Here is a 56,451-nt window from a genome sequence, read left to right on the forward strand (position 1 = left end):
CACGATCAGCCGCGGTCAGCACCACCGGCCTCTTCTTCTGCGAACCCATCGCACCAGCCCTGTCCGGCAGAACCGAAGGGGAATCTGCCAAACACCAGCCTCCCACCCAAAACAACCCACAGCTAAGCAGCGACAGTCTACTAGTCTTCTTGGTCCCGCCGTGGCCCGAGGTAGGGGCTGAAGTGGTCTGCGACGTCATCGGCGATGGCCATGGCGTCGCGGGAACCATCGACTTCGAGCACGCGGATACCCAGCCCACGGGCGGTACGCACAGCGTCCTCGGCAATGAGACGGTCTCGGACGAGTCGATTGGCCTGCGCTCTGGCCGGGTCGCTGACGGAGTGATCGAGCACGGCGGCCCGGGGCAGCACGCGAACTTGGTGTTGGCGGAACTCGGGTGTGGGCACCATGACGACCATCCGACGCGGTGAGTCGATGATGGAGGCTACGAGCTCGGGGCGGAGCCCCCAGCCCTCGGCGATGATCGGCCTTCCGGAAACCAACGCACGCAGGTCGTCCAGCGTCCATTCGAAGCGGACCGGGAAATCGGCCAGGGTCTGGGCGGCCATCGCTTCGGGGGTGGTGTTGACCCACACCTCGTCCAGATCAGGATCGGCGGTGGGCTTGCCAAGCCTGATACGACGTGCGATGCGGCGATCGTTGTGAGTGCGGGCATCGTGGTAGTCGTAGTGATAGACGGTGACGCCATACCGTGCCGCCAGGATTCGGGCGACGGTCGATTTTCCGGCCCACTGGCCGCCGCAGATCCATAACGCCTGGTGCAAGGTACCCAAGGGGTCCCAGACTTCGCTTTCAGTGTCGAGGTCACGGCTGGTCACGCGATGCCCTTCTGTGCCTGTCGTCATCTGTTGTCGCTGGACGATAGTTCCAGCAGTTTCCCCCCAGGGGCAGGAAGCCTGCGCGCTGGTAGACGGGACTGCTTCGCTCAGACGGCCAGACGATCAGGGTGTCGAGCCGTGTGCTGGCACAAGTGTCATGTACCCGAGTAGTCCGGCGTCCCTGCTGGGCGGGAGGGGCGTGGCTGCTGCCTGTTCGCGGGGCGGGGCAGCTATTCGAGGTAGTTGTGGGGTGGGTTGGTGTAGGCGTGGCCGGTGGGCGCGGTCCATGTGGTGACCCCGGTGTCGGGATCCCGGGTGACTCGCCATCCGGGATGGTGGGTCTTCATCACATGGTGGCGTCGGCACAACGGACCCAGGTTTTCCGGGACGGTCTGCCCTCCTGCCGCGGGATCGTCGTGGTTGAAGGGTTGGAGGTGGTCGAGGTCGCAGCGGTGGGCGGGCGTTTGGCAGGTGGGGAAGGTGCACCGGCCGTCCCGGGCGATCACATGCCGCTCGGTCTCCGCCGTCGGCTTGTAGGTCGTCGGATCCGTCTTGACCAGCATTCCGGTCTTCGGCTCGATGATCAGACGGCGCCAGATCGTCCCCTCGGCGAACGCGATCTCCCGCGCCTGCCCCGCGGTGATCGGCCCGTACCCCTTCAACTGCGCGGGCTCCTCACTCTCCCCGATCAGGACATCCAGCGGGACGGTGACCTGCACGAGAGCCGCCGACCGCCCACCCGGGGCCTGGCCCGCGCCGCTGCCGTTGGTGGTGCTCGTGGTGACGAGGTTGACGACCAGATCGAAGAGGGCGTCCACCCGCTTCTGCTCCAGCGTCCGCCCCCCATCCGGCAGAGTCGCCGCATGCGCGTCCACGGCCTGGTTCATACGGGCAGCCTGCTCGGCCGGCAGAATCGCACCCCACATCGCCATGCCATCGTCCTGCGCGTAGTGGACCATCTGCCGCTCCCGCTTCCTGGCCCGGTGCCGCTTCTCCGCACCGTACGGGTCGGCCCGGACGATCTCGCGCCTCAGTGCCCGCCGCGTCTGCCCGGTGGCCAGGCCCGGCATCTTCCCGGCCATGGCGGCTTCGACCTGTGCGGCAAGCAGGGGGTCCAACACAGCGCAGGCCTCGGTGACCGCCACCGCCTGCATGTAGCAGATATCCCCCTGCTCCAGCAGCCCGAGTGTGGTCGGGTAGTGGCTGTCGAGCTCCCGGGCCACTTGAAGCCGTTTGGCCGCCGTCGTCCCCGACAGCTTCAGCGCACAGGCCACTTCCTCACACGTGAAATTCCACTCCCCCTCGATGTTCTCGTTCCACTTCCCGTCCGGCAGTGCCGCCTGCGCGTCGGCGTCCAGAGCGGCAAGGATGTGGACCTGCTGCGCCTGGATCCACGCCACATGCCGCTCAAGGGCCTTCAGCGCGTCAATACGGCCCGTGCGGGACAGCTTCTCCGGATCCAGCAACGGCAATATGACCGCGGTCTGTGGCCCCGGGGCCATATCGGCAAGGTAAGCAGCCCATTCATCCGGCGTCCCCGGAACCAACGCCGAAGTCGAAACGGGTGCAGGTGCAGGTGCAGAAGCAGGACCCGCAGTCTCAGCAGTAACGGTCGCGGTGTTATGCCCCATGGCGATCACCCCCCGCGAATCGCTCAACGCCCGCCTCCCTCGGCGGCCTCACATCTCCACCCTCCCTCACTCTCGGTGATCAAGCCAGGTCACAGCCCCAACTCCACCCCTTCGAGTGACTATTCGGAACCCGGAACTCCATCCGCCCTGCTGCACTACACCCCGCAGTGCAGCCCGCCACGCTCGGCTAGGTGATCGGGGGCGACTGGGCGCAGGCACGGCACACGGGGGCACCCGTAGGAGCGTGAGTAAGTAACGCTACTTGGCTGACGCGGGGAGGGGTTCGAGGTCTCGGCCGGGCCATGGCCGGCTGGATAGCCTTCGGCCATGAATGCGGCCATGACCAGCGGCGGGACCGCTGAGCCGGTCATCCTGAGTGCGATGGAGCTGATCTCCGACCCAGAGCTGGGAACCCGGTTTGCGGAGTCGGCCCACCGGATCCTGGCGGACCTGGTCCGCGGAGGTGCCGCGCTTGGCTGGGTCGAACCCCCTACACACCAAGAGGTGGCGGAACTTCTCGGCCACGTCGTCACTGCGGCGCAGGCCGGGGACGGGGCCCTGCGCGCCGCTTACCTCGACCACCGGCTGGTCGGGCTCGGGTACTGGCTGCGCTACGCCCGGTCGACCCACCGGCCGCATGCCGACCTGGAGAAGATCGCGGTGGATGGAGCCGCCCACGGGCGCGGCGTCGTCCGGGCGCTGACCGCCGCCTTGATCGCCGACGCCCGGCGGGCGGGTATCGAAGTGCTCACCCTGGACGCCCGTGGCGACAACGGAAACGCCCTGCGCCTCTACCGGTCGCTGGGCTTCACCGAATACGGCCGTCTGCCCGACTTCGTCGCCGTCGGCGAACGCCGCTACGACAAGGTCTTCTGCATGTTGGACCTCCGCCAACAAGGCTCCGCGACCGGCTGACCGGCCACCACACGCTCCCCAGGGGGACGGCTCTACACATGCGCTATTGCGTGATCGGGGCGCCGCCGCCCCCTCGCACCCTGCCCCCTCGCACCTCGCCCGCCCCGGGCCCGGATGCCTCGACCAGGTCAAGCCGCAGCACGGCCGTCGTGTGGACGTGCCGGGCGATCTCGTCGACCGGCGCGTCCGGCTCGAACGGCAGCCGCGGGTCTCGGTATCCAGCCTGCGGCAGGTACACCGCAAGCGCCGCCGCAGCCTCGTGCCCCTCGACCATCACGGGCCGGCGCTCGGTGTCGCCGCCGTCAGCCGCGTCGCGCTCGACGCGGCAGCGTGTGGCCGCCTGCAGGTTGCGGACCCAGTCCCGCGACCGGGTCGACGAGCACACGTACAAACGCCCGTCGATGGTGGTCACATTGACGCCGAATGGCCGCGGGAGGCCGCTGCGACGTCCGACCACGTCGATGACCCGCGCCACAGGCCGACGGTCCTGGTAGGGCTCCGGCGCCCGGGCGCGGAGCTGCTCGATCATCGCTTGGGCGGCCTCGCGCTGGGCTCGGGCCTGCTCGGCGGCGTTCGCGGAATCGTCGTTCTGGGCCATGCCCACCTCAAATCGGTCCGTCGGTCCATTTTGATTTCGCGATACGATACGGTCCGTTGGACCGTTTCAGCAAGGGGAGTTGAGCACAGTGGTCGAGCGAGCGGATGTCACCCGCAACCGCGCCGCAGTCCTGCACGCCGCCGACGCACTGTTCCGCACCGAGGACGCCGACCGCGTGACGCTCGCTCGGATCGCGGAGACCGCCGGAGTCGGCAAGGCCACGGTCCTACGGCATTTCGGCAGCCTCACCGGGACGGTCGAAGCCGTCCTCGCACCCCGCGTCGGCGCCCTGCGCGATGCCGCAAGCAGTGGGCCTCCACCACTAGGCCCCGGAGGCCCACCCGAGGACGCCCTGCACTGCTTCATCGACGCCCTGTTCGACTTCGTCCTCGACAACCGCGCCCTCATCCGCGCACTCGAACACCGCAGCCCCGACGCCTACTACGCCAACCCCGCGAGCCAGTGGTGGATCGACGAACTGCGCCGGAGGATCCACACCGCCCGTCCCGCGGCAGACAGCGACTACCTGGCCCATGCCGTCTTCACCGCGATGCGCGCTGATGTCGTCGACTACCTTCGCTCGGCCCGGCAGATGAGTCCCGAACGGTTGCGGGAAGGTCTCCACGCCCTCGTCCCACCCGCAAACTGATCACTGCTGAACGGGTGAGGGGCCCGAACCGGGCCTGTCACACTGGCGGTTGGTACGCCGCACGATCATCGCCGTGTGCCCGAGAACGCACACCCGACCCCGAAAGGCAGCACGCCATGCCCCCTTCCGAGACGGCAGCCCTCAGCGCCGCCCTCCTGGCAGCGATGCCCTTCGCGACGCAGCTGGGCATCGAGCTCCACGAGGCCGCCCCCGACCGGGCCGTGGGCAGTCTGACCTGGTCACCGGAGGTCTGCACCGCGGGTGGAGCCATGCACGGCGGAGCCCTGATGGCGCTGGCCGACTCGGTCGGCGCCGTCTGTGCCTATCTCAACCTCCCGCAGGGCGCCGGGACGTCCACGGTGGAGTCCAAGACCAACTTCCTGCGGGGAGTGGCCTCCGGGCGGGTCCACGCCACGGCCCGCCCTCTGCACGTCGGCGGCACCCTCATCGTGGTGCAGACCGACCTGCGGGACGACAAGGACCGGCTGGTGGGACAGACCACCCAGACGCAGATCGTGCTCGCCGCGAAGGACGGCGCCACGAGCTGACCCCGGACACGGCCGGCGCGGCCTGTACGCCCTACGCGCGCAGGCCGCGCAGCAGCAGCTCGCACACCTCCGTGAAGTCCGCGTCGATCTCCGCGCATGTCAACGCGTGCCGCGCGTCTCACGGGCACCGCCCGGCCAGCGCCCGCTCCGCGACGGCCAGAAAGTCCCGCAGGTCCCGCTGGCGGCGGTCCTCGACCACGGCGAGGCAGGTCTCGTACGACACGGCGTCGGTCACCGGCCGGTGTACCAGGTCGGGGCGCGAGTAATAGCGCGCGACGCTGCGGGGCACCAGGGCGATGCCCCGCCCGGCCGCGACGAGCTCAAGCTTCTCTTCGATCGTCGCGATGCGCAGCCTCTCCCCATCCAGGATCGCCGCGCCGTCGAGATCGGCGTGGGTGAGTCGGCGCCGGGACGCCAGGGGGTGAGCGGTGGGCAGGCAAACCACCCTCGGCTCGCTGCCGATCGGGACGGTGTGAAGCCCGTCCGCGTCGAAGGGGTGGCGGAGATAGCCGACGTCGACCCGGCCGTCCCGCACCGCGTCGGCCTGCTCGTACCAGTTCAGACGGAGCAGTTCGATCTCGACCCCGGGGTGCGCCTGGGCGAACGCGCGGACCGCCGCCGAGACGCTCAGCCCGGGGACGAAGCCGACGACCAGGCGATGGGCCCCGCGCGCGACGCTGTGCACCCGGCGGGTGGCGGTCTGCGCGGCAGCGAGCACGCCGAGCGCATCCTTCTGCAACTGCTCACCGGCCGGGGTCAGCCGTACGGAACGGGTGGTGCGCTCCAGCAGCGCGCAGCCGAGTTCCTGCTCCAGCGCGCGGATCTGCCGGCTGAGGACGGGCTGCGCGATATGCAGCCGCTCGGCGGCCCGGCCGAAGTGTTCGTGCTCCGCGACGGCCACGAAGTAGCGCAGCTTACGCAGGTCCAGATCCATACCCGAAGGGTATCAATGTGCGCGAAGAGGTATTGGACGAACTCACCTTTATCGGCGGAGAGTTACCTCCGCGCGGCGTTCGGGAGCCCGTTCGCCACTTATCCGGAGGTCCCTTTCCCATGATCGTCATCACGACTCCCACCGGCCAGATCGGGAGCCAGGCCCTTGAGAACCTGCTCGACAGCGGTGAGCCGATCCGGGTGATCGCACGCGATCCCTCCCGGCTCTCCCCACGGATACATGACCGCGTCGAGGTCATAGCCGGATCGCACGGCGACTTCGACGTCATCAACAAGGCATGCGCGGACGCGGATGCCGTCTTCTGGCTGGCGCCGCCGAATCCCCGCGCCAAGAGCCTCGATGCCATCTATCTGGACTTCACCCGGCCCGCGTGTGACGCGTTCAAGGCACAGGGGGTCAAACGGGTGGTCGGCGTCTCAGCCCTGGGCCGCGGGGTGATCGCGAACGCCGGGCTGGTGTCGGCCTCGCTGGCCATGGACGACTTGATCGCGGCCACGGGCGTCAACTACCGGGCGCTGACGGCACCCTCGTTCATGGACAACATGCTCCGCGAAGTCGACTCGATCAAGAACCAGGGCGTGTTCTTCTCACCGCTCTCCGGCGATCGCAAGTTCCCGACCTGCGCCACCCGCGACATCGCCGCCGCCGCCACCGAACTGCTGCTGGACGACTCCTGGAGCGGACGCCACGGCGAGGTCCCGATCCTCGGACCCGAGGACCTGTCCAACGAGGACATGGCGCGGATCATGTCCGAGGTGCTGGGGAAGCCGGTGCGCTTCCAGCACGTCCCCGTCGACGACTTCACGGCGGCGCTGGCCGAACACGGAGCCTCCGAGGCGATGGTGCGGGGCGTGGTGGACATGATGGTGGCCAAGAACCAGGGCCTCGACAACGCCGAACCGCGCACCCCTCGGTCCACCACCCCGACCAGTTTCCGCCAGTGGTGCGAAGAGGTCCTCAAGCCGGCCGTCCTCGCCTGACACCTACCGGCGGCAGATCAACTCTTCCCGCCCCAGGGCGGCGCACTCCGACACAACGGCGGCATACGCCGCCCGGTCGGCGTCCTCGGCCATCCGCCGAGCCCGTGCAGGGCGGTGCCGCAGGCCGAGAAGAGTGGCTCATCGCCCCTTGTCGGTGAACATGCTGATCAGGCCGTGGGCTGTGTTGTCATCGGAGTCGATCCGGTGGATTTCGGCACCTTCAAAAGTGGCGACCTCGGCGCTGCGGGGGAACATGACCTGCTCGTACTCGGTGAGCGCGGCCTCGATGTCGTCGGGGTGCGCGGCGAGGGCTTGGCCGAGTTCGGCGCCGTCGAGCATGGCCAGGTTGGCACCTTCGCCGTTCGGGGCCTGGAGGTGGGCGGCGTCGCCGAGCAGGGTCACCCCCGGCACCCGGTCCCACCGGTGCTCGGCCGGCAGGGCGCAGTGGGGGCGCAGGACCGGCGCGGTGTCGCCATCGGTGATCAGCGCGGTGAGCTCCGGTGCCCAGCCGTCGAACTGCGCCGCGATGCTCGCGGTCGCCGCGGCGGCATCGGTGAAGTCGATGGCGGCGAACCAGTCCTGCTCCTTGCTGAGCATCACGTAGATGTGCAGCGTGTCGCCGCTCTCCCGGTGGGCGAAGATCTCCTTGCCCGGCGAGGGCGCGATCATCGCCCCGCCGCCGACCGTCTTCGCGGCGGCGGGGTGCCGGGTGTCGGCCTCGTACAGACAGACCTCGACGCACGACGTGCCGGTGTACGCGGGTGTGGCGGTGGAGAGCAGCGGCCGCACCCGTGACCACGCGCCGTCCGCGCCGACCAGCAGGCTGGTGACGGCGGTGGTGCCGTCCGCGAAGGTCACCTCGTGGCGGCCCTCGCCGAGGGCCCGGGCGCTGCCGAGCTTGTGTCCCCACCGGACGGTGTCGGCCGGAAGCGAGTCGAGCAGGATCTGTCGCAGCTCGCCGCGCATCACCTCGGGGCGGCCGCCGGTGCCGTCGTCGGCTTCCTCGAACAGGAGGGTCCCGTCCCGGTCGAGGACCCGCATCGCCTGACGGCCCTCCAGGACGATGGCGTGGAACTCGTCCATCAGGCCGGCCGCCTTGAGGGCGAGTTGCCCGTTGTAGTCGTGGATGTCGAGCATCCCGCCCTGCGTGCGCGCCTGCGGGGAGGGGTCGGCCTCGTAGACGGTGACCGGGATTCCGTGGACGTGCAGGACGCGGGCCAGCGTGAGTCCGCCGAGTCCGGCGCCGATGATCGTGACGGGGGTGTACATGATGGCTCCTCAGGATCGGGCCGCCCGGTGAGTTCCGGCCGGCCGTCTCTGGAAAGGTGCCAGGCCCCGCGGACGGACCACCGACATCCGACCGACAGCCCTCGATACGTGGCCGACAGCGCAGATCGGTCCTGACAACGCGGCCACGTCCAGGGCCGCCTCGTGCTCGCCGAGCAGGGTACGGCTGGGTACGGCCCGGTGCGGCTGGGTCGGCAGAGCCGTGGGGGCTCGGTCTTCCGGCCGGGCAGGTAGGCCGCCCGCCCTGGTCCCCACCACCCTGGCCTTCCCGTTCGCCCGGCCGATGACCACCGGCTCCACGCCTGCCCACAATGCGGTGACGGATGAGCCAAAGGAGCCGATCATGTCGTACCCCGAGCCCCGCTATCTCGGCGAGAACGGCGAGGTCAACGCGGTCTACAGGCCCGTTGACACCCCACCCGAGCTGGACTCCCCCACGGGCAACCGGACCCACTATCTGGCCACCCACGCCACCACCGCGGGTGAATTCGGGCTGTACCGGGTTGACATGGGCCCCAGATCACCAGGCCCCAGCACCCACTTCCACCGCTCGATCTCGGAGTCCTTCTTCATCCTGTCCGGGTCCGTGCGGCTCTACGACGGCGATCACTGGATGACGGCGCGGTCGGGTGACTTCCTGTACGTACCGGTGGGCGGGCTGCACGCGTTCAAGAACGACTCCGACGACCCGGCGTCCATGCTGCTGCTCTTCGCCCCGGGCGCACCGCGCGAGGAGTACTTCGAGCAGGTCGCCGAGATGACCCGGCGTGGCGGCAGGGAACTCGAGGAGTTCCGCATCCGCCACGACAGTTTCTTCGTGGAGTGACGTCAGTCGACGGGATGGCCGTCCCCGGTATCCCCGGTGACCGTCTCCAGATGGGCCGACAGGTCATCGACCATGCGGCCGAGGAGAAGGACGAGGTCTCGCCGGTCCGCGTCGGACCATCCGGCCAGGGCGTCGGCGAACCAGCCGTTGATGACCCGCAGATAGCGGCCGGTGAGCTTTTCGCCGGCCGCGGTGAGGGTGATAAGACGGGCCCGCTGGTCGTCGGGGTCGGCCACCCGCTCCACCAGTCCGCGCTGCTCCAGCCCGTGGACCTGGCGGGTGGCGTGCGGGCCGGCGACCTGCATCCGCCGGGCGATCTCCCCGACCCGCAGGGGCCGGTCGGCCGCGTCGAGGATGACCAGGATCGTCACGGCGGGCCTCTCCAGGGTCGTCCCGGCAGCCGCGGTGGCCCGCTCGAAGAGCTGACCGCGGCTCAGCGCGCTGCTGAGCCGGGTCATGGCGGGCAGCAGCCCCCTCAGCCCCTCGTCGTCGTACGCCACGGGCACCTCCTTGGTAGTTACCTAACTTAGGTATATATTCATTCTCGACCGGACGGCCTCTTCAGGAGGCGTCCGCCTTCAATAAAGGTACCTAAGTTAGGTAAGGAGCGAAAACGATGCAAGATGTACTGAGCGACGTACTGATCGTCGGCGCCGGACCCACCGGGCTGACGCTGGCCTGCGATCTCGCCCGGCGCGGCGTCACCTGCCGCGTCGTCGAGGCCGCCGAGCGGCCCAGCACCGCCTCCCGCGCCAAGACCATCCAGCCGCGCTCGCTGGAGATCGCCGACGACCTCGGCGTCATCGACCGCGTCCTGCGGCTGGGGGCCGTCAACGTCCCGACGCGGCGCTACGACCGGGAGCGCGTGGTCTCCGAAGCCGCCGAAGTAGCCGTCGGCACACCGGCCCCCGGCGTTCCGTACGCGCCGGTCTGGCTGTCGCAGCCCCAGCTGGAGTCCGTCCTGCGCGACCGCCTGGCCGAGCTCGGCGGCCAGGTGGAGTGGGGGTCGGCCGTCAGCGACGTCCGCCAGGACGCCGACTCCGTCACCGCGACCGTGCGGACCGCGGCCGGGCAGCGCGAGATCCGCGCGCGCTACCTCGTCGGCTGCGACGGGGGCCGCAGCCTCGTCCGGCAGCAGGTGGGCGCCGCCCTGCGGGGCACCTCCTACGCGGAACACCGCTGGTATCTGGGCGATGTGCACATCGACGGCCTCGACCGGCGCTGCCAGCACCTCTGGGCGAGCCCCGAGCACGGAATCCTGTCCCTGTTCCCGCTGCCCGGCACCGACATCTGGCAGTTCCAGGCGTCCGTCCCCGCCGACGAGCAGGAGCCCGACGCACCCTCGTTGGAGCTGTTCCACCGCATCTTCGCCGAACGCGCGGGCGTGCCGGGCGTGGTCATCCAGGACGCGGGCTGGCGCTCGCTGTACAAGGTGAACGTATGCCTGGTCGACCGGTATCGCGTCGGCCGGGTCTTCCTCGCCGGGGACGCGGCGCACATCCACTCCCCCGCCGGCGGGCAGGGCATGAACACCGGCATCCAGGACGCCTACAACCTGGGTTGGAAACTCGCCGCCGTCCTCGGCGGCGCGGACGCCACCCTGCTGGACACCTACGAACGAGAACGCCGCCCGGTCGCAGAGTCCGTCCTCGACGACAGCACCTCCCGGCTGCACGCGATGATGCGCGCCTTCGGCGACAGCGACGGTTCGACCGCGCTGCGCGGCCTCACCGACGACTTCACCACGGGGCTCACCATCGCCTACCCCGACAGCCCACTGACGACCCGGAGCAACGGACTCCAGGCCGGCGACCGGGCGCCCGACGCCCCCTGCCTCGACGCCGCGACCGGCCGCGGGCTCCGCCTCTTCGACCTGCTGCGCGGCCCGCACTGGACGCTGCTGTCCTTCGGCCACGGCCACACCCACCACCCGGATGCGCCTGTCCCGCTGCGCACCTATCGGGTGACCACCGACCCGACGGCGACCGGGCCCGACACGGTCATCGACACCGACGGCCAGGCTCACCGGATCTACGACATGCGCGAAGACGGACTCGTCCTCATCCGCCCGGACGGCTACATCGCCGCTCGCACCACCACTCACCAAGGCGAGGCGGCCGTACGCCACGCCACCGCCCTCGCGGCCCGCCCCAACTGAAGCCAGTGACCGCAGTCTTCCCCTCACGGCCAAGCGGGCTGTTTCATGTACGGGACGCTGATCGACTGCGCTCAGAAGGCGCGAGGAGGTCCGAGGTTGTCCGCACCGTCCGGCCGCACCTTGTCCCGTCCGGCCAAGTCCGCCCCGCTCAGATCCAGTACCACCAAGCGCCACACCTCCGGCCCCCGCGCCGCCTGGTCGCCCCGCATCCGCCGCCGGCTGGCCGCCGATGCCGCCCTGCTCGTCGTCGCCGCGGCCTTCGTGCTCCCCCTGGCCTGGCTGATCCTGGCTTCTCTGGACAGCGAGGCGACCTTACGCGTCTCCGCCCCGGACTCCCCCACGCTGGACAACTTCCAGGCGGTGTGGACGGACGAGATCACCTTCACGCCGATGCTCAACAGCCTGCTGCTGTGCGGCGGGGCCACCATCCTGACCGTGGCGTGCGCGGCCCTCGCCGCCTATCCGCTGTCCCGGTTCCGTTCCCGCCTCGTACGCCCGTATCTGCTGACGATCCTGTTCAGCACCTGCCTGCCGATCACCGCGATCATGGTCCCGGTCTACGGCCTGTTCGTCCAGGTCGACCTGATCGACACGATGTACGGAACGGCGCTGTTCCTGGCCGCCTCACAACTCCCCTTCGCCATCTGGCTGATGAAGAACTTCATGGACGGGGTCCCGGTCATCCTCGAAGAGGCAGCGTGGACGGACGGCGCGTCCTGGCTGCAGAGCCTGGCGCGCATCATCCTCCCCCTGATGGGGCCGGGCATCACGGTCGTAATGATCTACAGCTTCATCATGATGTGGGGCAACTTCTTCGTGCCCTTCATGCTGCTGCTCACCCCCGACCAACTTCCGGCGTCGGTCAGCATCTTCACCTTCTTCGGCAACTACGGCCAGGTCGTCTACGGCCAGCTCGCCGCCTTCTCCATCCTCTACTCGACCCCCGTGATCCTGCTGTACGTGCTGATCGCCCGCCGGATGGGCGGCGGCTTCGCGCTGGGAGGCGCCGTTAAGGGGTGACCTCGGTTGACACTGATCAACCACGGGAATAGCTTTGCGTTCAAAGCCATTTTGCTTCCAAAGCAAACACGTCTGCGTGCAGGCTACCCCGACCGAACGGAGATTCGTCATGCCTCACTTCACCGTGCAGATCCGCGAAGAGGACCTCGACGGGACGACCGAGCCGAAGCTCATCCGGGCGCTGAGCGATGCGGTGGGCGCGGTGTACGGCGAGCGGCTGCGCTCTGTCGCCGCCGTCGACCTGTTCGGCGTCCCGCGCGGGCGCCACGGCATCGGCGGCGTGCCGACCGAGGAGAACGCCCCCGCCGTCACGCTCAACATACGCGAACGGGCGCTGAACCATCCCGAGGTCGAGAACGCCCCCGCGCGGCTGATCGCGTCGATCACCGATGCCGTGGTCACGGTCTTCGGCGAGTCCGTCCGCAAGCAGGTGTCCGTGGGCATCGTCGGTGTGCCCGCGGGGCGCTCAGGAGTCGGCGGCGAGGTCGTCTGAACTCACCCAGCGGGCGTGGCCGGCGCTCCGCACCCGTGGCTGCGCGCCGACCGCTCCGCGAACGCCTTGAGCGCGGCGCGCTCGTAGGCCAGGTCCGGCTTGCGGCGGGTGTCGTCCTCGGTGCCGTCCGCGCGCACCAGGAACAGCGCGTCCTCGGCACCGTCCGGGCAGGAGGCACTGGCCCAGTAGGCGCTCTGGCCCAGCCGGCCCGAGGGCTCGTCGGCGGGGGTCGGGCCGTCCTGGGTCACGCCGTCGGCGGCGTACTCGGCGCGGGTCTGCTCCGCGTACGGGCCGTAGTACGCGTCGAGCCGGTAGCGCGGCGAGCCGTCCCGCGCGCCGAGGGCGCAGGCCTCGCTCGGCGCCCGGTCGCGGGCGGTCTCCCGGGCCGTGGACACCGCGGAGCGGGCGGCCGTCGGGACGCCCGCGCAGGTGCCCTTGGCGCCGAGCAGCGGCTCGTACTCGTCCTCGTTGACCGGCAGGCCCACCGTGCGGACCGGTTCGCCCAGGCGCGCGCCGCAGCCCCAGTGGTCGTTGGCCGCCTTGGCGGTGGCGGTCGCGGTGCGGACGAAGTCGGGGCGGGCGGCGGGGTCGTCGAGGCTGACGCCGCTGAGCTCGGTCTCGACGGTGATCAGCAGGCTGGTGCCGCCCTTGGCGCAGTCGAGCAGTACGGCGGTGGTCCCCTCGCCGTCCTCGTTGTCGTCCTGCCGCACGTTGTCCGTGCCGAAGACCCCGGACCAGCCGTGTCCGAGGGGGACGGCGAGGGTGTCCCGCTCGGGTACGGGGGTGTACGTCCCGGCGATGCCGTAGAGGGTGCGGGGCCGCGGCGCGCCCGCGATGGTCACCCTGACGCTGCCCTTGCCATCGGCCGTCACCTCGCACCGTACGGCGAGGGTGTTGGCCCGGTCCCCGTCGCCCTTGGCCTTGACGTCGAACGTGCCCGTGGTGCGGTTGCTCACGCTGATCTCGCCGTCACCGAGCACCGCGCGCACCTCGTCGTCGGCCAGCACTCCGTCACAAGCCTCGTCCAGCGCGCGGTCGTCGCTGCCCGCCAGCCAGACGACCGTGCCCGCGAGCGCGGCCAGCGCCACCGTGACGGCGGCGAGGCCCCACGCGCGACGGCGGGTGAGCCGGCCGCCGAGCCACGCCGGAGGGCGCTCGCCGTCCGGTTCGTCGGCCTGTTCGTCGGGCCGCTCGTCGGGTCCTTCGTCGGGCCGCTCGCCGCGTCGCGGTCTGCTCAGTGCCATTCCTCGACCTCCCCGAGCACCTTCGTATCGCGGCACCCCGCCGCCTTCGGCCAGCCGTCCGCGGCGCTGAGATAGCGGTTCAGCGCCGTGCGCGCCGTACGGGAAAGCTGGGCGCGGTCCTTGGCGCCCAGGATGGCGGTCGCGCCGTCCTCGATCAGGATCGAGGGCATCACCGAGACGCGGTGGTAGGTCTCCCGGCCGCCGCACACCGAGCGTGCCCACAGGGCGAGTTGGGGGTCCTCGACGTAGGAGGAGATCCGGTCCTCGCCCTGGGCAGCGGCACCAACGCTCCCATCGCCCTTGCCGTCACCGGCGGGCTTTCCCTGGTTCTGGGACACTCCCCACCCCGGTACATGGCCCTCGCGCTCGTACGCGTCGTACGCGGTGCGGCCGAGGATGCCCGCCCAGCTGGCCGCCTCGACACCGGTGATCTGCCAGTCCGCCGGGTGCCTGCCGTCGTTCTCCTCGGCCTCCGAGTCCCAGGTGCCCTGGCAGGCGCTCACCACGCCGGACTCCTGGAGGTCGCCGAGCGTGGTCCAGGCTCCGGGCATCACGCCGGGGAGCGACCGGGCGTTGATCCAGCCGCACTTGCGCAGATCGCGGCCGGGCTCCTCGATGCGCTCGGACCGCCAGTCGCCGTTGTCGTCGTGCGACTCGTAGGTGTCCAGCACCTCGGTCGGCGCCTTGAGCGGGGTGCTTCCGCAGCCCTGCGCCTTGGTGATGGCGTTCGCGACGTGGACGGCGGTGCGGAACCCGGTGAGGGCGGCGGCCCGTTCGGCCCTGGCCAGCTCCTCGCGCTCGGCGGCGCTGTCGGCCTCGCTGTCGCCGTCGGTGACACGTGCCGCCACATACAGGTCGGTCGTGGGCCGGACCCGGCCGCGCAGACCGTCCACGCACTCGGCCACCAGCCAGGCACCGCGCCTGCCGTACTGGCCGGTGGTGCCGGGGGCCACGTACGTGCCGTCGGCGCCGGCCGTGCCCAGGAGATCATCGGTCTCCACACCTTCGGGGACGTCGGAGACGAGCGCCTCGGCGTGGACGGTGACGCCGTACCCGTCTCCCCACGACAGCTCGCAGTCCAGCAGCGAGCGGCTCTCCTGGCCGGGCTCGAGCATCGTGCCGTGCTGGCTGAGCTCGCCCGCCCGGCCGTCGCGGACCAGGCGCTTCAGGTCCGCGTACGGGAGGGTGCCGTCGCACGCCTTCCTCAACTGGGCGCGGTTGGCCGCGAGATGGCCGCCGTCGCTGTCGCGGTTCGCGACGACGAAGACCGCGACCAGCGCTATGACGAGTACCACCAGGGCCGTGTGGCGCAGCCACACGCGGGCCCACAACCGACGCATCCCGCCCCCGCTCCTTCGTCCCCCTTGATCAGGTGATCAGGTGATCAGCAATTGATCAGGGGATCGGCGATCCGCCTTGATCAAGCCGGGACAGTACCAGAGCCCGTGGCTGCACCGACCTCGGTCTCAGAAGACCGACTCGGCCTCGTCCATGCGGTCCACCGGGACCGTCTTGAGCTCGGTGACCGCCTCGGCGATCGGCACCATCTTGATGTCCGTGCCGCGCAGCGCGGTCATCATGCCGAAGTCGCCGCGGTGGGCGGCCTCGACGGCGTGCCAGCCGAAGCGGGTGGCCAGGACCCGGTCGTACGCGGTCGGGGTGCCGCCGCGCTGGACGTGGCCGAGGATGACCGGGCGGGCCTCCTTGCCCAGGCGGCGCTCCAGCTCGGCGGCGAGGCGGTTGCCGATGCCGGTGAACCGCTCGTGGCCGTACTGGTCGATCTCGCCCTTCTTGTACTCCATCGTGCCCTCGGCGGGGTGCGCGCCCTCTGCGACGCAGATCACCGCGAACTTCTTGCCGCGGGAGAAGCGCTCCTCGACCATCTTCACCAGCCCGTCGATCTCGAACGGCCGCTCCGGCAGGCAGATGCCGTGCGCGCCGCCGGCCATGCCGGACTCCAGCGCGATCCAGCCCGCGTGGCGCCCCATGACCTCGACGACCATGACCCGCTGATGGGACTCGGCGGTGGTCTTGAGCCGGTCCATGGCCTCGGTGGCCACGCCGACGGCGGTGTCGAAGCCGAAGGTGCGGTCGGTGGAGGAGATGTCGTTGTCGATCGTCTTGGGCACGCCGACGATGGGCAGCCCGGCGTCGGAGAGCATCCGGGCGGCAGTGAGCGTGCCCTCGCCGCCGATCGGGATCAGCACGTCGATGCCGTAGTCGCGGGCGTGGTCCTTGGAGGTCTCACAGGCCTCGCGCAGCCGGGCCCGCTCCAGACGGGAGGAGCCGAGGATGGTGCCGCCGCGGGCGAGGATGCCCGCCACGGCGTCCAGGTCGAGCTTGCGGTGGCGGCCGTCGAGCAGCCCCTTGAAGCCGTCCTCGAAGCCGATGACCTCGTCTCCATGGCCGGCCACCGCCCGGTGGACGACCGACCGGATCACAGCGTTCAGGCCGGGGCAGTCGCCGCCTGCGGTGAGAACTCCGATGCGCATCGTGCTGTGTCTCCTGCTGCGTCCGGGTAGGTGTGAGCCAGTCCGATTGTTTCATGGGCTCGGTGGTGCTGTGTTTTCGCCTCCGTGCCCGCATACCTGAGGAGCGCTGTATCGATGGCCGCAGGTATTGTCAAGGGGACAGGGCCGCCGATACGGCCGTTTTTGGGGAAGTTTCGACCGGACTTCAGGCCGGAGTGTCGACCATCAGATCGGAGTGCCAGGCGTGACGCGCAGCGTGTACGTGACCGGGATCGAGCGCGGCGACGGCCGCCAGGTCGTCGAGCTGGGGGTCATGGAGCTCCTGACCCGTCATGTCGACCGGGTCGGCGTCTTCCGTCCCCTGGTGCACGACAACCCCGACCGCCTCTTCGATCTGCTGCGGGCCCGCTACCGGCTGAGCCAGTCGCCCGAGTCCGTCTTCGGGATCACCTACGACGAGGCGTCCGCCCTCCAGGCCGAGCGGGGCACCGACGAGTTGGTGGCGCACCTGGTCGGCCGCTTCCACGAGGTGGCCCGCGCCTATGAGTACGTCCTGGTCCTGGGCAGCGACTACGCCGCGACCAGCCTCCCCGACGAGCTGGGGCTGAACGCGCGGCTGGCCAATGAGTTCGGCGCCTCGGTGATCACCGTCGTGGGCGGTCAGGACCAGAGCGTCGAATCCGTCGGCGCCGAGGCGCACAACGCCTACCGTGCCTATGACGCGCAGGGCTGCGATGTCGTCGCCGTCGTGGTGAACCGGGTGGCCGCCGGCGACCGGGAGGCCGTGGCCGAGCGGCTGAGCGGCCGCCTCCCCGTCCCCTGCTACGCGCTGCCCGAGGACTCCGCGCTCTCCGCGCCCACCGTCTCCCAGGTGGTGCGCACCCTGGATGCCGAAGTGCTGCTCGGCGACCACGCGGGGCTGTCCCGGGACGTGCGGGACTTCGTCTTCGGCGGCGCCATGCTGCCCAGCTTCCTGCCCGCGCTGACCGAGGGCTGCCTGGTGGTCACCCCCGGCGACCGCGCCGACCTGATCGTCGGAGCCCTGGCCGCGCACAGCGCGGGCGCCCCGCCGATCGCCGGGGTGCTGCTCACCCTGGACGAGCGGCCAGGACCGGACATCCTGGCGCTGGCCTCCCGGCTGGCCCCGGGCACCCCGGTGGCGGCCGTGGCGGGTGGCAGCTTCCCGACCGCGGCCGAGCTGTTCGCGCTGGAGGGCAAGCTCACCGCGGGCTCGCCGCGCAAGGCCGAGACCGCGCTCGGCCTGTTCGAGCGGCATGTGGACACCGCCGAGCTGACCAACCGGATCTCGGTCGCCCGCTCCGGCCGGGTCACCCCGATGATGTTCGAGCACGAGCTGATCGAGCGGTCTCGCGCGGGCCGCCGCCGGGTCGTCCTCCCCGAGGGCGTCGAGGAGCGGGTACTGCGCGCCGCCGATGTGCTGCTGCGCCGCGATGTGTGCGACCTCACACTGCTGGGCGAGGAGGACGCGGTCCGCAAGCGCGCCGCCGAACTGGGCATCCAGCTCGCGGACGCGCAGATCATCGACCCGCAGACCTCGCCGCTGCGCGAGCGCTTCGCCGAGCTGTACGCGCGACTGCGCGCCCACAAGGGCGTCTCGTACGAGCTGGCCTACGACGTGGTCGCCGACGTCTCGTACTTCGGCACGCTGATGGTGCAGGAGGGCCTGGCCGACGGCATGGTCTCCGGCGCCGTGCACTCCACCGCCGCCACCATCCGGCCCGCCTTCGAGATCATCAAGACCGCGCCGGACGCCCAGATCGTCTCCTCGGTCTTCTTCATGTGCCTGGCGGACCGGGTGCTGGTGTACGGCGACTGCGCGGTCAACCCGGACCCGGACGCCGAGCAGCTCGCGGACATCGCCATCCAGTCGGCGACGACGGCCGCCCAGTTCGGTGTGGAGCCGCGGATCGCGATGCTCTCGTACTCCACCGGCACCTCCGGCTCCGGCGCGGACGTCGACAAGGTGCGCAAGGCGACCGAGCTGATCCGCGAGCGCCGCCCGGACCTGCTGGTCGAGGGCCCGATCCAGTACGACGCCGCGGTGGACGCGGCCGTCGCGGCGACCAAGCTGCCGGACTCCGAGGTGGCGGGCAAGGCCACGGTCCTGATCTTCCCGGACCTGAACACCGGCAACAACACCTACAAGGCGGTGCAGCGCTCGGCGGGCGCGGTCGCGGTGGGACCAGTGCTGCAGGGGCTGCGCAAGCCGGTGAACGACCTCTCCCGCGGGGCGCTCGTCCAGGACATCGTCAACACCGTCTCGATCACGGCCATCCAGGCCCAGACGCCCGCCCAGCCCCAGGCACCCACCTCCGCACAGGCCCCCTCCCCCGTACAGAAAGCGCAGAACCCCGCGTGAACGGCTCCGTGAACGGCTCCCGAGTCCTCGTCCTCAACTCCGGCTCCTCGTCGGTCAAGTACCAGCTGCTCGACATGGCCGACGGCGGCCGGCTCGCCTCCGGCATCGTGGAGCGGATCGGGCACGGCCCCGTCGCCGACCACGCGGCCGCCCTCAAGCAGGTCGCCGAGGAGCTGGCCGAGCAGGGCCTGGGCCTGGACTCGCCCGAGTTGGCGGCGGTCGGCCACCGGGTGGTGCACGGCGGCACCCGGTTCACCGAGCCGACCCTGATCACCGACGAGGTGGTCGCGGAGATCGAGAAGCTGGTCCCGCTGGCCCCGCTGCACAACCCGGCGAACGTCACGGGGATCAAGGTCGCCCGCGCGCTGCGCCCGGACCTGCCGCAGGTCGCGGTCTTCGACACCGCGTTCCACGCCACGATGCCGGAGGAGGCGGCGCGCTACGCCCTCGACCGGGCGACCGCCGACCGGTACGGGGTGCGGCGCTACGGCTTCCACGGCACCTCGCACGCGTATGTCTCGCGGGCCACCGCCGCACTGCTGGGCCGGGACGTCTCCGAGGTCAACACGATCGTGCTGCACCTGGGCAATGGCGCCAGCGCCTCCGCGGTACGCGGTGGGGTGTGTGTGGACACCTCGATGGGGCTCACCCCGTTGGAGGGCCTGGTGATGGGTACTCGCTCGGGGGACCTGGACCCGGCTGCGATCTTCCACCTGGCCCGGGTCGGCGGAATGTCGATCGACGGGATCGACGCCCTGCTGAACAAGCGCAGCGGACTGCTGGGCCTGTGCGGGGACAACGACATGCGTGAGATCGGCCGCCGGATGGGCGAGGGCGACTCGGCGGCTCAGTTGGCCTTTGACGTCTACATCCATCGGCTGCGGAAGTATGTGGGCGCGTACACCGCGGTGCTGGGGCGGGTGGACGCCATCGCCTTCACCGCGGGCGTCGGGGAGAACTCGGCGGCGGTGCGGGAGGCGGCGATGCGCGGCCTGCCCGCGTTCGGCATCGAGGTGGACGCGGTGCGCAACGCGGTGCGCGGCACCTCGGCGCGGCTGATCTCCACGGAGACCAGCCGGGTCGCGGTGGCCGTGGTGCCCACCGACGAGGAGCTGGAGATTGCCAGCCAGGCGTTCGAGCTGGTCACTGCCTAGCCTCCGGCTGGTCACTGCCTGGTCACTGCCTGGTCTCGGGCGCTTCGGCGGCTCTTGCCCCGGCATTGCACCGATGTCCGTAGCATCCATAGCTTAAATATTCCGCTCCGAAACAAACCGATAGGATCCGCCCCATGCGCCGTTCCAAAATCGTCTGCACTCTGGGCCCCGCCGTCGACTCCTACGACCAGCTGAAGTCGCTGATCGAGGCCGGGATGAACGTGGCCCGATTCAACATGAGCCACGGGAGTCACACGGAGCACGAGGAGCGGTACCACCGCGTCCGCAAGGCCTCCGAGGAGACCGGGCACGCGGTCGGCGTGCTCGCCGACCTCCAGGGCCCCAAGATCCGGCTGGAGACCTTCGCCGACGGCCCGGTCGAGCTGGTGCGCGGTGACGAGTTCACCATCACCACCGAGGACGTGCCGGGCGACCGGACGATCTGCGGCACCACGTACAAGGGGCTGCCGGGCGACGTCTCCAAGGGCGACCAGGTCCTGATCAACGACGGCAATGTCGAACTGCGGGTCACCGCCGTCGACGGCCCGCGGGTCAAGACGATCGTCATCGAGGGCGGCGTGATCTCCGACCACAAGGGGATCAACCTGCCCGGCGCGGCGGTCAATGTGCCCGCGCTGTCCGAGAAGGACATCGTGGATCTGAAGTTCGCCCTGGCGATGGGGTGCGACATGGTCGCGCTGTCCTTCGTCCGGGACGCCGGCGACGTCCGCGATGTGCACCGCGTCATGGACGAGGTGGGACGCCGGGTACCGGTGATCGCCAAGGTCGAGAAGCCGCAGGCCGTCGCCAATATGGAGGACGTCGTCGCGGCCTTCGACGGCGTCATGGTGGCCCGCGGCGACCTGGCCGTCGAGTATCCGCTCGAGAAGGTCCCGATGGTGCAGAAGCGCCTGATCGAGCTGTGCCGCCGGAACGCCAAGCCGGTGATCGTCGCGACCCAGATGATGGAGTCGATGATCACCAACTCGCGGCCGACCCGCGCCGAGGCGTCCGACGTCGCCAACGCGATCCTGGACGGCGCCGACGCGGTCATGCTCTCCGCGGAGTCCTCCGTCGGCGCATACCCGCTGGAGACGGTCAAGACGATGTCCCGCATCGTCCAGGCCGCCGAGCAGGAGCTGCTCTCGCGCGGTCTGCAGCCGCTGGTCCCCGGCAAGAAGCCGCGCACGCAGGGCGGCTCGGTCGCCCGCGCGGCCTGCGAGATCGCCGACTTCCTCGGCGCCGAGTCGCTGGTGGCCTTCACCCAGTCCGGCGACACCGCCCGCCGGCTGTCCCGCTACCGCGCCCAGCAGCCGATCCTGGCCTTCACCACCGATGTGGCCACCCGCAACCAGCTGACGCTCAGCTGGGGCGTGGAGTCGTTCGTGGCGCCGTATGTGGAGCACACCGACGCGATGGTGGACCTCGTGGACGCCGAGCTGTCGAAGCTGGGCCGCTACAACGAGGGCGACACCATGATCATCACGGCCGGCTCGCCCCCCGGCGTCCCCGGCACCACCAACATGGTCCGGGTGCACCACCTGGGCGGCGAGACCAAGTAACGCGGCCCCTGAACGGGCGGCCCAGAACGGGCCCCGACGTGCCGATGGGCACCACCCCGACCTGGGGTGGTGCCCATCGGCGTCGGCCCTCCCTGAGGAGGGCCGTGCGGCTCCCGAACGGGTCTGTGTCCCGGGGTTATTCCCCGGTCTTGTAGAGGTGCATGCCGGGGATGGTCAGATCGCCGCCGAACTGTCCGGCCTGTTTGACCGTCACATCGGTGAAGAACACCTCAGGAAGGTTCAGCGGCGGCGGGGTCTTGGGGCTGAAGGTGATCGGGACGATCCCCAGGAGGTTGCCCGACAGCTCCTCGGTGTACATGGTGATCGGGCCGTTGCTGAAGGTGGAGGTGGAGCCCTTGCGCGCGGCCACGTGGGTGGTCGTCCCGCCGGCACCGACCGTCAGCTGGTGCAGGTCGTCGATTTCCACGCCGGAGGCGGTGAACTTGAGGACCTTCTTGACCTTCCCGCTGTACGTCTTGACCTCGACGATGCCCTTGTAGTCCAGCCCGTGCAGGGTCAGCAGGGTGCTCTTGAGCGTCCAGGGCTCTTCGGGCACCAGGCTGATGTTCGGCTCGGTCTCGGCGTTCTCGTACGCCTCGGCGTCGTACGTCGGGCAGGGGAACGGCTCCTTGCCGCTCTTGTCAGGGTCCTCGGCCTTGGGAGAGGACGAGGAGGTGGGGCCGGGCGACGGAGTCTCGTCGGCCTTGTCCTTGGCCTTGTCGACCGCGTCCTTCGCCGCCTTGTCGGCCGTGTCGACCGTGTCCTTGGCCTTGTCGGCCGTGTCCTTGGCAGGGTCGGTCGTCCTGCCCGACGAGCCGGTCGCGGAGGACGACGGGGTCGGCGTGGCGCTCGGCTCGGCCGTCTTGTCCTCGTCGTCACCGCCCCCGGTGAAGATGTCCTCGATCGCGTCCCCGAGGCCCAGCGGGTCCAGCGGGTTCTTGCTCTTGGACTCGGACGGGCTCGGCGAAGGGGACTTCTCCGGCGCCTTGGTGTCCGCCGTGTCGTCCGTCTCGCTGCCGGAGGAGCCGGAGTCGGCGGAGGACGTGGCGGAGGGGGTGGGCGTGGCGCCCTTGTCGCCGCCCTTGTCCTCGGAACCCTTGTCCTGGCTCTTCCCGTCGGAGCCCTTGTCCTTGGAGCCCTTGGACGTCTCGCCCGCCTCGTCGGTGCTCTTGTGGTCCTTGGCGTCGTCCTTGTCGGCCTCGTCGGACTGGGTGACGCACGGCCCTGGCTTGTAGCGGTCCTCGGCCCTGGAGGTCGCCTGGGCGAGCTGCGGGGTCAGCCCCATGCCCATCAGCACGGCCGTCGGCATGGCGGCCAGCGCTATCGCCTTGCCGGCGGGCACCTGAAGGCGGGTGAGCATCGACTTCTTGGGGGCCGCGTGCCGCGGCCCTGTTCTCGCCCGGCGTGGACCCGCGACGCTCGCACCCTCCGACTGCTCCTCTTCACCCCGCACGGTGCCTCCCATCCCTGGATTCCTGGTCCGGCGCGGCCCCCGCGACGGCCGGCTCCGGCTCGCCGCCGCCCGCACCGTCCACGCCGTCCGCACCGTCCACGCCGTCCACGCCGTCCGCGGGTACGGGCTCCACGTCCTTCGCCGGCTGCGCCGTGGGATTCTCACCAGGCGCCCAGGCGACGCTCATCCCGCCGCCGAACAGCGCGAGCAGGAAGCCCAACAAGAAGCCCCCCAGGTTGGACACGGGGAGCGAGACCAGGCCCAGCAGGATGGTGGCGACTCCCGCGAAGACCCGCACGATGGGCTGGAACCACATGGTCAGGCCCAGCACCACCAACAGGACGCCGATGATCAGCGATCCGGACCCCGTGGTGGTCGACATCCGGACGGTCAGCTGACCCAAGGTGACGTTGGCATACGGCAGGTACCCGATCGGCAGCCCGGCCAAGATGGTCAAGAGCCCTGCCCAGAACGGGCGCTGCCAGCGCCAGTGCTTGAAAGCCCTGCGCAGGTGGCTGATCGCGTCACTCGCCTCCGGCGACTCGGCACTCAATGAAAACAGCTCCCTGGGGCCGGCGATCTGGACGATCGCAAGTGTTCTGATGCGGTACTGATACGCGCGGTGCTGATGCCCCGAACGCCGCTGAGCGATGCCGGGTGAGGGGCAGCTGACATATACGGCCCCCCACCCCGCTCAACGCGTCAGAAGCACTCGTTCTTGCCCTTGCTGACCTTCATGGAAAGGCCCGAGAGCTTGAACGTGCCCGCGTTGGTCGACCAGGCGGTCTGCTCAACATCGGTCAAGGTCACCGAGTCGGCTTCCTGGGCGAAGGAACCGGGGTCCTTCTTGTTCGAGTCGTTCTTGGGACCCTTGGTGGTGTCGCCGGCCGCCACACCGATGTTGATGCCGCGGAACGTGGCGTCCGCGTCGAGCTGGTCGAGGTCGATGAAGAGGTTCTTCGCCACGACCTCCTTGTCGCCGTTGCCGGCCGTCAGCTTCAGCGTGACATCGCCGAACAGCGGGACCGGGACCACCACCGACTGGCACAGCCCCTTGAGCTTCGCGCTCTTGAACGCCGACACGGCGACGGGGATTTTCTTGCCCCCGTGCTGAGTGTCAAGGGTGCCGTACTGGACGAACCCCTTGCCCTGGAGCTTGACCACCTTCACCTTGAACTGCTGGCCGGACACGCTGAACGAGGCCGCGAGCGCACCCTGCGCGAGGGCTACACCGATCGCGGCCGTGGCAGCGACGCTCGGCACCATGACAACGGCAAAACGCTTCCATCTGGTCCCGCCACGAGCCTGGGACTCCATGACTTTCCTCCTTCTCGGACGTACATCTCCGGCTGGGGCCGAGGCCCGAGCCTGGGATGGGAGAAGTGCTACGTCCTCGGGAAGGAGAGCGCCCACGTCTCACAGGCGCGAACCGCACCCGAAACACCGGCGATCACCCCCGAGCGACAACCACTGGCCACGCCTTCGCGCAACCTCCTGGACAGGCCCTGCCGGTAGGCAGAGACCCCCCTGTCCACGGCCGACGCCACTGCCGCCGACCTACTCGATGGGGACCCATCGCGCCGACCACACCGACCGGATGCCGGGCTACGGGAAATGGGACCGAGCTTGGCCGATCGTGGTGCATTTACGGGCAGGTGCACAAGGGGTTCGTTACTAGCGAGTAACGGGCGGATAACCGTACTGCGGCAGGCTGGTAGAGACCGGGTACTCAGGGTCGCCGTCACATGCCCGAAAAGAGGGGGCGATTCACACCATGACCGGACAAAAATCTGACGTCTACTTACCGTCAGTTACAGCGACCGCGTTTACCAAGTTTTGGTAAAGCGCGGCCGCTTCTCTGTTTGAGGTGGCAGAGGTCAGAACAGCACGCGCGCCAACGCGCCGCGCGCCGAAACCACCCGGGGGTCGTCCGCGCCGATCACCTCGAAGAGCTCCAGCAGATGGAGCCGCGCCGCCTCCCGGTCCTCCCCGACCGTCCGCCGCACCGTGTCCACCAACCGCCCGAAGGCGTCCTCCACATGACCCCCCACCAGGTCCAGGTCCGCGGCCGCGATCTGCGCCGCCGGGTCCGCGGGGTTGTCGGCCGCCGTCTTGCGCACCTGCTGCGGGTCCGCCCCCTGCACCCGGCTCAGCAGCTCGGCCTGCGCCAGGCCCAGCTGCGCCTCGGTGTTGGCCGGGTCGTCGGCCAGTACGTTCTTGTACGCCTGCACCGCGCCGGCGAGATCGCCGGCGTCCAGCGCCTCGTGCGCCGCCGCGAGCGCGCTGTCGTACGGGGTCGCGGGCTGCTGCGCGGCCGCCTCGGCGCCCTCGGCGCCCGCGTCGTCCTGCACCGGGGCGCCCACGATGCCGAACTGCTGCTCCGCCGCCTGAACCAGTTGATCCAGCACCTGCCGGATCTGCGCCTCGGGCGCGGCACCCTGGAAGAGCGGCACCGGCTGGCCGGCGACCACCGCGAACACGGCGGGGATGCCCTGCACCCCGAACTGCTGGAAGAGCATCTGGTTGGCGTCGACGTCGATCTTCGCCAGGACGAAGCGGCCCGCGTACTCCCCCGCCAGCCGCTCGAGGATCGGACCGAGCTGCTTGCACGGCTCGCACCACTCGGCCCAGAAGTCGATGACGACCGGTACTTCGGTGGAGCGCTGCAGGACATCCTGCTGGAAACCCGCCTCGTCGACGTCGAAGACCAGACGGGTGGGGGCGGGCGCACCGCCCGTGCGGGCCGCGTCGGCCCGCGCCTTCTCCGCCTTCTGCTTCGCTTCTCCGGCCGCCTTCACCGCGGCGAGGTCGACCACTCCACTCATGGACATGTTCCGTGGCTGCATGGTCCTATCCTCCCCTCTTCCCGCGGTGAATGGAAAAGCGCATCCCCTTACGCTACGTGCCGTAGCGTAACTGGAAGGACCCCGGAGATCCAGGGGGCCCAGTGCGCCTGCGGGTAGGGTCACGGACATGAGCCCGCCAGCGCGGCGCACCGGCCGCCCCCGCAGTGCCGAGGCCGACCGCGCCATTCTCGGCGCGACGCGGGCCGCCCTGGTCGAGCTCGGCTGGTCCAAGCTGACGATGGGCGATGTCGCGGCCCGGGCGGGCGTGGCCAAGACCACCCTCTACCGCCGCTGGACGAACAAGAGCGAACTGGTGGTGGACGCGGTCGCGGCCCTCCTCGACGAGCAACTGGAACTGCCCGACCTGGGGTCGCTGCGCGCCGATGTGGAGGAGACGGTGCTCCGGTTCGCCGCCCTGCTGGCGCGCCCGGAGGCCAGGACCTCGCTGATGGCCGTGGTCGCCGAGGCCACCCGCGACGAGGCGCTACGGGAGCGGATCCGCACCGCGATCGTCGACCGGCAGAAGCGGCTGGTACTCCTCGGGCGCGAGCGCGCCCAGGCCCGCGGCGAGCTGCTCCGCGAGGCCGACCTCGCCGCGGCGGCCCGCAACGCGGACCTGATCTTCGATGTGATCGCGGGCGCGGTGATGCACCGGACGCTGGTGAGCGCCGACGCCGTCGACGCGCCCTGGGCGCGCGACTTCGCGGAGCTGCTGCTCTGCGGCTTGCCGGCGCCAGCCCCCGCTCAGAAACCGGCCGGCTCCGTGTAGGTGCCCCACTCCTCGCGCAGCGCGCCGCAGATCTCGCCGAGGGTCGCTTCCGCCCGGACCGCCTCCAGCATCGGCTCGATCATGTTCGAGCCGTCGCGGGCGGCGGCCAGCACCCCCTTCAGGGCGGCGGTCACCCGTGCGTCGTCGCGGGCTTCCTTGCGGGCGGCGAGCATCCGCACCTGCTCGCGCTCGACCTCATGGCCGACCCGCAGGATCTCCAGATCGCCGGTGACCGAACCCTCGTGGCAGTTGACGCCGACGACCTTCTTGTCGCCCTTCTCCAGCGCCCGCTGGTACTGGAAGGCCGACTCGGCGATCTCGCCGGTGAACCAGCCGTCCTCGATGCCGCGCAGAATGCCGGAGGTGATCAACCCGATGGGGTGCTGTCCGTCGGCCCCCTCACCTGTCGAACGCACCGCCCGGCGGCCGCGCTCCTTGATCTGCTCGAAGATCTTCTCGGCGTCGGCCTCGATGCGGTCGGTCAGCGCCTCGACGTACCAGGATCCGCCCAGCGGGTCGGCGACATTGAGGATGCCGGTCTCCTCCATCAGCACCTGCTGGGTGCGCAGGGCGATCTCGGCGGCCTGCTCGCTGGGCAGTGCGAGCGTCTCGTCCAGGGCGTTGGTGTGCAGCGAGTTGGTGCCGCCGAGCACCGCGGACAGCGCCTCCACGGCGGTGCGCACGACGTTGTTGTACGGCTGCTGCGCGGTCAGTGAGACCCCGGCGGTCTGGGTGTGGAAGCGCAGCCACTGCGCCTTCTCGGTCGTCGCCCCGTACACATCGCGCATCCAGCGGGCCCAGATCCGGCGGGCCGCGCGGAACTTGGCGATCTCCTCGAAGAAGTCGATGTGCGCGTCGAAGAAGAAGGACAGGCCGGGCGCGAAGGTGTCGATGTCGAGCCCGCGGGAGAGCCCCAGCTCGACGTATCCGAAGCCGTCGGCGAGGGTGTACGCGAGCTCCTGCGCGGCCGTGGCCCCGGCCTCGCGGATGTGATAGCCGGAGACCGACAGCGGCTTGTACGCGGGGATGCCGCGCGCACAGTGCTCCATCAGGTCGCCGATCAGACGCAGATGCGGCTCGGGCTGGAAGAGCCACTCCTTCTGCGCGATGTACTCCTTGAAGATGTCCGTCTGGAGCGTGCCGTTCAGTACGGCGGTGTCGACGCCCTGCCGCTCGGCTGCGACCAGGTACATGCAGAAGACGGGGACGGCGGGGCCGCTGATCGTCATCGAGGTGGTGACGTCGCCGAGCGGGATGTCCTTGAAGAGGATCTGCAAGTCGGCGGCGGAGTCGATGGCGACGCCGCAGTGGCCGACCTCGCCCAGCGAGCGCGGGTCGTCGGAGTCGCGGCCCATCAGCGTCGGCATGTCGAAGGCCACCGACAGGCCACCGCCGCCCGCCTTCAGGATCATCTTGTAGCGCTCGTTGGTCTGCTCGGCGTTCCCGAAGCCCGCGAACTGGCGGATGGTCCAGGCGCGGCCGCGGTAGCCGGTGGGATACAGACCGCGGGTGAAGGGGAACTCGCCGGGCCAGCCGATGCGCTCGAAGCCCGCGACGCTGTCGCCGGGGGCCGGTCCGTAGACCGGATCCACGGGGTCCCCGGACAACGTGGTGCGCGTCCAGTCCCTCGGGGGCGTCCCCCCGGAACCCCCGGTCGCCTCGCGCTCGCGCGCCGCGTCGTACCGGGCCTGCCAGCGCCGGCGGCCCTTCTCAATGCCTTCGCCGTCCATGGCTGCAAATTTACTAGGACGTCCAAGTATTTGTCGACGCGAAACGGGCCCAACCGGTCCGTTCGGGGGACGGTCGGGGCCCGGTCCAATGTGCTCAGGCCTTGACGGGCTCCGGCTCGGCGCCGCTGACCAGCGGCTCGATCTCGGCCACGACCTTGCGCTCGACGAAGAAGACCGCCGTGGGGACGGTGCCCGCGAGCAGCACCCAGGCCAGCTTGCCGAAGGGCCACTTCGCCTTGGAACCGAGGTCGAAGGCGAAGATCAGGTAGAGGACGTAGAGCCAGCCGTGTGCGATACCGACGACGCTGACGAAGCCGGACGCGCCGTCCACGTCCAGCAGGTACTTGGCGATCACACCGATCGTGAGCAGGATCAGCAGGACGCCCGTGACATAGGCCATGGTCCGGTAGCGCGTCAATACGCTTCGCTTCATGACGTCGAGCGTAACCGTCCGTTCCGGGGCGATCTTCGCCACCCCCCGCCGGTGTTACTGCTCGTCGAAGTCGCCCGCCGCGACCCGCAGGGGCCGCAGCATCTCGAAGATGCTCGAGCAGTCCTCGGCGTCGTACACCCCGAGGCCGAAGTCCATCGCCATCAGGTCGCGGGTGGCCTCCTGGACCACCTCGCGGCCCCGCTCGGTGATCGAGGCGAGCGTCCCGCGGCCGTCGTTCGGGTTCGGCCGCTTGGCCACCAGACCGGATTTGACCAGCCGGTCCACGGTGTTGGTCACCGAGGTCGGGTGGACCATCAGCCGCTCGCCGATCTTCGACATCGGCAGCTCACCGGCCTGGGAGAAGGTGAGCAGTACCAGCGCCTCGTAGCGGGCGAAGGTCAGTCCGTACGGCTTGACCACCGCATCGACCTGGCTCAGCAGAATCTGCTGAGCCCGCATGATGGAGGTGATCGCGGCCATCGACGGCACGGACCCCCACCGCCGCTTCCACAGTTCGTCTGCGCGGGCGATGGGATCGAAGGAGAGACTGAGCGGCTTGGACACGTTACCGACCCTACCGGCCGGTCATATCGTGGTCAGCCCAGTCTCACGTTTCGGCCCGCCGAGGCGAGCGCCCGCCGAGCCGACCGCCCGCGCCCCGCAGCGCCGTGCCCCTTCCCCCGCCTTCTCATCCCGCGTCGCCCGTAACCCGCGGCTGTGCCGCACCGCGCCGCACCAGCAGTACCACCAGCAGCGCGCACACCGTTCCGCACACCCCCGCCGCGGTCACCACCAGATGCACCGGCGCCAGCTCCGCGACCGCGCCCGCCACCGCCATGCCCAGGCCCTGCGAGGTCATCAGCCCCGCCGTCAGCACCGTCATCGCCCGCCCCCGCAACTCCTCCGGTACGGCCGCCATGAACCACTGGTCGAGGCCGAGGCTGTACGCCATGCCGCAGCCCGTCGCCACCTGGAGCGCCAGCGCCCAGCCGAACGAGGGCTCGAAGACGTAGCCCAGGGACGGCAGCATGCACACCACCGCCACCACCAGGGTCAGCCGCGCCCGGCCGGCCGGACCGAGCAGGGTGCCCACCAGGGTCTCGCTGATGATCGCCCCGATCGGCATCCCGCACATCAGCAGCCCGAGCCCGGTCGAGCCGAGGCCCAGACCGTCGGAGTACGGCGTCATCAACGCCTCCGACACCACCACGAACGTCGGCGGCACCCAGTTCAGCAGGAACAGCGCACGGATCCGCGGAACGGCGAACAGCTGCCGCATACCGCGCAGCGAATCGCCGAGCAGCGCGCCGCGCCGCCCGTCCGTACGGGCCGGACGGCGGCGGGTGCCCAGGCGCAGCACCAGCGCCGACCCCACGAACAACGCCGCCGTGATCGCGAGCACCGCGCGCGGCGAGACCGCGGCCAGCAGCAGCCCGCCCGCGGCGAACCCGGCGAGCTGCGCGCCCTGCGCGGTCAGCCGGATGACGGACCGGCCGAGCACGAACAGATCGCCCTGCCCCAGCATGTCGCCGAGGGTCGCGGACCGCGTCCCGCTGAACACCGGAGAGATGGCGGCGGGCACACAGCGCAGCACCAGCAGCAGCCCGACCGGCATGCCCGGCACCACCATCGCGGCCACGCACACGGCGCTGACCAGATCGCAGACGACGAGCACCCGGCGGGCGGGGTAGCGGTCCGCCACGGCGGACAGCAGGGTGCCGCCGATGACGTACGGGAGCAGGGCGAAGGCGAAGGCCAGGGCGGACAGCAGCGGCGAGCCGGTGACCCGGTAGACCAGGACGGACAGCGCGATGCCGCAGACGACCTCGCCGAGCATCGACAGCAGATGCGCGACGAACACGGCACGGAACTCGCGCACCGCGAAGACGGCCGAGTAGCCAACGCTTCCCGGGCGGGGTTCCGGGGGGACGGGGCCCTTAGCGCCCTCGGCCGCGGGCTCGGGTCGGGAGGCGTCTGCGGCAGGGCGCGTCGGGCTGGGGTCCGTCGTCCCGGACCCGGAAGGCGTTGGCATGGCGGCAGCGTGCCCGGGGCGGCCCCGGGGGCTCCAGTGTTTCGCCCCGAAGCGAATGTTCGCCGGGATGGCGGGGAGGCCGAGGAAAGTCGGGGAGGCTCGGGGAAGCCGGTCAGGCGAGGCCAGGGGAGGGGAATCCGGGCATGCCGCTGCACATGAGGTTCGGTCCGGACGACTTACTGCGCTGCCGGTTCGCCATTTCGCCGCTGGGCCAGACGCACGAGGCGGTGCGGACCCTGCTGCGCTCCGAGCGGCACGGCTATCACCTGCCGTGGCTGCGCCGGATCCGCTCGGCCGTGGCCGGGCTCGATCTCTCCCTGCTCGCGCCGTTCATGCCCATCCGCGGCTACACCCCGGACTTCCTGGGTCCGCCGCCGGAGGCGCCGTATCCCTCGTTCGAGGAGGAAATGGCGCGGCTGCGGGCCACCGAGCCGGACGCGGCCCACCGGGAGATGACCCGTTCCCTGGCCTGTACGCCGGGGGCCGCCGACTCCCCGGCCGGGCGCTCGCTGCTGGAGGACCCGGCGCGGGCGGTGCGGCGGCTCGCGGAGCAGACCGAGCGGGCGTGGCACGCGCTGGTCGCCCCGGACTGGCCCCGGGTGCGCGCCCTGCTGGAGGCCGATGTCGCCTATCGCGCCCGGCAGCTGGCCGACGGCGGTCTGGAGCGGCTCTTCGCCGATCTGCGTCCCGCGGTGGACTGGGCCGACGGGCGGCTCACGGTCCGCACCCGCGGCGGGGGCCCGGAGGCGCAGCAGCTCGACGGCCGGGGGCTGATGCTGATGCCGAACGTCTTCGTCTGGCCGGACGTGGTGAGCGGCTTCGCCCCGCCGTGGCAGCCGACGGTGATCTATCCGGCGCGTGGGGTGGGCGGGCTCTGGCAGGAGCCCGCCGAGGGCGCGGCGGACGCGCTCGTACGGCTCCTCGGCGCCAACCGGGCGGCCATTCTCAGCGCCCTGGAGGAGCCCGCCGCCACGACGGCGCTGGCCCAGCGGCTGGGCCTGGCGCCGTCGTCGGTCTCGGCGCATCTGGCGGTGCTGCGCTCGGCCGGCCTGCTGACGTCGCGCCGCGACGGCCACCGGGTGCTGTACGAGCGCACGCCGCTGGGGATGGCGCTGCTGGGCGGAGGCGGCTAGGCCGACAGATGCCGCTCGACCGTCTCGACCTTCGAGGTCAGCCCGTCCGTGACGGCCGGGCGGGTGTCCGCCTTGAGGACCACGGACACCCGTGGCGCCCGTGCCTCCACAGCCGCGACCGCCCGCTTGACGACGTCCATGACCTCGTCCCACTCGCCCTCGATGGACGTGAACATCGCGTCCGTCCGGTTCGGCAGGCCCGACTCGCGCACCACCCGCACCGCGTCCGCGACGTACTCCCCCACGTCCTCGCCGACGCCGAGCGGCGTCACGGAGAAGGCGACGATCATGCGTTGACCACGCCCTCCCGGCGCGCACGATCGGCGATCACGCTGGCCTCCGCCTCCCGCTTGAGCTTGCGCTCGGCGAAGAAGCCGCCGGTCGGCAGGATGGAGAGCGCGAAGTAGAGCGCGGCGGTCTTGCGGTCCCACTGGGCTCGCTTCCAGGCATCCAGCCAGAAGACCAGGTACAGGATGAAGAGGATGCCGTGCACCATGCCCATCACCGGGACCGCGTTGAAGTCGGTCGTGCGCTTGAGTACCGAGCAGACGAGCAGCAGGAGGAAGGAGACGGCCTCGGGCGCGGAGACCAGGCGGAGCCGCCGCAGTGCGGTGGCGGTCTTGAAGTCCACGGGAGCAGCACCTTTGAGTGAGCGGACACGGAGCGAGAGCTTGTGAAGTGATGCACAAGCTTCCTCGCATTGTCGCAGCCTCGTAACCGATCACCGCGCCGGGGTCCGGCTGTCCCTGTTCCGCGCCGTTCGGTCCCGATAACGTCGGATCCGTGGCTCAGTTTCGGCTCCAGGGGAGCAAAGTGCTCGCCGTCGACATGACCGGCGATTCCGTGAAGGCCAAGAACGGCTCGATGGTCGCGTACGAAGGGGAGATGACCTTCAAGAAGAAATCCGGCGGCGGGGAGGGGCTGCGCGGGATGGTGACCCGGCGGCTCACCGGCGAGCAGATGGAGGTCATGGAGGTCAAGGGACACGGCACGTGCTACTTCGCCGACCGGGCGAGCGAGATCAACCTGGTGTCGCTGCACGGCGAGACGCTCCATGTGGAGGCCAGCAATCTGCTGTGCACGGACGCCGCGCTGCGCACCGGCACCTCCTTCACCGGGCTGCGCGGCTCCTCGCAGGGCAACGGCCTGTTCACCACGACCGTCGAGGGCACCGGGCAGGCGGCCATCCTCTCCGACGGCACGGCGGTGGTGCTGCGCGTCACCCCGCAGCTGCCGCTGCAGGTCGACCCGGGCGCGTATATCGCCCATACGGGCAAGCTCAAGCAGCACTTCCAGTCCGGGGTGAACTTCCGCACGCTCATAGGGGAGAGTTCGGGCGAGGCGTTCCAGATCCGCTTCGAGGGCGAGGGACTGGTGTACGTACAGCCGAGCGAGCGCAACTCGATCGGCGGGTCCCTGTGAGCAGGGGGCACCTCCCAGCGGTAGCTGGGGGAGCACGCGCGGCCACCGGGCCGCAGACGGCGACGAAAGCCGCACCTCTGCGCCGCGCGGGCGGAGAAGCGAACGAATCGAGGGGAGTCTGATGCCCTTCAACGTCCTCAACTCACGCATGGTCGAGGCACAGGTCCAGCCCGGCCAGACGCTCTTCAGCCAGCGCGGCGCGATGCTGGCCTACCGGGGCGAGGTGCGGTTCACACCCAGCATCACCGGCGGACAGCGCGGGGTGATGGGCATGATCGGCCGCCGGGTCGCGGGCGAGGCGACCCCGCTCATGACCGTCGAGGGCAGCGGCACGGTGATGTTCGGCCACGGCGGTCACCACGTCGAGGTGATCCACCTGGCCGGCGACAAGCTCTACGTCGAGTCGGACCGGCTACTCGCCTTCGACGGGTCGCTGCGCCAGGGCACCATGTTCATGGGCTCGCAGGGCGGGGTGATGGGCATCGTGCGCGGCCAGGTCACCGGCCAGGGACTGTTCACCACCACCCTTGAGGGGCACGGCTCGGCGGCGGTCATGGCGCACGGCGGCGTGATCCAGCTGCCGATCGTCCCCGGCCGTCCGGTCCATGTCGACCCGCAGGCGTATGTCGCCCACCGCGGGGACGTCCGCAACAAGCTCTCGGCCGCGCTCGGCTGGCGCGAGATGGTCGGCCGCGGCTCGGGGGAGGCCTTCCAGCTCGAGCTCTCGGGCACCGGCACGGTGTATGTCCAGGCATCGGAGGAGAAGCTGTGAACGGCCCCGTCATCCACGACGCGTACACCCTCCCGGCCGACGACAACATCAATCCGTACGCCTTCAGCGTGGAGCTGAACGGCCAGTGGTTCCTGCAGAAGGGGAAGATGATCGCCTATTACGGGCGGATCGACTTCCAGGGCGTGGGCCTGGGCCGGCTGGAGCGCCTCATCGCGCACAGCTTCCACTCCCCGCTGCACGCCGCGGACTGGGTGGTGGCCGAGGGGCAGGGCAAGATGGTGCTCGCGGACCGGGCCTTCGACGTCAACTCCTACGACCTCGACGACGGCAATCTCACCATCCGGTCGGGCAATCTCCTCGCCTTCCAGCCCTCGCTCTCCCTCAAGCAGTCGATCGTCCCGGGCTTCCTCACCCTGATCGGCACCGGCAAGTTCGTCGCCGCCTCCAACGGCCCGGTGGTCTTCATGGAGCCGCCGATCCGTGTGGACCCGCAGGCCCTCGTCGGCTGGGCGGATTGCCCCACGCCCAATCACCACTACGATCACGAGTACTTGCGGGGCGTCCTCGGCGGGATCCGGGCGCACACCGGCCTTGGGGGCACTTCGGGTGAAGAGCATCAGTTCGAGTTCGTCGGCGCGGGGACCGTACTGCTCCAATCGACGGAAGAAGTCATGGGCGAGGTGCCCATAGGGATCACAGGGGGCACCGGTTCGTGAGCGTAAGCATGCGGAGTGTAACCTCGAACAGGTGACCTCATATCCATTGGTTCGAAATTCAACTTCTACAGGTAGAATATTTCCCATGGAGACCGAGAACGGCACGCGCTGGCTCAGCGACGAGGAACAGCGCGCCTGGCGCATCCACCTGGACGTCAGCAGGCTGCTGACCTATCAGCTCGAACGAGACCTGCAGCCGTTCGGCCTGACCATGAACGACTACGAAATCCTGGTCAACCTCTCGGAGTCGGAAGGCCGCCGGATGCGCATGAGCGACCTCGCCGCCGCCACCCTGCAGTCCAAGAGCCGCCTCTCCCACCAGATCACCCGGATGGAGAACGCCGGCCTCGTCCGCCGCGAGAACTGCGAGTCCGACCGGCGCGGGCTCTACGCGGTGCTCACCGAAGACGGCTGGGAGACCATGCGCAAGGTCGCACCGCACCACGTCGAGTCCGTGCGCAAGCACTTCATCGACCTGCTCAGCCCAGAAGCCCTCGACGCCGTCCACAACTCCCTGGCCCCGATCGCCGAACACCTGCGCGCCCAGCGCGGCCGCGTCTAGCCGCGCCAGGTCACGCGGGGGCCAGGGGACCGCGCGGAGCCGGGACTTCGCGCGGCAGCCGCACCTCGAACAGCGCGCCCCCGCCCGGCGCGGTCCGCACGCCCAGCCGTCCGCCGTGCCGCAACACCACGTCGCGCGCGATGGCGAGGCCGAGCCCGGCCCCGCCGTCGTCGCGGCTGCGCGCGTCGTCGAGCCGTACGAACCGCTCGAAGACGCGCTCCCGCTCCCCCTCGGGCACCCCGCTCCCGTCGTCGGCTACCTCCACGACCCCCCAGCCGCCTTCCTCCCGCACCGTCACCCGCACCTCCTCGCGGGCGTGCCGCTGCGCGTTGTCCACCAGGTTCCCCAGCACCCGCGCCAGCTGCCCGCGCGACCCGGCGACCTCCACCGGCCCCAGCTCGCACCGCACCGCCACCCGGTCCCCCACCCGCTCCGCCAACTCCTCCCGCACCAGTTCCGCGAGCGCCACCCGGGCCCCCGAGGGCCGCTCCCCGGCGTCCAGCCGTGCCAGCAGCAGCAGATCGCCCGCCAGCCGCTGCAGCCGCACCACGTCCTCCACGGCGCCGTCCACATCCAACAGCTCCGGATGTGCCGCGCCCACCTCCAGCTGTGTGCGCAGCGAGGCGATGGGGCTGCGCAGCTCATGGGACGCGTCGGCGACAAACGCCCGCTGCCGCTCCACGGACCCCTCCAACGCCGCGAGCGTCTCGTTCGTCGTACGCGCCAGCCGGGCCACCTCGTCCCGCGACCGGGGCACCGGCACCCGCCGGGACAGGTCCGTACTGGCCGTTATGGCCGCCATCTCCCGCCGGATCGCCTCCACCGGCCGCAGGGCGCGCCGGGTCACCAGCCAGGTCACCGCCGCCACCACCGCCGACAGCAGCGGCAGCCCGAGCAGCATGGCGTCGCGTACCGACCCGACCGTTTCGGTGGCGAGCGGGGCGCCCGCGTACACCGTGACGGACTCCTCCGCCGGGGTGACCACCCGCACCGCGGCCCACTGGTACTCCGCCTCGTCCCCGTCCACCCGGGCGGTGCCCTCGGTGAACCGGGGGTCCTTGGCCGACACGCTTCCGGGGTCGTCCTCCTCCTCCACCTCGACGTCCACCGGCACCACCGAACGGCTCCCCGTCCCCGTCACGGCCTCCAGCTCGTCGCTCACCGCCCGCACCCGCCCCTGACCGTCCACGATCTGCACGGGGTCCTCACCCAGCCCCAGCCCGCCGAACCCCGCGGCCGCGACCTTCGAGGCCACCGAGCGCGCCCGCACCTCGGATTGCAGCCTGGCCTGCTCCGACAGGTTCGTCCGCAGCACCTCCAGCACCGCGAACCCCGCCGCGATCAGGGCCACGGCCACCACCACCGTCGCCCCCACCGCGGCCCGCGCCCGCACCGAAGCCCTACGCACGGGACCCCACCAGCCGATACCCGGCCCCCCGCACCGTCTCGATGACCCCCGCGCCCAGCTTCCGCCGCAGGGCGCTCACATACACCTCGACGATGTTGGGGTCGCCCTCGTACGCGAAGTCCCACACATGCTCGAGGATCTCCGCCTTCGACACGATCTCCCCCGGCCGCACCACCAGCTGCTCCAGCACCGAGAACTCCTTGGCGGTCAACGGAGCCTCGTTCCCGTCCCGTTCCACTCGCCGGGCCCCCCGGTCCACCACCAGGTCCCCCACCCGCACCACCGGCGAGGCCCCCTGTCCCCGCCGCCGCAGCAGCGCCCGGACCCGCGCGAGCAGCACCACATACGAGAACGGCTTGGTCAGATAGTCGTCGGCGCCCGTGTCGAGCCCCTCGGCCTCGTCGTACTCCCCGTCCTTCGCCGTCAGCATCAGGATCGGCACCTCGCACCCCGCGGCCCGCAGCGCGCCGCACACGCGGTAGCCGTTCATCCCGGGCAGCATGATGTCGAGAACGACCAGGTCATACGCCCCCTCCTGGGCCCGGTGCAGCCCCTCCGGACCGTCGTGCACCACATCCACGGCGAAGCCCTCCGCCATGAGCCCCTTGGCCAGCGACACCGCGAGCCGGCGCTCGTCCTCCACGATCAGCAAACGCATGGGGAAAGCCTCCCAAAGACAACCTGAAGATCCCTTCAGGCGACTTCAGCCTGGCTTCAGCCGCGCCCCGGCACGGTGGTTCCCGTCAACCGATTGAGGAGGAACCCACATGAAGCGCACCACCGTCATCGCCGCCCTGGCCGCCACGGCCCTGGCCGCGGGCGCCGCCAGCGCTGTCGCCCGCCCGACGGCGCCGGAGGCCCCGGCGACCCAGGCGGCTTCGGCGGCCCAGAAGACCCCGGCGTCCGTTTCCCTCGCGCAGGCGGCCGAGGCCGCCCGGAAGGCCGCGCCGGGCACCGTGACCTCCATCGAGCGCGACGACGACCGTCCCGGCTGGGAGGTGGACGTCCTCGGCAAGGACAACAAGTGGCACGAGGTGAGGATCGGGGCGAACGGCAAGGTGCTCGGCCAGCGGGTCGACACGGACGACGACGCGGAGGACAAGGCCGAGACCGAGGCCGTCCGCGCCGTGCTGCGGACCGCCGAGGTGGGCGCGGTCGCGGCGGCCGACCGGGCCGGGGCCACGGCGACCTCCGTGGAGCTGGAAGACAAGGTCTGGGAGGTGGAACTCGCGCACAAGACCGTGAACGTCGACCCGCGCACGGGCGCGGTCACCCCGTCCCACGACGACGACAGCGCGGACGAGGACTAGCAGCGTGATGTACTGCACAGGTGACCGACTACGACGTACTCCGCGTCTTCTGCGGACCTGACGGCCACCACGGCAACACGCTCGGCGTGATCCGCCGGGGTTCGGCCGTCCCCGGGACGGCCGAACGCCAGGCCCTCGCGCGGAAGCTGGGCTTCAGCGAGACCGTGTTCGTCGATGACCCCGAGCGCGGGGTCATCGACATCTACACGCCGACGCTGCGCCTGCCGTTCGCCGGGCACCCGTGCGTGGGCGCGGCCTGGCTGCTCGACGTGCCAGAACTGGTCACGCCCGCGGGCCTGGTGGGCGCCCGGCTCGAAGGGGAGTTCAACTGGATCGAGGCGCGCCCCGAGTGGGCGCCGCCGCGCACACTCCACCGCTACGACTCAGCCGCCGAGGTGGACGCCCTCCCCATACCGCCGCCGGGCGAGTGGATCTACGCATGGGCGTGGGAGGACGAGGCGGCCGGCCGGATCAGGGCCCGCGCCTTCCCCGGGCGCGGGGACGGCATCGACGAGGACGAGGCGACGGGCGCGGCGGCGCTGCTGCTGACGGCCCAGCTCGGCCGCGCGCTGAACATCGCGCAGGGGCGCGGCTCGCAGATCCTGACGGCGCCAGGGCCGGACGGCCTGATCGACGTGGGAGGCCGCGTACGGCTGGAAGCCACGGAGAGGCTGTAGCCGCCGACGAGACGGGAGGGGGCGGGGGCGCAGGGGTGGCGCCCTGGACGCTTACGCATATGTGTGGCGCCAAGTTCCGGTCAGCCCCACGCTCCCGGGCACCGGCGCCGTAAATATGCGATCCAGGGTGACAGCCCCTTAAGGCCCCGCCCCCGCACCACCCACGCACCCCAGGCGCCCCACCCACGCAGCTCAGACTTACCCACGCACCCCAGGCGCCCCACCCACACCCACACCCACACCCACAACCGCAACCGCAACCGCAACCGCAGGCGGACCTCAGCCCGCGGAGGTCACCCCCGCCACCAGCTCGTCCGCCGCCGCGTACGGATCCAGCTCCCCCGCAGTTACCCGCTCGGCCAAGGCGCCCAGCCGCCGGTCGCCGTGCAGGTCCCCGATCCGGGCGCGGAGCGCCGTCACGGCGATGGTCTCGACCTCGCCCGCCGCCCGCCGCAGCCGCCGCTCCGCCAGCACCCCGCGCTCCTCCATCCACGCCCGGTGCTTCTCCAGGGCCTCGACCACCTCGTCGACGCCCTCGCCCCGCGCCGCCACCGTCTTCACGATCGGCGGCCGCCAGTCCCCCGGAGCGCGGGCCTCACCGAGGCCCAGCATGTGCCCCAGTTCGCGGGCCGTCGCGTCGGCGCCCTCCCGGTCGGCCTTGTTGACCACGTACACATCGCCGATCTCCAGGATCCCGGCCTTGGCCGCCTGGATCCCGTCGCCCATCCCGGGTGCGAGCATCACCACGCTCGTGTCGGCCTGCGCGGCGATCTCGACCTCCGACTGCCCGACGCCGACGGTCTCCACCAGCACCACCTCGCACCCGGCGGCGTCGAGCACCCGGATCGCCTGCGGGGCGGCCCAGGCCAGCCCGCCCAGGTGCCCGCGGGTGGCCATGGAGCGGATGTAGACGCCGGGGTCGGACGCGTGCTCCGACATCCGCACCCGGTCGCCGAGGAGCGCCCCGCCCGAGAAGGGCGACGAGGGGTCCACGGCGAGCACCCCCACCCGCTTCCCGGCCTTGCGGTACGCGGTGACCAGCGCGGAGGTCGACGTCGACTTGCCGACCCCCGGCGAACCGGTCACCCCGACCACATACGCGCCCCCCGCCAGCGAAGCGAGCGCGGCCATGACCTCGCGCAGCTGCGGTGAGTCGCCCTCGATCAACGAGATCAGCCGGGCCACCGCGCGCGGCCGCCCCTGCCGCGCCTGCTCCACCAGCGTGGGCACATCAGCCATCGCTGCCGCTCCCTTCCACTCACCACGACAAGAACCACCGGCGCGCAGCCCCACAGCCCCGCGCAGACCCGCAGGCCCGCACAGAACCGCAGGCCCGCACAGAACCGCGCAAAGGACTACGCGCGCGGCACCCGGACGATCAGCGCGTCCCCCTGCCCACCCCCACCGCACAGCGCCGCGGCACCCACGCCGCCGCCCCGCCGCCGCAGCTCCAGGGCCAAGGACAGCACGATGCGCGCGCCCGACATCCCGATCGGGTGGCCGAGAGCGATCGCGCCGCCATTCACATTCACCTTTTCGGAGGAAACCCCAAGATCCTTCATTGACTGGACCGCGACCGCCGCGAACGCCTCGTTGATCTCGATCAGATCAAGATCTGCGACCTCGAGCCCCTCCTTGCGGAGCGCGTGCGCGATCGCGTTGGACGGCTGCGACTGGAGGGAGTTGTCGGGTCCCGCCACATTCCCATGGGCGCCGATCTCCGCGATCCACTCCAGGCCCAGCTCCTCCGCCTTGGCCTTGCTCATCACGACCACGGCGGCCGCCCCGTCCGAGATCTGCGACGACGTCCCGGCCGTGATCGTCCCGTCCTTGGTGAAGGCGGGCCGCAGCTTGGCGAGCGACTCCACGGTGGTCTCCGGGCGGATGCCCTCGTCCTTGTCGAAGATGATCGGCTCGCCCTTGCGCTGCGGGATCTCCACCGGGGTGATCTCGGCGTCGAAGGCGCCGTTCTTCTGGGCCGCGGCGGCCCGCTGGTGGGAGAGCGCGGCGACCTCGTCCTGATCGGGCCGCAGGATGTTCAGCCGGGTGTTGTGCTTCTCGGTCGACTCGCCCATGGCGATGCCCTCGAACGAGTCGGTCAGCCCGTCGTACGCCATCGCGTCGAGCATCTCGACGGCGCCGTACTTGTAGCCCTCCCGGGACTTGGGCAGCAGGTGGGGGGCGTTGGTCATGGACTCCTGGCCGCCCGCGACCACGATGTCGAACTCACCGGCCCGGATCAGCTGGTCGGCCAGCGCGATGGCGTCGAGCCCGGACAGGCAGACCTTGTTGATGGTGAGCGCGGGCACCGCCATGGGGATGCCGGCCTTCACGGCGGCCTGCCGGGCGGGGATCTGCCCGGCGCCTGCCTGGAGCACCTGCCCCATGATCACGTACTCCACCTGCTCGCCGCCGATCCCGGCCCGCTCCAGCGCCGCCTTGATCGCGACCCCGCCGAGGTCCGCTCCGGAGAAGGCTCGCAGGCTGCCGAGCAGCCGTCCCATCGGCGTGCGTGCGCCCGCCACGATCACTGATGTCCGAGTCATGGTGCGTCCTCCAGAGGAGAAGGAAGTTAACGAGGGTTATCGTCAATGTACTGACGAGTACCCGCCGGGTCACCGGGCCATCAATGTGATCGCGCGCACGTTGCGTAACCACCCGTGTGAGCGGTGCACTGGGACCATGCTGACCAGAATCGACCACATCGGGATCGCCTGCTTCGACCTCGACAAGACCGTCGAGTTCTACCGTGCCACGTATGGCTTCGAGGTGTTCCACATCGAGACCAACGACGAGCAGGGGGTCCGCGAGGCCATGCTCAAGATCAACGAGACATCGGACGGCGGGGCGTCGTACCTACAGCTCCTGGAGCCCACCCGGGAGGACTCGGCCGTCGGAAAGTGGATGGCCAAGAACGGTGAGGGGGTGCACCACATCGCCTTCGGCACGGCGGACGTGGACACCGACTCCGAGGCCATCCGCGCCAAGGGCATCCGGGTGCTGTACGAGGAGCCCCGCCGGGGCTCCATGGACTCCCGGATCACCTTCCTGCACCCCAAGGACTGCCACGGTGTGCTCACCGAGCTCGTCACAGCGGCGGACCGCACCCCCAAGGACCACTCCGCGGACCACTCCACAGCACACTCGGGCGACCCCGAGAAGAGCTGATCACCGATCGACTACCCGACCCACTCGCCCCGCACAAGCGGGACCGAGGAAGTCCATCACTCAAGCGGACCACTGACCTTCCGCTTCCCCGGCCGGTAGAGTGCAACCTCGGCCGGGGTACGGGAACGGGATCAGAAAGGGATCGGGGCCCGGCCCAGGCTTAGCCGATGATCTGACACCATTTCTTCGGAAGGGCTAGCTCCGATCCGGCCGCCACGGCCGGACGCCAGGTCGGGACCGCGAGGTGCCACGTGGCACCCCCAGGTACGGAGCCGGCCGCCAACGCGACCAGGGGACGGATGGGACCGCGCAGTGCGGGGCTACGACCGCTACGAGCCTGACGACCACCTCTCGAAGTTCGAGGCCGAGATGGAGCGGCTGAAGACCGAGCGGGAGAAGGCCGTCCAGCACGCCGACGACCTCGGCTACCAAGTCGAGGTGCTGCGCGCCAAGCTGCACGAGGCGCGCCGCAATCTCGCGAGCCGCCCTGCCTACGACAGCGCCAACCTTGGCTACCAGGCCGAGCAGTTGCTGCGCAATGCCCAGGTCCAGGCGGACCAGCTGCGCGCCGACGCCGAGCGCGAGCTGCGCGAGACCCGGGCCCAGACCCAGCGGCTGCTGCAGGAGCAGGCCGAGCGGCAGGCCCGGCTCGAAGCCGAGCTGCACGCCGAGGCGGTGGCCCGCCGTCAGCGGCTGGACCAGGAGCTCGCCGAGCGCCGCGCCACCGTCGAGTCGCACGTCAACGAGAACGTCGCCTGGGCCGAGCAACTGCGTGCCCGTACCGAGGCGCAGGCCCGCCGGCTCATGGACGAGTCGCGGGCCGAGGCCGAGCAGGCGCTGGCCGCCGCCCGCGCCGAGGCGCAGCGGCTGGCCGACCAGACCCGCGACCGGCTCGGCTCGGAGGCGGAGTCGGCCCGCTCGGAAGCCGAAGCGATCCTGCGCCGCGCCCGCACCGAGGCCGAGCGGCTGGTGAACACGGCCGGCGCCCAGGCGCAGGAGGCCACCCACCACGCGGAACAGCTGCGCACCTCCACCGCCTCCGAGTCCGATCAGGCGCGCCGGCAGGCCACCGAGCTGACCCGGGCGGCCGAGCTGCGCATGCAGGAGGCCGAGACGGCGCTGCGCGAGGCGCGCCTCGAGGCCGAGAAGGTCCTCACGGAGGCCAAGGAGGCGGCGGAGAAGCGGCTGTCGGCCGCCGAGACGGACAACGAGCAGCGCACCCGCACCGCCAAGGCGGAGATCGCCCGGCTGGTCGGCGAGGCCACCAAGGAGGCCGAGGCGCTGCGCGCGGAGGCCGAGCAGGTACGGGACGACTCCCGTGCCGAGGCCGAGCGGCTGATCGCCGAGGCGGAGGAGACCGCCCGCGCCAAGACCGCAGAGGACTCGGCCGCCCAGCTGGCCAAGGCGGCCCGCAGCGCCGAGGAGGTGCTGACCAAGGCCTCGGAGAACGCGCAGGCCACCACGAAGGCGGCGGCCGACGAGGCGGAGCGGATCCGGGCCAAGGCGGAGGCCGAGGCGGACCGGCTGCGGGCCGAGGCGCACGACACCGCCGAGCAGCTGAAGGGCGCGGCGAAGGACGACACCAAGGAGTACCGCGCCAAGACCGTCGAGCTGCAGGAGGAGGCCCGCCGGCTGCGCGGCGAGGCCGAGCAGTTGCGCGCGGAGGCGGTGGCCGAGGGCGAGCGGATCCGCGCCGAGGCCCGCCGGGAGGCGGTCCAGCAGATCGAGGAGGCGGCCGGCACCGCCGAGGACCTGCTGGCCAAGGCGAAGTCCGGCGCCGAGGAGACCCGGGCGGCCGCCACCGCCGAGAGCGAGCGGGTACGGACCGAGGCGATCGAGCGGGCCGCGTCGCTGCGCCGCCAGGCCGACGAGGCCCTGGAGCGGGCCCGTGGCGAGGCCGAGGAGCTGGTGACCTCGGCCGATACCCAGGCCGAGCAGGTCAGGACGGAGGCGGCGGAGGCGGCCCGGCGGATCCGCGAGGAGGCCGAGGCGGCCGCCGCCGACCGCCGCGCGGAGGCCGAGGCCGAGCTGGTCCGGCTGCACGGGGAGGCCGAGCAGCGGCTCGCCTCGGCCGACCAGGCGCTGCGGGACGCCCGCGAGGAGTCCGAGCGGCTGCGCCGGGAGGCGGCCGAGGACACCGAGCGGCTGCGCACCGAGACCGCCGAGCGGCTGGCCGCGCTGCGCCAGCAGGCCGAGGCGGAGGCGGACCGGCTGCGCGACGAGGCCGTCGCGGACGCGTCGAACATGCGCGCCGAGGGCGAGGCGGTCGCGGTACGGCTGCGCGGCGAGGCCGCCGCGGAGGCCGAGCGGCTGCGCGCCGAGGCGCAGGACACGGCCGACCGGGTGCGGGCGGAGGCGAACGCCGCCGCCGAGCGCATCGGAGCGGAGGCCGCCGAGGCGCTGGCGGCCGCGCAGGAGGAGGCGGCCCGCCGCCGCCGCGAGGCCGAGGAGACACTGAGCGACGCCCGCGAGGAGGCCCAGCGGGAGCGGAGCCTGGCGCACGAGCAGAGCGAGGAGCTGCTGGCGGCCGCCCGCAACCGGGTCACCGAGGCGCAGGCGGAGGCGCAGCGGCTGGTCGAGGAGGCCGAGCGGCACGCGGCGGAGCTGGTGGCCGCGGCGGAGCAGCACGCGCAAGCGGTGCGGGACTCGGTCGCGGGGCTGCACGAGCAGGCCGAGGCGGAGATCACGGGGCTGCGTACGGCCGCCGAGCACGCCGCGGACCGCACCCGCCACGAGGCCCAGGCGGAGGCGGACCGGGTCCGCGCGGACGCGCACGCCGAGCGGGAGCGGGCGGCCGAGGACGCGGCGCGGCTGCGGCGCGAGGCCCACGAGGAGACGGAGGCCGCCAAGGCGCTCGCGGAGCGCACGGTCTCGGAGGCGATCGCGGAGGCGGAGCGGCTCTCCTCCCAGGCCCGCGAGGAGGCCAACCGGCGCCGTTCGGACGCCGCCGAGCAGGCGGACCGGCTGGTCACCGAGGCCACGAGCGAGGCAGAGCGGCTTCGGGCCGAGGCCCAGGATGTCCTGGACGATGCGCGCCGCAGCGCCAACAAGCTCCGCAACGAGGCGGCCGAGCAGGCCGATACGCTGGTCAGCGGCGCGACCGAGGAGGCCCAGCGGCTGGTCTCGGAGGCGGGCGCGCGGGCGCAGCAGCTGCGTACGGAGGCTTCCGACGCGCGGGCGACGGCCGAGCAGGACGCGGCGCGCACCCGGGCCCAGGCCCGCGGGGACGCCAACAACATCCGCTCGGAGGCGGCCGGACAGGCCGACCGGCTGGTCGGCGAGGCGACGAAGGAGGCCGAGCGGCTGCTGGCGGACGCCGGTGCGGAGGCCGAGCGGCTGCGCACCGAGGCGTCGGAGACCGTGGGTTCGGCGCAGCAGCACGCGGCGCGCACCCGGGCGGAAGCGGAGCGGGTGGCCACCGAGGCCGCCGCGGAGGCGGAGCGGGTCCGCGCCAAGGCGCAGGCCGAGGCCGAGCGGACGGTCGACAGGGCGCGCGAGGACGCCAACAAGCGGCGTTCGGATGCGGCGACCCAGGTCGACCGGCTGATCACCGAGTCCACGGCGGAGGCGGAGCGGCTGACGAAGGAGGCGCGGGAGGCCGCGCTGCGGACCGCGACCGCCGCCGAGGAGCAGGCCGACACGATGGTCGGCGCCGCCCGCAAGGAGGCCGACCGGCTCGTCGGCGAGGCGACCGCGCAGGCGAACAGCCTGGTGGAGAAGGCCCGTACGGACTCCGACACGATGCTCGGCGAGGCCCGGGGGGACGCGACTCGCATCCGCGAGCGGGCCGAGGAGCTGCGGACCCGGGCCGAGGCGGACGTCGAGGAGTTGCACGAGCGGGCCCGCCGGGAGTCGGCGGAGCAGATGAAGTCGACCGGCGAGCGCGTCGACAAGCTCGTCGCGGCCGCGACCGCGCAGCTGATGAAGGCCGAGGAGAAGGCCGCGACGCTGGTCTCCGACGCCAACAGCGAGGCCAGCCGGGTCCGTATCGCCGCCGTGAAGAAGGCCGAGTCGCTCCTGAAGGAGGCCGAGCAGAAGAAGGCCGAAGCGACGCGGGACGCCGAGCGCAGGCGCGCCGAGGCGGAGGCCGAGGCCAAGCGCATCGTCGACGACGGCAAGCGCGAGCTGGAACTGCTCAAGCGGCGCCAGGAGGACATCAACGCGGAGATCTCCCGTGTCCAGGACGTGCTGGCGGCGTTGGAGTCTTTTGAGGCCCCCGCATCGGGGGGCAGCTCGGGCGGGAACTCGGGAAGGAACGAGAACGGCGGGGTCAAGACGGCGGCTGGTGCGGGGACCCGGGCGAGCGGCAAGCGCTCGGACGGCTGAGGGTTTTTGGGGGCGAGTGCTGCTGAGTGATAGTGGTTCCGGGTGGGGGCGCTAGAGACACACCCCATGTCGTGTCCGTATCATCCCGACGAGTGACAAGCCGTCTGCCCGCCTGCCACTCAAAAGGCTGGACATTCTCCAGATCAAACGGACGTTGACTCGATGACACGCCGTTTGGCCCCCTAGGATTCCCTCTATCACCTCACCGGTCTCTTTCGACAGGAACCCCATGAGCGACACTTCCTCCCCCTTCGGCTTCGAGCTCGTGCGGCGTGGATACGACCGCGGTCAGGTGGACGACCGCATTACCAAGCTCGTCGCCGACCGTGACAGTGCACTGGCCCGTATCACCTCTCTGGAAAAGCGCATCGAGGAGCTGCACCTCGAGACGCAGAACGCTCAGGCCCAGATCAACGACGCGGAGCCGTCCTACGCGGGGCTCGGCGCCCGCGTCGAGAAGATCCTCCGTCTCGCCGAGGAGGAGGCCAAGGACCTGCGCGAGGAGGCCCGCCGGGCCGCCGAACAGCACCGGGAGCTCGCCGAGTCGGCGGCCCAGCAGGTGCGTAACGACGCCGAGTCGTTCGCCGCCGACCGCAAGGCGAAGGCGGAGGACGAGGGCGCGCGTATCGTCGAGAAGGCCAAGGGTGACGCGGCGACGCTGCGCCAGGATGCCCAGAAGGACGCGCAGCAGAAGCGCGAGGAGGCCGACTCCCTCTTCGAGGAGACCCGCGCCAAGGCCGCCCAGGCCGCCGCGGACTTCGAGACGAACCTCGCCAAGCGCCGCGAGCAGTCCGAGCGCGACCTGGCCTCCCGTCAGGCCAAGGCCGAGAAGCGGCTGGCGGAGATCGAGCACCGGGCGGAGCAGCTGCGCCTGGAGGCCGAGAAGCTGCGTACGGACGCCGAGCGCCGCGCCCGCCAGACGGTGGAGACCGCGCAGCGTCAGGCCGAGGACATCGTGGCCGACGCCAACGCCAAGGCCGACCGCATCCGCAGCGAATCCGAGCGCGAGCTGGCGGCGCTCACCAACCGCCGCGACAGCATCAACGCCCAGCTGACCAACGTCCGCGAGATGCTGGCCACGCTGACCGGTGCCGCGGTGGCCGCGGCCGGCTCCCCCACCGAGGACGAGCCGATCTCGCGCGGTGTCCCGGCCCAGCAGAGCCGCTGACGTCGAAAGCTCTGACGCCGAAAGCTCTCACACCGACGGCTCTGACCTGCAGGGCCGCTGACGCCGGATCACGCCCTCGGGAATCCGGTCCGTCGCAAGGCCCCCAACCGTCGGTGCGGTCCGTCCGCTGAGCGCATCTCGTGCCCCGCGCCCGCCTTGTGCGGCGCGGGGCACGCGCACGACGGCGCATCGGGAGCCCCGGTACGGGTGCCCGGCGTCTTGCGCGTGCACGACGTCTTACGGGCACACGGCCGTGGTGCGTAACCTCCCCCTGTGACCGACCGCAGCCTGATGGCCCTGGGGTTCGCCGATGTGCCCGCGCTACGGCCGCTGACCTATCCCGGCCGACCCGTCACCGCGCCCGCGCTCCTCGCGGGTTCCGAGCTGTGGGAGTTGACGCCCTCGCCGGGCGCGCTGGGCGGCTGGCCGGTGCTCGGGTCGCCCCTCGGCCCACCGCGCGAACCGCTCGACGCCGTGCTGGCCCGGCTCGGCCAGGCGCCGCTGGAGCAGCGCCACCCGGTCATCGCCGTCGGCTCCAACGCCTCCCCCGCGCAGCTGCACCACAAGCTGACCGCGCTCGGACACCCGGCCGCCGTGCCGATGGTGCCGGCGCGGGTGCGCGGCATAGGAGTCGGCTGCTCGGCGCACATCGGGCGGTACGGGTACGTCGCCGCCGCGCCGTACGCGGACCCGGCGGCCGAGACCTCGCTGGTGGTCAGCTGGCTCGACGACGACCAACTGGCGTCGGTGGACGCCACCGAGTTCCCCAACTACCGGCGGATCCTGCTGCCGGGCGCGAGCTTCCCCATGGTGCTGCCGTCCGGGGAGCGGCTGGGCGGCGCGTATCTCTACGTCGGCGGGCGGGGGGTGCTCGCGGGCCCCGACGGCGCCTTGGACCGCCCCTCCGGCAGGCCGCGGCCGGGCGGCGGTGACCAGAGCGCGCTGCTGACCGGGTTGCTGGCGTCCTCAGTGCGGCTGCGGGACCTGTTGGGGCCCGACCCACGGGCCTGGATCCAGCGCGCGGCGGCGGACCGCGCGCTGCGGGAGACGGCCGCCTCGATCTTCGCGGAGGAGGGCTGGGTGCTGCACGGTTACGATCCGCTCTCGACTCTCGCTTAACGGGAACCGCAATCTCACGGTTATCCTCCTTACCCGCACGGGGCAAGCGCTCCGGACGCATCGCACGAGGGGCGGAGCATGATCGAGGCAGTCGGCCTGACGAAGCGCTACGGCGCCAAGACGGCCGTGTACAACCTGTCGTTCCAGGTGCGGCCAGGCGCTGTCACCGGCTTCCTGGGACCCAACGGATCCGGCAAATCGACGACGATGCGCATGATCCTGGGGCTCGACGAGCCCACCGCGGGCCATGTCACGGTGGGCGGCTACCCCTTCCGCCGGCTGCCCAACGCCCCGCGTCAGGTGGGTGCCCTCCTCGACGCGAAGGCCGTGCACGGCGGCCGCAGCGCCCGCCAGCACCTGCTGTGCCTGGCCCAGCTGTCCGGCATTCCGGCCCGCAGGGTCGACGAGGTGCTGGGCGTGGTCGGGCTGCAGAGCGTCGCGAGGAAGCGCTCCAAGGGGTTCTCGCTGGGCATGGGGCAGCGCCTGGGCATCGCGGCCGCGCTGCTGGGCGACCCGCAGGTGCTGCTCTTCGACGAGCCGGTCAACGGCCTGGACCCGGAGGGCATCCTGTGGGTCCGCAACCTCATGAAGCAGCTGGCGTCCGAGGGCCGCACGGTCTTCGTCTCCAGCCACCTGATGAGCGAGATGGCGCTGACCGCCGACCGCCTGATCGTGATCGGGCGCGGGCAGCTGCTCGCCGACATGAGCGTCAAGGACTTCATCTCCTACAACTCCGCGGACTTCGCGCGGGTCCGCACGCCCGACGGGGAGCCGGACCAGCGCGAGAAGCTGACGGCCGCGCTGAGCGAGGCGGGCGGGCAGGTGCTGCCGGAGCAGGACGGCGCGCTGCGGGTGACCGGGCTGCCGCTGCCGCGGATCAGCGACCTGGCCCACGGGGCGGACGTCCGCCTGTGGGAGCTCTCCCCGCACCAGGCGTCGCTGGAGGAGGCGTACATGCGGATGACGCAGGGCGCCGTGGACTACCGCTCGACCGCCGACCAGCGGGCGGGGCTGCAGGAGGCCGTACCGGGCATGGCCCCGCAGGGCGGGCCGTACGGCTATGCCCCGCCGGCCGCGGGCGGCGCGCCCGGCGGCTACCCGCCCGCGGGCGCCATGCCGGGCTACAACCCGCCGCCCGCGCCCCAGGGTCAGCCCGCGCCGGGTCAGGCGGCCCCGGGTCAGGCCTTCTGGCAGCCGCAGCAGCCCCTCGTCGGGCAGGGCACGCCGCAGCAGCCCGCCGCCCCGGCGCAGCCGCCGGCCGCTCCCCCCGCTCCGGCCGCCGCGCCGGCCCCCGCCGACATGAACAAGCGCGACAGCGAGGACGCCCGATGACGACCCCTTACCAGCAGCAGTCCCAGGCTGCCCAGCCGTCCGCCCCGCCGCAGCCGCCCCAGCACGCACCTCAGCAGCCGCCCCAGCAGCCGGGCGTGCCGGGTGCGCCGGGCATGCAGGCCGCGCCGCAGCAGGCGCCGCAGCACGCACCCCACCAGCAGGCCCAGCAGCCGGGCATGCAGGGCGCACCGCAGCAGGCCTACGCCTCCGCCCCCGCCGGGTACACCTCGCCGATCCCGATCCGGCGTACGCACCTGGGTCACGCGATCACCTCCGAGTGGACCAAGATCAAGACGGTGCGCTCGACGATCTGGACGCTGAGCGTCATGGGCGCGCTGGTCGTCGGTATCGGGCTGCTCGTGGCCTCGGGCACCAAGGACAGCGACTACTCCACCACCCCCACCACCATCCCCGGTCTGTTCGGTACGCTCCTCGGCCAGCTGTGCATCGTCACGCTCGGTGTGCTCGTCGTCTCGTCCGAGTACGGCACCGGGATGATCCGCACGACCTTCACCGCCTCGCCGCAGCGCTCGCGCGTGCTGACCGCGAAGGCCATCGTCTTCTTCCTGGTGTCCTTCGTGACCACGACCGCCGCGCTCGCGCTGGTGGCCTTCGCGAGCTCGGGGATGCACAGCGGGCCGGACGTCATGGAGCCGACCGGCAAGCAGCTCCTCGGGGCGACCCTGGGGGCCGGGCTGTATGTCTCGCTGCTCGGGCTGCTCTCGCTCGCGGTGGGCAGCATGCTGCGGCACTCCGCCGGGGCGATCACCGCGATGCTCGGTGTGGTGCTGCTGCCCGCGATCCTCCCCGCCTTCCTGATGATGTCGAGCAGCATGCACACTCTGGGCGAGAAGATGCAGAAGTACTCCTCGCCCAACTCGCTGGCCGCGCTCTTCCAGATCGACGACGAGCTCGGGACCGGCTGGTCGCAGCTGGGGCTGCTGGCCGGGGTCACGGCCGCTGCGCTCATCGGGGCGTACGCGCTGCTGGAGAAGCGCGACGTGTGACAGACGCGTGCGCCAGGCCGCTGCCCGGCCGGATCCGCTGATACCTCGGCTAATACTTCGGTGCGTTACGGGACCGCTGGAGCTTCGCGCTCCGGCGGTCTCTCGCGTTCCAGCAGGACTTGTGCCAGTGGCGGCGGTCGTCCACGCCGCTGTGCTGCTGCCAGGCCACGACATGCGGCACACCGGGCGGGATCTCCTGGTCGCAGCCGGGGCAGCGGTAGTGCTTGGCGGCGGCGCCACCGCCGACCTGGCGCACCACCCACTCCTCGCCCCGCCAGCTCTGCGTCGACTCCAGCCCATAGCGGTCCGCGCGGTCTTCGTCTGGGCTGCCGATCGGTTTCTCGCCGCCTCGCGGGCGGTTTCGGCGTGGAGACACGGGGCACCTCGAAGGACGCTGGGAGCTACTGACTGTGACCAGCGTACGCGTTACCGTCACGGTCCCGAAAAGCCGTGTCCACAGCCGTCCTCCGATCATCATGAAAACTTCTTGCCAAGCCGTGCCCTTGGCACGTGTCAAGCGTTAATGCCTATACGGGGGGGTGCCCGTGGTGGCGGCGATGGCCGCAAGAGGAGGCAGATGGCAATGCGCGTGGGGGCTTTCATCCTCGCCGCTCAATTCCCGGGTCAGGGCCAGGGGGAGGCGCTGAACCGGGCGGTACGGTCCGCACAACTCTCCGAAGCGGCGGGGCTGGACGCGGTGTGGCTCGCCGAGCACCACTTCGTTCCGTACGGCGTCTGTCCGTCCGCGGTGACGCTCGCCGCGCTGCTGCTCGGGCGTACCAGCACGATAGGCGTCGGCACGGCCGTGAGCGTGCTGCCGACCGCGCATCCCGTCGCGCTGGGTGAGCAGGCCGCGCTGCTCCACCTCGTCTCCGGGGGGCGCTTCACGCTGGGCGTCGGCCGGGGCGGGCCCTGGGTGGACCTGGAGGTGTTCGGCACCGGTCTGCGGGCGTACGAGCGGGACTTCCCCGAGTCGCTGGACCTGCTGCTGCGCTGGCTGTGCGAGCCACGGGTGGGCGCGGCCGGGGACCGGTTCGTCTTCCGCGAGGTGCCGGTCGTGCCCCGGCCCGACGAGGCGCTGGGCGGTGAAGCGGCGATCGGCGGGAGGCCGGGCGGGCGGGCGGCGTCCGGTCCCCCGGTGATCGTGGCCTGTACCTCACCGGGCACCGTGCGGCTGGCCGCCGAGCGCGGACTGCCCATGATGCTGGGGATGCACTGCGGGGACGACGAGAAAGCCGAGGCGGTCGGCTTGTGGCGGAAAACCGCGCTGGCCGCGGGCCGCTCCCCGGAGGACGTCGCGGCGGTGTCGGAAGAGCATGTCTCGGCGGGGGTGGTGCAGATCGCGGACGCGCGCCCTGAAGCCGCGGAGACCCTCCTCAAGGCCATGCCGGGCTGGCTGCGCCAGGGGCTTGACGCCCATGTGACGGTGGACGGACGACCGCGCCGGATGCGCGATCCGCTCGCCTATGCCGAGCTGCTGTGCGGGCTGCACCCGGTCGGGCCGCCCCGGCTGTGCGCGGACCGGCTGGCGGCGACGGCGGAGCGCACCGGCATCCGCCGCTTCGCGCTGCTGGTCGAGGGCTCCGGAGATCTGGCGGCCACGGAGGAGAATGTGCGTCGGCTGGGCGCCGAGGTGCTGCCGCTCCTGCGCTGAAGACCTCCTGTGCCGGAGTCCTGCGCGCTCTAGTGCCGCGTCAGTCAAGGTTTGCCCGGTAGCGAGGCGTCCTGGTGCGGTCAGCTGCAAGGCGCCGGATGGGCCTCCGGGGGCACCGCCCGGCCGAAGGCTGGGGGCGGGCCTACTCGGCCGATTGGGCAACGCAGCAGATGGCCGTGCCAGGGCGGCGAGCGGGGCAAACCTTGGCTGATGCGGCGCTGGGCACCTCCCCCTCGTGGAGCGGCAGCGGAAGCCGGGTCAGCAGTCGCGCAGCTCGGGTGACTGGTTCAGCAGCTGCCCGCGCGCCGAGGTGAAGCGGGCCAGTCTCTCGTCGGCCGACGCGTCCAACGGGAACACCGCCACTCGGTGGCAGTTCTGGAAGGCCAACCGCACCCCGAAGTGGCGCTGCAGCGCGCCGCGTATCGCGTCGCTCGCGAGTGCCCGCAGCAGTTGACCGCGGGCCTGCTCGTCCGGCGGCGGTGTCTGGTTGTCGGCGAATTCCCCGCCGTCGACCTTCAACTGGGCCACCAGAGAGCTGATCATCTCCCATGCGTAAGGTAGGGAGTTCCGGACGCAGTCGACGAAGTCGGCTTCGTCGACCTCGCCTCGCTCGGCCTGTGCAAGGAGGGCCGGTGAGACGTCGAGCGACATGGATTCTCCTCTCGCGACCCCCGTGACGGGGGTCTCAGGGACGGATGGGCGGACGGCGACGGAGCGTACCCGCATGACGACCGCCCGCTTCAACGGTAATTCGGCCACTGTGGCCGCACCAGGAGAATGCGTGCACAACCAGCCACCCCTGAAGGGGCTCGTCATCAGACGAATCGCGTAGGCCACCCGCCGTCGAGTAGCGTTGCCGACCATGCGTCTCGTCATCGCCCGCTGCTCCGTGGACTACGCCGGCCGGCTCACCGCCCACCTCCCCTCGGCACCCCGTCTGATCCTCGTCAAGGCCGACGGCAGTGTCTCCATCCACGCGGATGACAGGGCCTACAAACCCCTCAACTGGATGTCTCCGCCGTGCACCCTCAAAGAAGGCGACGGCGATGTGTGGACGGTGGTGAACAAAGCAGGCGAGAAGCTCATCATCACCATGGAGGAAGTGCTGCACGACTCCTCGCATGAACTCGGGGTGGACCCCGGTCTGATCAAGGACGGCGTGGAAGCCCATCTGCAGGAGTTGCTGGCCGACCGCATCGAGACACTTGGCGATGGCTGGACGCTTATTCGGCGTGAATACCCCACTGCCATTGGCCCCGTGGACATTCTCTGCCGGGACGCCGACGGCGGCACCGTCGCGGTGGAGATCAAGCGGCGCGGGGAGATCGACGGTGTGGAGCAGCTCACCCGCTATCTCGAACTGCTCAACCGCGATCCGCATCTGGCCCCGGTGAAGGGGATCTTCGCGGCACAGGAGATCAAGCCCCAGGCGCGGGTGCTCGCCACGGACCGCGGCATCGGCTGCGCCGTCCTGGACTACGACGCGCTGCGCGGCATCGAGGACGACAAGCTGCGACTGTTCTGAGACCTGCCCTTTTGAGCCCGAGACAGCGCACGGCGCTGTCTCGGGCCTCCGTGTCTTTACGTAGGCACACTCACCGACGAGGCCGACGAGGCCGGGTCGGTCGACGCGGAGCCGCTCGCCGTGGTCGCCGGACCGCTGGCCGTGGTCGTGGTGCCGCCTCCGGGGCTCGTGGTGGAGGTGCTGGGCGGGGTGGTCGGCGGCGTGGTGGGCGGCTTGGTGGTGGGGGTGGTCGGCGGCGTCGTCGTCGGGCGGTGGGTCGGGGTGTGCGAGGTGGACCCGGACGACGGCGGGGTCGTCGGCTTGGCCGTCGGCGACGCCTCGCCGCTGGACGACGGGGCGGTCGGGCTCTCGGAGGCGCTGGGCGAGCCGCTGCCGAGCGTGGACGGGGACGTGGGCGCCCCGGAGACGCCGCTGGGGCCCGGCTGCTGGCTCTCGCCCGCGCCGCTCGTGGGCTCGTCGGCGGTCAGCCCCTTGTCGTCGGCCTCACGGGAGGACGACTGGCCGGGCTTGACGGTGTCGGCGGAGCCCTTGCCCCCGTCGCCCGAGGTGACGCCGAGCGTCACCACCGTGCCGAGGGCGGCCACGAGCAGGGCGCCCGCGCCCGCCGCGACCAGGTTGCGCCGGGCGCCGGTGAGCGCCGCGAAGCGGCGGCCGAGCGGGGTCCTGCCGCCGCCATGACCGCCGCCCCGGCCGCCGGCACCGCGCGCACCGGCCTTGCCGCTCGCGCCGCCGGTGCCGCCGCCCGGCCCGCCGCCGGTGCCGAGCGCGGCAAGCACGTCGGTGCGGCTGAGGCGCTCGGTCGTCTCGACCCGCCGCGTGACGACCGTGATCTCGGTGTCGGCCGGGTCCCGCTGCCGTGCGGACACCCCGCCGGGCGGGGAGGCCGACTCGTCGTGGCGCGCTTCCGTGACCTCCTCGCCCGCCGTCGTACGGCCGCCGGGCGCGGCGAAGACGCCGGGGGCCACCGGGCCGCCGGAGCGGTCGGTGACCAGGGCCAGGGCGCGTCGGCCCGCGACCGTGCCGCGCTTGTCGGCCAGCACGCCGCGCAGCCCGATGGACGCCTCCAGCTCGGCCCGCGCCCGGTCCAGATGGCCCGTGCACAGCGCGAGGACGCCCAGCTCGTGGTGGAAGTACGCCTCCTCCGCGACCTGTCCGGCCAGCCGTGCGGCCTCCTGGCCGTGGCGCAGGGCGCGCTCCCAGGCACCCCAGTGGAGCGCGGCGGCGAAGGCGGGGGTGGCGCTGCGGGCCAGCAGTACGGCGCTCTCGGCGCGGCCCGCCTCGCGGACGGCGACCAGCGCGGCCATCGCGGTGAGGATCGCGTCGGCCTCGATGGCGACCCGCTCCGGGGCGACCGAGGGGTGGCCGGCCCACCAGGCGTAGTGCCGGGCGACGGCGCCCGCCCGCTCGGCCGTCCCGTCCGCGTAGCCGCTGGCGGCGAGTTGGTCGGCCACGCCGACCGCCAGCCGGTAGTGCGATCCCGCGGGCGTGACCAGACCGCCGGCGATCAGCTCGCCGAGCGCCGCATCGGCATGGGTGTCCCCGGCCAGCGCGGGCAGATGCGTCTGGTGCGGGCATTCGCCGCCGAGCGCGACCGCGAACCGCAGGGTGTCGCGGGCCGCCTTGCTCAGCCGGGAGGCGATCAGCGCGACCGGGGCCGCGCCCTCGGCGAGCGTCGGCAACGGGATGCTGTCCCGCACGCCGGCCTCTGCGGAGGCGTCGCCCGCCGCGACCAGGTCGTCGGCCAGGTCCGCGCCGGGGGCGGAGTCCTGGGCGGAGCCGAACCCCCCGATGGAGCCTGAAGCTTCGGCAGAACCGGAAGCCTCAGCGGAGCCTGCAGCCCCGGCAGAGCCCGAAGCCTCAGCCGGGCCCGAAGCCTCAGCGGGCCGGCGCTCGCCCCGCAGCGCGTCGCGCTGCCGCAGCAGCGCTCCCGCCTGGATGAACCGCAGCGGCAGCCCCTCGGACTCGAACCACAGGTCCGCGGCCCAGCTCCGCTCGTCCTCCGCCAAAGGACGCCGTACGGCCCGTTCGAGCAGTTCCAGGGACCCGGTGCGGCTCAGCCCGGAGAGGAAGACCTCTTCGAGGTGCGACTCGGTGGACGGGGCCGCGACGGCGGGGGTGGCCGAGATCAGGAAGGCGCACTCGGGCGTCGCGTCCAGGAACTCGTCCAGCGCGGTGCCGCCGAACTCGATGTCGTCCAGCACGACGACCGCGCCGATCT

53 protein-coding genes (1 of these 53 only partly in view) are annotated in these 56,451 nt (G+C 71.3%); 27 read left to right on the forward strand and 26 right to left on the reverse strand.

Annotated features, from left to right (window positions below; genetic code table 11):
* Positions 1–140: 140 nt before the first annotated feature.
* Both PV419_RS06620 and PV419_RS06625 read right to left on the reverse strand, forming a co-directional pair.
* Positions 141–839 carry a hypothetical protein gene (locus PV419_RS06620; RefSeq protein ID WP_319686771.1) on the reverse strand — a complete coding sequence of 233 codons (699 nt, stop codon included), beginning with the start codon at positions 837–839 and terminating at the stop codon, positions 141–143.
* A 230-nt stretch (positions 840–1,069) separates the two neighbouring features.
* Positions 1,070–2,341, reverse strand: a complete 1,272-nt coding sequence (locus PV419_RS06625; RefSeq protein ID WP_319686773.1) for an HNH endonuclease signature motif containing protein — start codon at positions 2,339–2,341, stop codon at positions 1,070–1,072.
* A 456-nt stretch (positions 2,342–2,797) separates the two neighbouring features.
* Between PV419_RS06625 and PV419_RS06630 the strand changes: the two genes are divergently transcribed.
* Positions 2,798–3,385, forward strand: coding sequence for an N-acetyltransferase (locus tag PV419_RS06630; protein ID WP_319686775.1), 588 nt, complete (start codon positions 2,798–2,800; stop codon positions 3,383–3,385).
* Positions 3,386–3,428: 43 nt separating this feature from the next.
* On the opposite strand, the gene PV419_RS06635 is transcribed toward PV419_RS06630, so the two are convergent.
* Positions 3,429–3,983, reverse strand: coding sequence for a hypothetical protein (locus PV419_RS06635; protein ID WP_319686777.1), 555 nt, complete (start codon positions 3,981–3,983; stop codon positions 3,429–3,431).
* Between the two features lie 88 nt (positions 3,984–4,071).
* Between PV419_RS06635 and PV419_RS06640 the strand changes: the two genes are divergently transcribed.
* The gene (locus PV419_RS06640) at positions 4,072–4,632 is read left to right on the forward strand and encodes a helix-turn-helix domain-containing protein (protein WP_319687536.1); all 561 of its coding nucleotides are present in this window, start codon (positions 4,072–4,074) and stop codon (positions 4,630–4,632) included.
* A 116-nt stretch (positions 4,633–4,748) separates the two neighbouring features.
* On the forward strand, positions 4,749–5,180 hold the full coding sequence (locus tag PV419_RS06645) for a PaaI family thioesterase (protein ID WP_319686779.1): 432 nt from the start codon (positions 4,749–4,751) through the stop codon (positions 5,178–5,180).
* A 118-nt stretch (positions 5,181–5,298) separates the two neighbouring features.
* Here PV419_RS06645 and PV419_RS06650 read toward each other — a convergent pair whose 3' ends face one another.
* Entirely contained in the window at positions 5,299–6,114 is an 816-nt protein-coding gene (locus PV419_RS06650; RefSeq protein ID WP_319686782.1) for a LysR family transcriptional regulator, read from the reverse strand.
* Between the two features lie 119 nt (positions 6,115–6,233).
* Between PV419_RS06650 and PV419_RS06655 the strand changes: the two genes are divergently transcribed.
* The gene (locus tag PV419_RS06655; protein WP_319686784.1) at positions 6,234–7,115 is read left to right on the forward strand and encodes an NAD(P)H-binding protein; all 882 of its coding nucleotides are present in this window, start codon (positions 6,234–6,236) and stop codon (positions 7,113–7,115) included.
* Positions 7,116–7,253: 138 nt separating this feature from the next.
* Here PV419_RS06655 and PV419_RS06660 read toward each other — a convergent pair whose 3' ends face one another.
* Positions 7,254–8,384 (reverse strand): NAD(P)/FAD-dependent oxidoreductase, encoded by a 1,131-nt coding sequence (locus PV419_RS06660; protein ID WP_319686786.1) that lies wholly within the window; start codon positions 8,382–8,384, stop codon positions 7,254–7,256.
* A gap of 361 nt (positions 8,385–8,745) precedes the next feature.
* Between PV419_RS06660 and PV419_RS06665 the strand changes: the two genes are divergently transcribed.
* A complete protein-coding gene (locus PV419_RS06665) occupies positions 8,746–9,228 on the forward strand; it encodes a cupin domain-containing protein (protein ID WP_319686789.1) in 483 nt (160 codons plus the stop codon).
* Between the two features lie 2 nt (positions 9,229–9,230).
* Here the strand turns inward: PV419_RS06665 and PV419_RS06670 are convergent, their stop codons facing one another.
* The gene (locus PV419_RS06670) at positions 9,231–9,728 is read right to left on the reverse strand and encodes a MarR family winged helix-turn-helix transcriptional regulator (RefSeq protein WP_319686791.1); all 498 of its coding nucleotides are present in this window, start codon (positions 9,726–9,728) and stop codon (positions 9,231–9,233) included.
* Positions 9,729–9,844: 116 nt separating this feature from the next.
* Between PV419_RS06670 and PV419_RS06675 the strand changes: the two genes are divergently transcribed.
* From PV419_RS06675 to PV419_RS06685, 3 genes are all read left to right on the forward strand, one after another.
* The gene (locus PV419_RS06675) at positions 9,845–11,386 is read left to right on the forward strand and encodes an FAD-dependent oxidoreductase (protein ID WP_319686794.1); all 1,542 of its coding nucleotides are present in this window, start codon (positions 9,845–9,847) and stop codon (positions 11,384–11,386) included.
* 96 nt (positions 11,387–11,482) lie between these two features.
* Complete coding sequence (locus tag PV419_RS06680; protein WP_319686796.1) at positions 11,483–12,406, forward strand: carbohydrate ABC transporter permease; 924 nt, start codon at positions 11,483–11,485, stop codon at positions 12,404–12,406.
* Between the two features lie 109 nt (positions 12,407–12,515).
* Complete coding sequence (locus tag PV419_RS06685; RefSeq protein WP_319686797.1) at positions 12,516–12,899, forward strand: hypothetical protein; 384 nt, start codon at positions 12,516–12,518, stop codon at positions 12,897–12,899.
* 2 nt (positions 12,900–12,901) lie between these two features.
* On the opposite strand, the gene PV419_RS06690 is transcribed toward PV419_RS06685, so the two are convergent.
* The 3 genes from PV419_RS06690 to PV419_RS06700 form a co-directional block, all read right to left on the reverse strand.
* The gene (locus PV419_RS06690) at positions 12,902–14,143 is read right to left on the reverse strand and encodes a hypothetical protein (protein ID WP_319686798.1); all 1,242 of its coding nucleotides are present in this window, start codon (positions 14,141–14,143) and stop codon (positions 12,902–12,904) included.
* Entirely contained in the window at positions 14,134–15,483 is a 1,350-nt protein-coding gene (locus PV419_RS06695; RefSeq protein ID WP_319686799.1) for a hypothetical protein, read from the reverse strand. The genes PV419_RS06690 and PV419_RS06695 overlap by 10 nt, the downstream gene beginning before the upstream one ends.
* A 126-nt stretch (positions 15,484–15,609) precedes the next feature.
* Positions 15,610–16,635: a 6-phosphofructokinase gene (locus tag PV419_RS06700; protein ID WP_319686800.1), complete on the reverse strand. Its 1,026-nt coding sequence runs from the start codon at positions 16,633–16,635 to the stop codon at positions 15,610–15,612.
* Positions 16,636–16,858: 223 nt separating this feature from the next.
* Between PV419_RS06700 and pta the strand changes: the two genes are divergently transcribed.
* From pta to pyk, 3 genes are all read left to right on the forward strand, one after another.
* Positions 16,859–18,994: a phosphate acetyltransferase gene (gene pta / locus PV419_RS06705; RefSeq protein WP_319686801.1), complete on the forward strand. Its 2,136-nt coding sequence runs from the start codon at positions 16,859–16,861 to the stop codon at positions 18,992–18,994.
* Between the two features lie 8 nt (positions 18,995–19,002).
* Complete coding sequence (locus PV419_RS06710) at positions 19,003–20,148, forward strand: acetate kinase (RefSeq protein WP_319687537.1); 1,146 nt, start codon at positions 19,003–19,005, stop codon at positions 20,146–20,148.
* Positions 20,149–20,282: 134 nt separating this feature from the next.
* The gene (pyk, locus tag PV419_RS06715) at positions 20,283–21,710 is read left to right on the forward strand and encodes a pyruvate kinase (protein ID WP_319686802.1); all 1,428 of its coding nucleotides are present in this window, start codon (positions 20,283–20,285) and stop codon (positions 21,708–21,710) included.
* Positions 21,711–21,846: 136 nt separating this feature from the next.
* Here pyk and PV419_RS06720 read toward each other — a convergent pair whose 3' ends face one another.
* The 4 genes from PV419_RS06720 to PV419_RS06735 form a co-directional block, all read right to left on the reverse strand.
* Positions 21,847–23,175: a hydrogenase expression protein HypF gene (locus PV419_RS06720; RefSeq protein ID WP_319686803.1), complete on the reverse strand. Its 1,329-nt coding sequence runs from the start codon at positions 23,173–23,175 to the stop codon at positions 21,847–21,849.
* A complete protein-coding gene (locus PV419_RS06725) occupies positions 23,153–23,716 on the reverse strand; it encodes a DUF6114 domain-containing protein (RefSeq protein ID WP_319686804.1) in 564 nt (187 codons plus the stop codon). The genes PV419_RS06720 and PV419_RS06725 overlap by 23 nt, the downstream gene beginning before the upstream one ends.
* 149 nt (positions 23,717–23,865) lie before the next feature.
* Complete coding sequence (locus PV419_RS06730) at positions 23,866–24,480, reverse strand: DUF6230 family protein (protein WP_319686805.1); 615 nt, start codon at positions 24,478–24,480, stop codon at positions 23,866–23,868.
* A gap of 560 nt (positions 24,481–25,040) precedes the next feature.
* Positions 25,041–26,009 (reverse strand): tetratricopeptide repeat protein, encoded by a 969-nt coding sequence (locus tag PV419_RS06735; RefSeq protein ID WP_319686806.1) that lies wholly within the window; start codon positions 26,007–26,009, stop codon positions 25,041–25,043.
* A gap of 127 nt (positions 26,010–26,136) precedes the next feature.
* Here PV419_RS06735 and PV419_RS06740 point away from each other — a divergent pair, with 127 nt between their 5' ends.
* The gene (locus PV419_RS06740; RefSeq protein WP_319686807.1) at positions 26,137–26,778 is read left to right on the forward strand and encodes a TetR/AcrR family transcriptional regulator; all 642 of its coding nucleotides are present in this window, start codon (positions 26,137–26,139) and stop codon (positions 26,776–26,778) included.
* Here PV419_RS06740 and PV419_RS06745 read toward each other — a convergent pair.
* From PV419_RS06745 to PV419_RS06760, 4 genes are all read right to left on the reverse strand, one after another.
* Entirely contained in the window at positions 26,754–28,508 is a 1,755-nt protein-coding gene (locus PV419_RS06745) for a methylmalonyl-CoA mutase (protein WP_319686808.1), read from the reverse strand. The genes PV419_RS06740 and PV419_RS06745 overlap by 25 nt on opposite strands.
* Positions 28,509–28,602: 94 nt before the next feature.
* On the reverse strand, positions 28,603–28,941 hold the full coding sequence (locus PV419_RS06750) for a DUF3817 domain-containing protein (protein WP_319686809.1): 339 nt from the start codon (positions 28,939–28,941) through the stop codon (positions 28,603–28,605).
* Positions 28,942–28,995: 54 nt separating this feature from the next.
* Positions 28,996–29,505 carry a MarR family transcriptional regulator gene (locus PV419_RS06755; RefSeq protein WP_319686810.1) on the reverse strand — a complete coding sequence of 170 codons (510 nt, stop codon included), beginning with the start codon at positions 29,503–29,505 and terminating at the stop codon, positions 28,996–28,998.
* A gap of 124 nt (positions 29,506–29,629) precedes the next feature.
* Positions 29,630–30,973 (reverse strand): MFS transporter, encoded by a 1,344-nt coding sequence (locus tag PV419_RS06760; RefSeq protein WP_319686811.1) that lies wholly within the window; start codon positions 30,971–30,973, stop codon positions 29,630–29,632.
* Between the two features lie 143 nt (positions 30,974–31,116).
* Between PV419_RS06760 and PV419_RS06765 the strand changes: the two genes are divergently transcribed.
* On the forward strand, positions 31,117–32,106 hold the full coding sequence (locus tag PV419_RS06765) for an ArsR/SmtB family transcription factor (protein ID WP_319686812.1): 990 nt from the start codon (positions 31,117–31,119) through the stop codon (positions 32,104–32,106).
* On the opposite strand, the gene PV419_RS06770 is transcribed toward PV419_RS06765, so the two are convergent.
* On the reverse strand, positions 32,103–32,396 hold the full coding sequence (locus tag PV419_RS06770; RefSeq protein WP_319686813.1) for an MTH1187 family thiamine-binding protein: 294 nt from the start codon (positions 32,394–32,396) through the stop codon (positions 32,103–32,105). The two genes, PV419_RS06765 and PV419_RS06770, sit on opposite strands and share 4 nt — an antisense overlap.
* Positions 32,393–32,737 carry a DUF3817 domain-containing protein gene (locus PV419_RS06775; RefSeq protein WP_319686814.1) on the reverse strand — a complete coding sequence of 115 codons (345 nt, stop codon included), beginning with the start codon at positions 32,735–32,737 and terminating at the stop codon, positions 32,393–32,395. Before PV419_RS06775 ends, PV419_RS06770 begins: the two co-directional genes overlap by 4 nt.
* Positions 32,738–32,889: 152 nt before the next feature.
* Here PV419_RS06775 and PV419_RS06780 point away from each other — a divergent pair, with 152 nt between their 5' ends.
* The 4 genes from PV419_RS06780 (at position 32,890) to PV419_RS06795 (ending at position 35,539) form a co-directional block, all read left to right on the forward strand.
* Positions 32,890–33,528 (forward strand): AIM24 family protein, encoded by a 639-nt coding sequence (locus PV419_RS06780; RefSeq protein ID WP_319686815.1) that lies wholly within the window; start codon positions 32,890–32,892, stop codon positions 33,526–33,528.
* Positions 33,529–33,649: 121 nt separating this feature from the next.
* Positions 33,650–34,300: an AIM24 family protein gene (locus PV419_RS06785; protein WP_319686816.1), complete on the forward strand. Its 651-nt coding sequence runs from the start codon at positions 33,650–33,652 to the stop codon at positions 34,298–34,300.
* Positions 34,297–34,977 (forward strand): AIM24 family protein, encoded by a 681-nt coding sequence (locus PV419_RS06790; RefSeq protein WP_319686817.1) that lies wholly within the window; start codon positions 34,297–34,299, stop codon positions 34,975–34,977. The genes PV419_RS06785 and PV419_RS06790 overlap by 4 nt, the downstream gene beginning before the upstream one ends.
* Before the next feature lie 85 nt (positions 34,978–35,062).
* A complete protein-coding gene (locus PV419_RS06795; protein ID WP_319686818.1) occupies positions 35,063–35,539 on the forward strand; it encodes a MarR family winged helix-turn-helix transcriptional regulator in 477 nt (158 codons plus the stop codon).
* 10 nt (positions 35,540–35,549) lie between these two features.
* Here PV419_RS06795 and PV419_RS06800 read toward each other — a convergent pair whose 3' ends face one another.
* Both PV419_RS06800 and PV419_RS06805 read right to left on the reverse strand, forming a co-directional pair.
* Positions 35,550–36,947: a HAMP domain-containing sensor histidine kinase gene (locus tag PV419_RS06800; protein ID WP_319686819.1), complete on the reverse strand. Its 1,398-nt coding sequence runs from the start codon at positions 36,945–36,947 to the stop codon at positions 35,550–35,552.
* On the reverse strand, positions 36,940–37,605 hold the full coding sequence (locus tag PV419_RS06805; protein WP_319686820.1) for a response regulator transcription factor: 666 nt from the start codon (positions 37,603–37,605) through the stop codon (positions 36,940–36,942). Before PV419_RS06805 ends, PV419_RS06800 begins: the two co-directional genes overlap by 8 nt.
* A 109-nt stretch (positions 37,606–37,714) precedes the next feature.
* Between PV419_RS06805 and PV419_RS06810 the strand changes: the two genes are divergently transcribed.
* Both PV419_RS06810 and PV419_RS06815 read left to right on the forward strand, forming a co-directional pair.
* Positions 37,715–38,257, forward strand: coding sequence for a PepSY domain-containing protein (locus PV419_RS06810; protein ID WP_319686821.1), 543 nt, complete (start codon positions 37,715–37,717; stop codon positions 38,255–38,257).
* 20 nt (positions 38,258–38,277) lie between these two features.
* Entirely contained in the window at positions 38,278–38,934 is a 657-nt protein-coding gene (locus PV419_RS06815) for a PhzF family phenazine biosynthesis protein (protein WP_319686822.1), read from the forward strand.
* A 279-nt stretch (positions 38,935–39,213) separates the two neighbouring features.
* Here PV419_RS06815 and meaB read toward each other — a convergent pair whose 3' ends face one another.
* Positions 39,214–40,173, reverse strand: a complete 960-nt coding sequence (gene meaB, locus PV419_RS06820; RefSeq protein WP_319686823.1) for a methylmalonyl Co-A mutase-associated GTPase MeaB — start codon at positions 40,171–40,173, stop codon at positions 39,214–39,216.
* A gap of 116 nt (positions 40,174–40,289) precedes the next feature.
* Positions 40,290–41,480 (reverse strand): acetyl-CoA C-acetyltransferase, encoded by a 1,191-nt coding sequence (locus PV419_RS06825; protein WP_319686824.1) that lies wholly within the window; start codon positions 41,478–41,480, stop codon positions 40,290–40,292.
* A gap of 136 nt (positions 41,481–41,616) precedes the next feature.
* Here PV419_RS06825 and mce point away from each other — a divergent pair, with 136 nt between their 5' ends.
* The 6 genes from mce (at position 41,617) to PV419_RS06855 (ending at position 51,054) form a co-directional block, all read left to right on the forward strand.
* A complete protein-coding gene (gene mce / locus PV419_RS06830) occupies positions 41,617–42,102 on the forward strand; it encodes a methylmalonyl-CoA epimerase (protein ID WP_319686825.1) in 486 nt (161 codons plus the stop codon).
* A 312-nt stretch (positions 42,103–42,414) separates the two neighbouring features.
* Positions 42,415–46,428 carry a polarized growth protein Scy gene (gene scy / locus PV419_RS06835; RefSeq protein ID WP_319686826.1) on the forward strand — a complete coding sequence of 1,338 codons (4,014 nt, stop codon included), beginning with the start codon at positions 42,415–42,417 and terminating at the stop codon, positions 46,426–46,428.
* Between the two features lie 229 nt (positions 46,429–46,657).
* The gene (locus tag PV419_RS06840; protein WP_319686827.1) at positions 46,658–47,596 is read left to right on the forward strand and encodes a cellulose-binding protein; all 939 of its coding nucleotides are present in this window, start codon (positions 46,658–46,660) and stop codon (positions 47,594–47,596) included.
* Between the two features lie 273 nt (positions 47,597–47,869).
* Positions 47,870–48,715: a hypothetical protein gene (locus PV419_RS06845; protein WP_319686828.1), complete on the forward strand. Its 846-nt coding sequence runs from the start codon at positions 47,870–47,872 to the stop codon at positions 48,713–48,715.
* A gap of 78 nt (positions 48,716–48,793) precedes the next feature.
* Complete coding sequence (locus PV419_RS06850; protein WP_319686830.1) at positions 48,794–50,047, forward strand: ABC transporter ATP-binding protein; 1,254 nt, start codon at positions 48,794–48,796, stop codon at positions 50,045–50,047.
* Complete coding sequence (locus PV419_RS06855) at positions 50,044–51,054, forward strand: ABC transporter permease (protein ID WP_319686831.1); 1,011 nt, start codon at positions 50,044–50,046, stop codon at positions 51,052–51,054. The genes PV419_RS06850 and PV419_RS06855 overlap by 4 nt, the downstream gene beginning before the upstream one ends.
* A 49-nt stretch (positions 51,055–51,103) precedes the next feature.
* Here PV419_RS06855 and PV419_RS06860 read toward each other — a convergent pair whose 3' ends face one another.
* On the reverse strand, positions 51,104–51,430 hold the full coding sequence (locus tag PV419_RS06860) for an ATP/GTP-binding protein (protein ID WP_319686832.1): 327 nt from the start codon (positions 51,428–51,430) through the stop codon (positions 51,104–51,106).
* Positions 51,431–51,637: 207 nt separating this feature from the next.
* On the opposite strand from PV419_RS06860, the gene PV419_RS06865 reads away from it, so the two are divergent.
* Entirely contained in the window at positions 51,638–52,708 is a 1,071-nt protein-coding gene (locus tag PV419_RS06865; protein ID WP_319687538.1) for an LLM class flavin-dependent oxidoreductase, read from the forward strand.
* A 258-nt stretch (positions 52,709–52,966) separates the two neighbouring features.
* Here the strand turns inward: PV419_RS06865 and PV419_RS06870 are convergent, their stop codons facing one another.
* Positions 52,967–53,359 carry an SCO5389 family protein gene (locus PV419_RS06870; RefSeq protein WP_319686833.1) on the reverse strand — a complete coding sequence of 131 codons (393 nt, stop codon included), beginning with the start codon at positions 53,357–53,359 and terminating at the stop codon, positions 52,967–52,969.
* Between the two features lie 211 nt (positions 53,360–53,570).
* Between PV419_RS06870 and nucS the strand changes: the two genes are divergently transcribed.
* Positions 53,571–54,233, forward strand: a complete 663-nt coding sequence (nucS, locus tag PV419_RS06875; protein ID WP_319686834.1) for an endonuclease NucS — start codon at positions 53,571–53,573, stop codon at positions 54,231–54,233.
* A 56-nt stretch (positions 54,234–54,289) separates the two neighbouring features.
* On the opposite strand, the gene PV419_RS06880 is transcribed toward nucS, so the two are convergent.
* Positions 54,290–56,451, reverse strand: partial view of an ATP-binding protein gene (locus PV419_RS06880; RefSeq protein ID WP_319686835.1) — the 3' portion only. The gene runs 550 nt beyond the window's last position; 2,162 of the gene's 2,712 nt are visible here — the last part of the coding sequence; the start codon falls outside the window, past its right edge — the gene reads right to left on this strand; its stop codon occupies positions 54,290–54,292.

This window comes from Streptomyces sp. ME19-01-6 (genome assembly GCF_033793745.1).
Taxonomy (GTDB): Bacteria; Actinomycetota; Actinomycetes; order Streptomycetales; family Streptomycetaceae; genus Streptomyces.

Excerpts from the sequence above, each read along its gene's own strand:
- PV419_RS06625 (WP_319686773.1), bottom strand. The coding sequence starts at position 2,341 with ATGGCCCCGGGGCCACAGACCGCGGTCATATTGCCGTTGCTGGATCCG.
- PV419_RS06630 (WP_319686775.1), top strand. The coding sequence starts at position 2,798 with ATGAATGCGGCCATGACCAGCGGCGGGACCGCTGAGCCGGTCATCCTG.
- PV419_RS06635 (WP_319686777.1), bottom strand. The coding sequence starts at position 3,983 with ATGGCCCAGAACGACGATTCCGCGAACGCCGCCGAGCAGGCCCGAGCC.
- PV419_RS06645 (WP_319686779.1), top strand. The coding sequence starts at position 4,749 with ATGCCCCCTTCCGAGACGGCAGCCCTCAGCGCCGCCCTCCTGGCAGCG.
- PV419_RS06650 (WP_319686782.1), bottom strand. The coding sequence starts at position 6,114 with ATGGATCTGGACCTGCGTAAGCTGCGCTACTTCGTGGCCGTCGCGGAG.
- PV419_RS06655 (WP_319686784.1), top strand. The coding sequence starts at position 6,234 with ATGATCGTCATCACGACTCCCACCGGCCAGATCGGGAGCCAGGCCCTT.
- PV419_RS06660 (WP_319686786.1), bottom strand. The coding sequence starts at position 8,384 with ATGTACACCCCCGTCACGATCATCGGCGCCGGACTCGGCGGACTCACG.
- PV419_RS06665 (WP_319686789.1), top strand. The coding sequence starts at position 8,746 with ATGTCGTACCCCGAGCCCCGCTATCTCGGCGAGAACGGCGAGGTCAAC.
- PV419_RS06675 (WP_319686794.1), top strand. The coding sequence starts at position 9,845 with ATGCAAGATGTACTGAGCGACGTACTGATCGTCGGCGCCGGACCCACC.
- PV419_RS06685 (WP_319686797.1), top strand. The coding sequence starts at position 12,516 with ATGCCTCACTTCACCGTGCAGATCCGCGAAGAGGACCTCGACGGGACG.
- PV419_RS06690 (WP_319686798.1), bottom strand. The coding sequence starts at position 14,143 with ATGGCACTGAGCAGACCGCGACGCGGCGAGCGGCCCGACGAAGGACCC.
- PV419_RS06695 (WP_319686799.1), bottom strand. The coding sequence starts at position 15,483 with ATGCGTCGGTTGTGGGCCCGCGTGTGGCTGCGCCACACGGCCCTGGTG.
- PV419_RS06700 (WP_319686800.1), bottom strand. The coding sequence starts at position 16,635 with ATGCGCATCGGAGTTCTCACCGCAGGCGGCGACTGCCCCGGCCTGAAC.
- pyk (WP_319686802.1), top strand. The coding sequence starts at position 20,283 with ATGCGCCGTTCCAAAATCGTCTGCACTCTGGGCCCCGCCGTCGACTCC.
- PV419_RS06720 (WP_319686803.1), bottom strand. The coding sequence starts at position 23,175 with ATGGGAGGCACCGTGCGGGGTGAAGAGGAGCAGTCGGAGGGTGCGAGC.
- PV419_RS06730 (WP_319686805.1), bottom strand. The coding sequence starts at position 24,480 with ATGGAGTCCCAGGCTCGTGGCGGGACCAGATGGAAGCGTTTTGCCGTT.
- PV419_RS06735 (WP_319686806.1), bottom strand. The coding sequence starts at position 26,009 with ATGCAGCCACGGAACATGTCCATGAGTGGAGTGGTCGACCTCGCCGCG.
- PV419_RS06740 (WP_319686807.1), top strand. The coding sequence starts at position 26,137 with ATGAGCCCGCCAGCGCGGCGCACCGGCCGCCCCCGCAGTGCCGAGGCC.
- PV419_RS06745 (WP_319686808.1), bottom strand. The coding sequence starts at position 28,508 with ATGGACGGCGAAGGCATTGAGAAGGGCCGCCGGCGCTGGCAGGCCCGG.
- PV419_RS06750 (WP_319686809.1), bottom strand. The coding sequence starts at position 28,941 with ATGAAGCGAAGCGTATTGACGCGCTACCGGACCATGGCCTATGTCACG.
- PV419_RS06760 (WP_319686811.1), bottom strand. The coding sequence starts at position 30,973 with ATGCCAACGCCTTCCGGGTCCGGGACGACGGACCCCAGCCCGACGCGC.
- PV419_RS06765 (WP_319686812.1), top strand. The coding sequence starts at position 31,117 with ATGCCGCTGCACATGAGGTTCGGTCCGGACGACTTACTGCGCTGCCGG.
- PV419_RS06770 (WP_319686813.1), bottom strand. The coding sequence starts at position 32,396 with ATGATCGTCGCCTTCTCCGTGACGCCGCTCGGCGTCGGCGAGGACGTG.
- PV419_RS06785 (WP_319686816.1), top strand. The coding sequence starts at position 33,650 with ATGCCCTTCAACGTCCTCAACTCACGCATGGTCGAGGCACAGGTCCAG.
- PV419_RS06795 (WP_319686818.1), top strand. The coding sequence starts at position 35,063 with ATGGAGACCGAGAACGGCACGCGCTGGCTCAGCGACGAGGAACAGCGC.
- PV419_RS06805 (WP_319686820.1), bottom strand. The coding sequence starts at position 37,605 with ATGCGTTTGCTGATCGTGGAGGACGAGCGCCGGCTCGCGGTGTCGCTG.
- PV419_RS06810 (WP_319686821.1), top strand. The coding sequence starts at position 37,715 with ATGAAGCGCACCACCGTCATCGCCGCCCTGGCCGCCACGGCCCTGGCC.
- meaB (WP_319686823.1), bottom strand. The coding sequence starts at position 40,173 with ATGGCTGATGTGCCCACGCTGGTGGAGCAGGCGCGGCAGGGGCGGCCG.
- PV419_RS06825 (WP_319686824.1), bottom strand. The coding sequence starts at position 41,480 with ATGACTCGGACATCAGTGATCGTGGCGGGCGCACGCACGCCGATGGGA.
- mce (WP_319686825.1), top strand. The coding sequence starts at position 41,617 with ATGCTGACCAGAATCGACCACATCGGGATCGCCTGCTTCGACCTCGAC.
- PV419_RS06840 (WP_319686827.1), top strand. The coding sequence starts at position 46,658 with ATGAGCGACACTTCCTCCCCCTTCGGCTTCGAGCTCGTGCGGCGTGGA.
- PV419_RS06850 (WP_319686830.1), top strand. The coding sequence starts at position 48,794 with ATGATCGAGGCAGTCGGCCTGACGAAGCGCTACGGCGCCAAGACGGCC.
- PV419_RS06855 (WP_319686831.1), top strand. The coding sequence starts at position 50,044 with ATGACGACCCCTTACCAGCAGCAGTCCCAGGCTGCCCAGCCGTCCGCC.
- PV419_RS06865 (WP_319687538.1), top strand. The coding sequence starts at position 51,638 with ATGCGCGTGGGGGCTTTCATCCTCGCCGCTCAATTCCCGGGTCAGGGC.
- PV419_RS06870 (WP_319686833.1), bottom strand. The coding sequence starts at position 53,359 with ATGTCGCTCGACGTCTCACCGGCCCTCCTTGCACAGGCCGAGCGAGGC.
- nucS (WP_319686834.1), top strand. The coding sequence starts at position 53,571 with ATGCGTCTCGTCATCGCCCGCTGCTCCGTGGACTACGCCGGCCGGCTC.